At 64.6% G+C, this 57,671-nt stretch carries 48 protein-coding genes and 1 pseudogene (1 of these 49 cut by a window edge); 18 read left to right on the top strand and 31 right to left on the bottom strand.

The genetic code is table 11. The annotated features are described in order from the left end of the window. From rpsA to mtnA, 7 genes are all read right to left on the bottom strand, one after another. On the bottom strand, nt 1-914 hold the 5' portion of the coding sequence (gene rpsA / locus E6B08_RS07645) for a 30S ribosomal protein S1 (RefSeq protein ID WP_136913469.1). It extends 763 nt beyond the left edge of the window; only the first 914 of its 1,677 coding nucleotides appear in the window; it begins with the start codon at nt 912-914; its stop codon lies off the left edge, out of view. A gap of 124 nt (nt 915-1,038) precedes the next feature. Further along, the gene (gene cmk / locus E6B08_RS07640; RefSeq protein WP_136913468.1) at nt 1,039-1,725 is read right to left on the bottom strand and encodes a (d)CMP kinase; all 687 of its coding nucleotides are present in this window, start codon (nt 1,723-1,725) and stop codon (nt 1,039-1,041) included. After that, nucleotides 1,722-3,929 carry a bifunctional prephenate dehydrogenase/3-phosphoshikimate 1-carboxyvinyltransferase gene (locus tag E6B08_RS07635; protein WP_238349346.1) on the bottom strand — a complete coding sequence of 736 codons (2,208 nt, stop codon included), beginning with the start codon at nt 3,927-3,929 and terminating at the stop codon, nt 1,722-1,724. The genes cmk and E6B08_RS07635 overlap by 4 nt, the downstream gene beginning before the upstream one ends. A gap of 162 nt (nt 3,930-4,091) precedes the next feature. Further along, nucleotides 4,092-5,186 (bottom strand): prephenate dehydratase, encoded by a 1,095-nt coding sequence (gene pheA, locus E6B08_RS07630; protein WP_133330977.1) that lies wholly within the window; start codon nt 5,184-5,186, stop codon nt 4,092-4,094. Then, nucleotides 5,186-6,271, bottom strand: a complete 1,086-nt coding sequence (gene serC / locus E6B08_RS07625; RefSeq protein WP_136913466.1) for a 3-phosphoserine/phosphohydroxythreonine transaminase — start codon at nt 6,269-6,271, stop codon at nt 5,186-5,188. The genes pheA and serC overlap by 1 nt, the downstream gene beginning before the upstream one ends. Nucleotides 6,272-6,512: 241 nt before the next feature. Next, nucleotides 6,513-9,275 carry a DNA gyrase subunit A gene (gene gyrA, locus E6B08_RS07620; protein WP_136913465.1) on the bottom strand — a complete coding sequence of 921 codons (2,763 nt, stop codon included), beginning with the start codon at nt 9,273-9,275 and terminating at the stop codon, nt 6,513-6,515. A gap of 283 nt (nt 9,276-9,558) precedes the next feature. Then, complete coding sequence (mtnA, locus tag E6B08_RS07615) at nt 9,559-10,635, bottom strand: S-methyl-5-thioribose-1-phosphate isomerase (protein ID WP_136913464.1); 1,077 nt, start codon at nt 10,633-10,635, stop codon at nt 9,559-9,561. A gap of 110 nt (nt 10,636-10,745) precedes the next feature. Between mtnA and ubiG the strand changes: the two genes are divergently transcribed. The 3 genes from ubiG to E6B08_RS07600 all read left to right on the top strand — a co-directional run bounded on the left by ubiG (nt 10,746) and on the right by E6B08_RS07600 (nt 13,024). After that, on the top strand, nt 10,746-11,444 hold the full coding sequence (gene ubiG / locus E6B08_RS07610) for a bifunctional 2-polyprenyl-6-hydroxyphenol methylase/3-demethylubiquinol 3-O-methyltransferase UbiG (RefSeq protein WP_136913463.1): 699 nt from the start codon (nt 10,746-10,748) through the stop codon (nt 11,442-11,444). 2 nt (nt 11,445-11,446) lie between these two features. Next, nucleotides 11,447-12,118, top strand: coding sequence for an N-acetylmuramic acid 6-phosphate phosphatase MupP (mupP, locus tag E6B08_RS07605; protein WP_136913462.1), 672 nt, complete (start codon nt 11,447-11,449; stop codon nt 12,116-12,118). A gap of 165 nt (nt 12,119-12,283) precedes the next feature. Then, nucleotides 12,284-13,024, top strand: a complete 741-nt coding sequence (locus E6B08_RS07600) for a YciK family oxidoreductase (RefSeq protein WP_136913461.1) — start codon at nt 12,284-12,286, stop codon at nt 13,022-13,024. 183 nt (nt 13,025-13,207) lie between these two features. On the opposite strand, the gene E6B08_RS07590 is transcribed toward E6B08_RS07600, so the two are convergent. The 7 genes from E6B08_RS07590 to E6B08_RS07560 all read right to left on the bottom strand — a co-directional run bounded on the left by E6B08_RS07590 (nt 13,208) and on the right by E6B08_RS07560 (nt 21,060). Continuing rightward, entirely contained in the window at nt 13,208-13,993 is a 786-nt protein-coding gene (locus E6B08_RS07590) for a TenA family transcriptional regulator (protein WP_136913460.1), read from the bottom strand. 36 nt (nt 13,994-14,029) lie between these two features. After that, nucleotides 14,030-16,486 carry an EAL domain-containing protein gene (locus tag E6B08_RS07585; protein WP_136913459.1) on the bottom strand — a complete coding sequence of 819 codons (2,457 nt, stop codon included), beginning with the start codon at nt 16,484-16,486 and terminating at the stop codon, nt 14,030-14,032. A 146-nt stretch (nt 16,487-16,632) separates the two neighbouring features. Next, a complete protein-coding gene (locus E6B08_RS07580) occupies nt 16,633-18,465 on the bottom strand; it encodes an ABC transporter ATP-binding protein (RefSeq protein WP_136913458.1) in 1,833 nt (610 codons plus the stop codon). Continuing rightward, nucleotides 18,458-19,090 carry a DsbA family protein gene (locus tag E6B08_RS07575; RefSeq protein WP_136913457.1) on the bottom strand — a complete coding sequence of 211 codons (633 nt, stop codon included), beginning with the start codon at nt 19,088-19,090 and terminating at the stop codon, nt 18,458-18,460. The genes E6B08_RS07580 and E6B08_RS07575 overlap by 8 nt, the downstream gene beginning before the upstream one ends. A 3-nt stretch (nt 19,091-19,093) precedes the next feature. Next, a complete protein-coding gene (locus tag E6B08_RS07570) occupies nt 19,094-20,026 on the bottom strand; it encodes a rhodanese-related sulfurtransferase (RefSeq protein WP_136913456.1) in 933 nt (310 codons plus the stop codon). Between the two features lie 202 nt (nt 20,027-20,228). Continuing rightward, the gene (locus tag E6B08_RS07565; RefSeq protein WP_136913455.1) at nt 20,229-20,525 is read right to left on the bottom strand and encodes a BolA family protein; all 297 of its coding nucleotides are present in this window, start codon (nt 20,523-20,525) and stop codon (nt 20,229-20,231) included. A gap of 10 nt (nt 20,526-20,535) precedes the next feature. Continuing rightward, complete coding sequence (locus E6B08_RS07560) at nt 20,536-21,060, bottom strand: DUF2059 domain-containing protein (RefSeq protein WP_136913454.1); 525 nt, start codon at nt 21,058-21,060, stop codon at nt 20,536-20,538. A 153-nt stretch (nt 21,061-21,213) separates the two neighbouring features. Between E6B08_RS07560 and E6B08_RS07555 the strand changes: the two genes are divergently transcribed. Beyond that, on the top strand, nt 21,214-22,608 hold the full coding sequence (locus tag E6B08_RS07555; protein ID WP_136913453.1) for a class II fumarate hydratase: 1,395 nt from the start codon (nt 21,214-21,216) through the stop codon (nt 22,606-22,608). 106 nt (nt 22,609-22,714) lie between these two features. Here the strand turns inward: E6B08_RS07555 and E6B08_RS07550 are convergent, their stop codons facing one another. Together E6B08_RS07550 and pap are read right to left on the bottom strand one after the other, a co-directional pair. Next, nucleotides 22,715-23,677, bottom strand: coding sequence for a DMT family transporter (locus tag E6B08_RS07550; protein ID WP_136913452.1), 963 nt, complete (start codon nt 23,675-23,677; stop codon nt 22,715-22,717). Nucleotides 23,678-23,902: 225 nt separating this feature from the next. Then, nucleotides 23,903-25,396 carry a polyphosphate:AMP phosphotransferase gene (gene pap, locus E6B08_RS07545; protein ID WP_136913451.1) on the bottom strand — a complete coding sequence of 498 codons (1,494 nt, stop codon included), beginning with the start codon at nt 25,394-25,396 and terminating at the stop codon, nt 23,903-23,905. Nucleotides 25,397-25,511: 115 nt separating this feature from the next. Between pap and mnmC the strand changes: the two genes are divergently transcribed. The 5 genes from mnmC to E6B08_RS07515 all read left to right on the top strand — a co-directional run bounded on the left by mnmC (nt 25,512) and on the right by E6B08_RS07515 (nt 32,931). Further along, a complete protein-coding gene (gene mnmC / locus E6B08_RS07540; RefSeq protein ID WP_136913450.1) occupies nt 25,512-27,479 on the top strand; it encodes a bifunctional tRNA (5-methylaminomethyl-2-thiouridine)(34)-methyltransferase MnmD/FAD-dependent 5-carboxymethylaminomethyl-2-thiouridine(34) oxidoreductase MnmC in 1,968 nt (655 codons plus the stop codon). 267 nt (nt 27,480-27,746) lie between these two features. Further along, nucleotides 27,747-29,534: an N-acetylglutaminylglutamine amidotransferase gene (locus E6B08_RS07530; protein WP_136913449.1), complete on the top strand. Its 1,788-nt coding sequence runs from the start codon at nt 27,747-27,749 to the stop codon at nt 29,532-29,534. A 3-nt stretch (nt 29,535-29,537) separates the two neighbouring features. Next, the gene (ngg, locus tag E6B08_RS07525) at nt 29,538-31,283 is read left to right on the top strand and encodes an N-acetylglutaminylglutamine synthetase (protein WP_136913448.1); all 1,746 of its coding nucleotides are present in this window, start codon (nt 29,538-29,540) and stop codon (nt 31,281-31,283) included. 126 nt (nt 31,284-31,409) lie between these two features. Then, nucleotides 31,410-32,594 carry an osmoprotectant NAGGN system M42 family peptidase gene (locus tag E6B08_RS07520; protein ID WP_136913447.1) on the top strand — a complete coding sequence of 395 codons (1,185 nt, stop codon included), beginning with the start codon at nt 31,410-31,412 and terminating at the stop codon, nt 32,592-32,594. A 109-nt stretch (nt 32,595-32,703) separates the two neighbouring features. Then, entirely contained in the window at nt 32,704-32,931 is a 228-nt protein-coding gene (locus tag E6B08_RS07515; RefSeq protein WP_003252629.1) for a YheU family protein, read from the top strand. 52 nt (nt 32,932-32,983) lie between these two features. On the opposite strand, the gene E6B08_RS07510 is transcribed toward E6B08_RS07515, so the two are convergent. Both E6B08_RS07510 and E6B08_RS07505 read right to left on the bottom strand, forming a co-directional pair. Beyond that, the gene (locus tag E6B08_RS07510; protein ID WP_136913446.1) at nt 32,984-33,163 is read right to left on the bottom strand and encodes a carbon storage regulator; all 180 of its coding nucleotides are present in this window, start codon (nt 33,161-33,163) and stop codon (nt 32,984-32,986) included. Between the two features lie 127 nt (nt 33,164-33,290). Then, nucleotides 33,291-34,100 (bottom strand): SDR family oxidoreductase, encoded by an 810-nt coding sequence (locus E6B08_RS07505; RefSeq protein WP_136913445.1) that lies wholly within the window; start codon nt 34,098-34,100, stop codon nt 33,291-33,293. 310 nt (nt 34,101-34,410) lie between these two features. On the opposite strand from E6B08_RS07505, the gene E6B08_RS07500 reads away from it, so the two are divergent. Beyond that, entirely contained in the window at nt 34,411-34,563 is a 153-nt protein-coding gene (locus E6B08_RS07500; RefSeq protein WP_012271016.1) for a DUF3309 family protein, read from the top strand. Here the strand turns inward: E6B08_RS07500 and E6B08_RS07495 are convergent. From E6B08_RS07495 to E6B08_RS07445, 10 genes and pseudogenes are all read right to left on the bottom strand, one after another. Next, entirely contained in the window at nt 34,546-35,994 is a 1,449-nt protein-coding gene (locus tag E6B08_RS07495) for an ATP-binding protein (protein WP_238349290.1), read from the bottom strand. The genes E6B08_RS07500 and E6B08_RS07495 overlap by 18 nt on opposite strands. Then, nucleotides 35,898-37,751 (bottom strand): transporter substrate-binding domain-containing protein, encoded by a 1,854-nt coding sequence (locus E6B08_RS07490; protein WP_136913443.1) that lies wholly within the window; start codon nt 37,749-37,751, stop codon nt 35,898-35,900. Before E6B08_RS07490 ends, E6B08_RS07495 begins: the two co-directional genes overlap by 97 nt. A 3-nt stretch (nt 37,752-37,754) precedes the next feature. Further along, nucleotides 37,755-38,381 (bottom strand): response regulator transcription factor, encoded by a 627-nt coding sequence (locus E6B08_RS07485; RefSeq protein WP_136913442.1) that lies wholly within the window; start codon nt 38,379-38,381, stop codon nt 37,755-37,757. 39 nt (nt 38,382-38,420) lie between these two features. Continuing rightward, nucleotides 38,421-39,149 carry a molecular chaperone gene (locus E6B08_RS07480; protein ID WP_136913441.1) on the bottom strand — a complete coding sequence of 243 codons (729 nt, stop codon included), beginning with the start codon at nt 39,147-39,149 and terminating at the stop codon, nt 38,421-38,423. A gap of 72 nt (nt 39,150-39,221) precedes the next feature. Continuing rightward, nucleotides 39,222-40,454, bottom strand: a complete 1,233-nt coding sequence (locus tag E6B08_RS07475; RefSeq protein WP_136913440.1) for a hypothetical protein — start codon at nt 40,452-40,454, stop codon at nt 39,222-39,224. Beyond that, nucleotides 40,451-42,939: pseudogene (locus tag E6B08_RS07470) on the bottom strand (TcfC E-set like domain-containing protein). The gene E6B08_RS07475 and the pseudogene E6B08_RS07470 overlap by 4 nt, the downstream one beginning before the upstream one ends. A 95-nt stretch (nt 42,940-43,034) precedes the next feature. Continuing rightward, nucleotides 43,035-43,511, bottom strand: coding sequence for a CS1 type fimbrial major subunit (locus tag E6B08_RS07465; RefSeq protein ID WP_136913439.1), 477 nt, complete (start codon nt 43,509-43,511; stop codon nt 43,035-43,037). Nucleotides 43,512-43,728: 217 nt separating this feature from the next. Beyond that, the gene (locus E6B08_RS07460) at nt 43,729-45,393 is read right to left on the bottom strand and encodes a cation acetate symporter (RefSeq protein WP_136913438.1); all 1,665 of its coding nucleotides are present in this window, start codon (nt 45,391-45,393) and stop codon (nt 43,729-43,731) included. Further along, on the bottom strand, nt 45,390-45,701 hold the full coding sequence (locus E6B08_RS07455) for a DUF485 domain-containing protein (protein ID WP_136913437.1): 312 nt from the start codon (nt 45,699-45,701) through the stop codon (nt 45,390-45,392). The genes E6B08_RS07460 and E6B08_RS07455 overlap by 4 nt, the downstream gene beginning before the upstream one ends. A 257-nt stretch (nt 45,702-45,958) precedes the next feature. After that, complete coding sequence (locus tag E6B08_RS07445) at nt 45,959-46,816, bottom strand: glycine betaine ABC transporter substrate-binding protein (RefSeq protein WP_136913435.1); 858 nt, start codon at nt 46,814-46,816, stop codon at nt 45,959-45,961. A 207-nt stretch (nt 46,817-47,023) separates the two neighbouring features. On the opposite strand from E6B08_RS07445, the gene E6B08_RS07440 reads away from it, so the two are divergent. Next, nucleotides 47,024-48,577 carry a beta (1-6) glucans synthase gene (locus E6B08_RS07440; RefSeq protein ID WP_136913434.1) on the top strand — a complete coding sequence of 518 codons (1,554 nt, stop codon included), beginning with the start codon at nt 47,024-47,026 and terminating at the stop codon, nt 48,575-48,577. A gap of 15 nt (nt 48,578-48,592) precedes the next feature. On the opposite strand, the gene E6B08_RS07435 is transcribed toward E6B08_RS07440, so the two are convergent. Next, the gene (locus E6B08_RS07435; protein ID WP_136913433.1) at nt 48,593-48,961 is read right to left on the bottom strand and encodes a hypothetical protein; all 369 of its coding nucleotides are present in this window, start codon (nt 48,959-48,961) and stop codon (nt 48,593-48,595) included. A gap of 230 nt (nt 48,962-49,191) precedes the next feature. Here E6B08_RS07435 and E6B08_RS07430 point away from each other — a divergent pair, with 230 nt between their 5' ends. Continuing rightward, the gene (locus E6B08_RS07430) at nt 49,192-50,490 is read left to right on the top strand and encodes a serine/threonine protein kinase (RefSeq protein ID WP_136913432.1); all 1,299 of its coding nucleotides are present in this window, start codon (nt 49,192-49,194) and stop codon (nt 50,488-50,490) included. A gap of 76 nt (nt 50,491-50,566) precedes the next feature. Then, the gene (locus E6B08_RS07425; RefSeq protein ID WP_416194390.1) at nt 50,567-51,307 is read left to right on the top strand and encodes a VacJ family lipoprotein; all 741 of its coding nucleotides are present in this window, start codon (nt 50,567-50,569) and stop codon (nt 51,305-51,307) included. Nucleotides 51,308-51,364: 57 nt separating this feature from the next. Here E6B08_RS07425 and E6B08_RS07420 read toward each other — a convergent pair whose 3' ends face one another. Then, on the bottom strand, nt 51,365-52,513 hold the full coding sequence (locus E6B08_RS07420; RefSeq protein WP_136913430.1) for a patatin-like phospholipase family protein: 1,149 nt from the start codon (nt 52,511-52,513) through the stop codon (nt 51,365-51,367). Nucleotides 52,514-52,538: 25 nt separating this feature from the next. Continuing rightward, nucleotides 52,539-53,474, bottom strand: coding sequence for a lipid A biosynthesis lauroyl acyltransferase (locus tag E6B08_RS07415; RefSeq protein WP_136913429.1), 936 nt, complete (start codon nt 53,472-53,474; stop codon nt 52,539-52,541). Nucleotides 53,475-53,585: 111 nt separating this feature from the next. Between E6B08_RS07415 and minC the strand changes: the two genes are divergently transcribed. From minC to E6B08_RS07390, 5 genes are all read left to right on the top strand, one after another. Then, on the top strand, nt 53,586-54,347 hold the full coding sequence (minC, locus tag E6B08_RS07410) for a septum site-determining protein MinC (RefSeq protein ID WP_136913428.1): 762 nt from the start codon (nt 53,586-53,588) through the stop codon (nt 54,345-54,347). A 96-nt stretch (nt 54,348-54,443) separates the two neighbouring features. Next, nucleotides 54,444-55,256: a septum site-determining protein MinD gene (minD, locus tag E6B08_RS07405; protein ID WP_136913427.1), complete on the top strand. Its 813-nt coding sequence runs from the start codon at nt 54,444-54,446 to the stop codon at nt 55,254-55,256. Between the two features lie 3 nt (nt 55,257-55,259). After that, nucleotides 55,260-55,514, top strand: a complete 255-nt coding sequence (gene minE, locus E6B08_RS07400; RefSeq protein WP_021782476.1) for a cell division topological specificity factor MinE — start codon at nt 55,260-55,262, stop codon at nt 55,512-55,514. A gap of 142 nt (nt 55,515-55,656) precedes the next feature. Beyond that, a complete protein-coding gene (locus tag E6B08_RS07395; protein ID WP_136913426.1) occupies nt 55,657-56,292 on the top strand; it encodes an RluA family pseudouridine synthase in 636 nt (211 codons plus the stop codon). A gap of 81 nt (nt 56,293-56,373) precedes the next feature. Next, on the top strand, nt 56,374-57,663 hold the full coding sequence (locus tag E6B08_RS07390; protein WP_136913425.1) for a M18 family aminopeptidase: 1,290 nt from the start codon (nt 56,374-56,376) through the stop codon (nt 57,661-57,663). Nucleotides 57,664-57,671: the final 8 nt, after the last annotated feature.

The following is a 57,671-nucleotide window of genomic DNA, read 5'->3' as shown; positions in this document are numbered from 1 at the left end:
TGTACCAGACCTTCAACGCCTTCTTCCAGCTCAGCGAAGCAGCCGTAGTCGGTCAGGTTGGTAACGCGAGCCTGTACGCGAGTACCTTCTGGGTAACGCGCAGTGATAGCAACCCACGGATCTTCGCCCATCTGCTTCAGACCCAGGGAAACGCGGTTGCGCTCACGGTCGAACTTCAGAACGCGAACGTCGACTTCGTCACCAACGTTGACGATTTCCGACGGGTGCTTGATGCGCTTCCAAGCCATGTCGGTGATGTGCAGCAGGCCGTCGATGCCGCCCAGGTCCACGAATGCACCGTAGTCGGTGAGGTTCTTGACGATACCTTTGACCTGTTGGCCTTCCTGCAGGGTTTCCAGCAGGGCTTCGCGCTCGGCGCTGTTCTCGGCTTCCAGCACGCTGCGACGGGAAACGACAACGTTGTTGCGCTTCTGGTCCAGCTTGATGACCTTGAATTCCAGCTCTTTGCCTTCGAGGTGGGAGGTGTCGCGCACTGGGCGGACATCAACCAGGGAGCCCGGCAGGAACGCACGGATGCCGTTAACGTCGACAGTGAAGCCGCCCTTAACCTTACCGTTGATAACGCCCTTGACCACTTCTTCGGCGGCGAAAGCTGCTTCCAGAACAATCCAGCACTCGGCGCGCTTGGCTTTTTCACGGGACAGTTTGGTTTCGCCAAAGCCGTCTTCGACCGCGTCCAGCGCAACGTGAACTTCGTCACCGACCTTGATGGTCAGCTCGCCAGCTTCGTTGTAGAACTGCTCGAGCGGGATGACGCCCTCGGACTTCAGGCCAGCGTGTACGGTAACCCAGTCGCCGTCGATGTCGACAACGATACCGGAGATGATTGCACCCGGCTGAAGATTGAGGGTTTTCAGGCTTTCTTCAAAGAGTTCTGCAAAGCTTTCGCTCATTTTAATTCCTGTAGATTCGGGCGAAACAGACGCCCATCGCCACATTCCAGACAATGTGGGTTTGTTTTAAGTAAAGGAAAGCCGACAGGACGTTGACTGGTGCCCCTGCCTGCTTTCCTGGCTATCAGAGCAGATCGCGCTGGGCGATCTCGCTCCTGATACGTTGCAACACCTGCTCGATGGACAACTCGGTGGAGTCCAACTGGATGGCATCGGCCGCTGGTTTCAGCGGGGCCACCGCACGTTGTGTGTCGCGTTCATCACGCGCACGAATCTCATCTAGCAGACTCGACAGACTAACATCTTCGCCCTTGCCCTTCAACTGGAGGTAGCGACGACGGGCACGCTCCTCGGCACTGGCGGTGAGAAACACCTTCAGCGGCGCGTCGGGGAACACCACGGTACCCATGTCGCGACCGTCGGCGATCAGCCCGGGCAGTTCGCGGAAGGCGCGCTGACGCTGCAGCAACGCCTCGCGCACCGCTGGCAGCGAAGCGACCATCGAGGCGCCGGCGCCGACCGTTTCGGTACGGATGACGTTGCTGACATCCTCGCCTTCGAGAATGATCTGTTGCAGCTTACCCGGCTCGGCGGCGATGAACTGCACATCCAGATGGGCGGCCAGGGCCTTGAGCAGCTCTTCGTTGGTCAAGTCGACGCCATGGTTGGTGGCGTTGAAGGCCAGCAATCGGTACAGGGCGCCGGAATCCAGCAGCTTCCAGCCGAGTTCGCGGGCCAGCAGGCCGGCAACGGTGCCCTTGCCCGAGCCGCTTGGGCCGTCAATGGTAATGACGGGTGCTTGAACGGTCACGACTTGCCCTCTTCGGCCACGCGGATGCCGACTTCGGCGCACAGCGCCAGGAAGTTCGGGAACGAGGTGGCGACGTTGGCGCAGTCATGGATGCGGATCGGGGCGCTGGCGCGCAGCGAGGCCACGCTGAAGGCCATGGCGATGCGGTGGTCGCCGTGGCCGTGCACTTCGCCGCCGCCGATCTGGCCGCCGTCGATGATGATGCCGTCCGGGGTCGGCTCGCACTTCACGCCCAGGGCGATCAGGCCGTCGGCCATCACCTGGATGCGGTCCGACTCCTTGACCCGCAGTTCTTCGGCGCCCCGCAGCACGGTGCGGCCTTCGGCGCAGGCGGCGGCGACAAACAATACCGGGAATTCGTCGATGGCCAGCGGCACCAGGGCCTCCGGGATCTCGATACCCTTGAGCTGAGTGCCGCGCACGCGCAGGTCGGCCACCGGCTCGCCACCGACTTCACGCTGGTTTTCCAGGGTGATGTCGCCGCCCATCAGGCGCAGGATGTCGATCACGCCGGTACGGGTCGGGTTGATGCCGACGTGCTCGAGCACCAGCTCGGAACCCTGGGCGATCGACGCCGCGACCAGGAAGAAAGCCGCCGAGGAGATGTCAGCAGGCACTTCGATGCGGGTGGCGGTGAGCTTGCCACCGGCCTGCAGCGAGGCGACCGGGCCGTTGCTCTCTACCGCATAGCCGAAACCGCGCAGCATGCGCTCGGTGTGATCGCGGGTCGGCGCCGGCTCGGTGACGGTGGTGGTGCCTTCGGCATACAAGCCAGCCAGCAGCAGGCAGGATTTGACCTGGGCACTGGCCATCGGCAGCGTGTAGTTCAACGCCTTGAGCTTGTGGCCACCGCGGATGGTCAGCGGCGGACGGCCGTCCGGGCCGGTCTCGACCACTGCGCCCATTTCACGCAGCGGGTTGGCCACGCGATTCATCGGGCGCTTGGACAGCGAGGCATCGCCGGTCATGGTCACGTCGAACGGCTGGCCGGCGAGCAGGCCCGAGAGCAGGCGCATCGAGGTGCCGGAGTTACCGACGTACAGCGGGCCGGGCGGCGGCTTGAGGCCGTGCAGGCCAACGCCGTGAATGGTCACGCGGCCGTGATTGGGGCCTTCGATGACCACGCCCATGTCGCGGAAAGCCTGCAGGGTCGCCAGGGCGTCCTCGCCTTCGAGGAAACCTTCGACCTCGGTCGTGCCTTCGGCCAGGGAGCCAAGCATGATCGAACGGTGGGAAATCGACTTGTCGCCCGGTACGCGGATCCGTCCGGACACGCGGCCACCCGGTTGGGCCAGGAAAATCAGATCGTTGGCGTTCATAGCGTCCACATAGGCCCGGCGGGCCAGGATTTTACTGAAATGCTCGCGGGCAACCCGTGCGCGGGTGAATACACCCAGCAACTGGTGCCCGTCCCCTGCATCGACCGCGTCGCGCAAGGCGTCGAGGTCGCTGCGAAATGTATCCAGTGTGCGCAGGACCGCCTCGCGGTTGGCGAGGAAGATGTCGTGCCACATGGTCGGATCGCTGCCGGCGATTCGGGTGAAATCGCGGAAACCTCCGGCAGCGTACCGGAAGATCTCCAGGTTTTCATTGCGCTTGGCCAGCGAATCGACCAAACCGAAGGCCAGCAGGTGTGGCAGGTGGCTGGTGGCGGCCAGGACTTCGTCATGGCGCTCGACCGACATGTGCTCCACATCGGCGTCCAGGGCCCGCCACAGGCGGTCGACCAGGGCCAGCGCGGCCGGATCGGTTTGCGCCAATGGCGTGAGGATGACCTTGTGGCGACGGAACAGCGTGGCGTTGGAGGCCTCCACCCCGCTCTGCTCGGAGCCGGCGATCGGGTGGCCAGGCACGAAGCGCGGCAGGCTGGCGCCAAACACTTCACGGGCGGCGCGCACCACGTTGCCCTTGGCGCTGCCGACGTCGGTGATGACGGCATTGCCGAGGTCGAGCCGGGCCAGGCGCGCCAGGACCTTCTCCATGGCCAGGATCGGCACGGCGAGCTGGATCACGTCGGCACCGACGCAGGCGGCGGCGAGGTCTTCTTCGCAGCGGTCGACCACGCCTAAGGCCACGGCTTGCTTGCGCGACGGGGCATCGAGGTCGACGCCGACCACTTCGCGGCACAGGCCGCTTTCACGCAGGCCCTTGGCGAACGAGCCGCCGATCAGGCCAAGGCCGACGACCACCAGGCGGTCGATGATTGGCGCGGATTTGGTTTTTGCTGCATTTACCACGGGTGCGGACCTTGTTCAAGAATCGAGACAGCGTGAGGGCCATTGGGGGCGCTTCGCACCCCTTTCGCGACGCAAGGCCGCTCCCACAGTGACCGCGAAAGGGCTACAGAGCAGCCCCTGGGGCACAGATCAAAGCACCGCCTTGGGATACGACCCCAGCACCTTGAGCGCCACGGCTTCCTGGCTGATCTTCTCCAGCACCGCCTTGATCAGCGGATCGCGGTGGTGGCCGACGAAGTCGATGAAGAACACGTAGGTCCACTTGCCGCTACGCGACGGACGGGTCTCGATACGGGTCAGGTCGATGCCGTTGTCGTGGAACGGCACCAGCAGCTCGTGCAGGGCGCCAGGCTTGTTGCTCATCGACACGATGATCGAGGTCTTGTCGTCACCGGTCGGTGGCACTTCCTGGTTGCCGATCATCAGGAAGCGCGTGGAGTTGTCCGGACGGTCCTCGATCTTCTCGGCCAGGCGGGTCAAACCGTACAGGTTGGCCGCCATATCACCGGCGATGGCCGCCGAATTCCACTCACCCTTCACCCGCTTGGCCGCCTCGGCATTGCTCGAGACCGCCACGCGCTCGACGTTCGGGTAGTGGGCGTCCAGCCATTTGCGGCACTGGGCCAGCGACTGGGCGTGGGAGTAGATGCGGGTGATGCTGTCGGTCTTGGTGTTCTCGCCCACCAGCAGGTGGTGGTGGATACGCAGTTCCACCTCACCGCAGATCACCATGTCGTGCTCGAGGAAGCTGTCCAGGGTGTGGCTCACCGCGCCTTCGGTGGAGTTTTCCACCGGCACCACGCCGAAGTTGACGGCACCGGCCGCCACTTCGCGGAACACTTCGTCGATGGCCGCCATCGGGCGGCTGATCACGGCGTGGCCGAAGTGCTTCATGGCGGCGGCCTGGGTGAAGGTGCCCTCGGGGCCGAGGTAGGCGACCTTGAGCGGCTCTTCCAGGGCCAGGCACGAGGACATGATCTCGCGGAACAACCGCGCCATCTCTTCGTTGCCCAGCGGGCCCTTGTTGCGCTCCATCACGCGCTTGAGCACGGCGGCTTCACGCTCGGGGCGGTAGAACACCGGCTTCTCGCCTTCGGCCAGGGACGCGGTCTTGACCTTGGCGACTTCCTGGGCGCAACGGGCGCGATCGCTGATCAGCTCGAGGATCTTCTCGTCGAGGCTGTCGATACGCACGCGCAGCGCCTTGAGTTCCTGTTCGGACATCAGCCGTGCTCCTTCTCGAATTCGGCCATGTAGCCAACCAGCGCCTCGACGGCCTCGAGGCCCAGGGCGTTGTAGATGGATGCGCGCATGCCACCCACCGAGCGGTGGCCCTTTAGGTTGAGCAGGCCGCGGGCGTCGGCACCGGCCAGGAAGGCCTTGTCCAGGCGCTCGTCGGCCAGGCGGAACGGCACGTTCATCCACGAACGGGCGTTGTGGCTGATGGGGTTGGTGTAGAACTCGCTGGCGTCGATGAAGCCATACAAGCGGTCTTTCTTGGCGCGGTTGCGCTGCTCCATGGCCTCGACGCCACCCTGCTCCTTGAGCCACTCGAAGACCAGGCCGGAGAGGTACCAGGAATAGGTGGCCGGGGTGTTGTACATCGAGCCGTTGTCGGCAGCGACCTTGTAGTCGAGCATCGTCGGGCAGTGGCTGCGGGCATGGCCGATCAGGTCTTCACGCACGATCACCACCACCAGGCCACTGGGGCCGATGTTCTTCTGCGCGCCGGCGTAGATCATGCCGTACTGCGAAACGTCGATCGGACGCGAGAGGATGTCGGACGACATGTCGACCACCAGCGGCACGTCACCGGTCTCGGGCACCCAGTCGAACTGCAGGCCACCGATGGTCTCGTTGGACGCATAGTGCACGTAGGCGGCGTTCTTGGTCAGGTTCCACTCGTTCTGGCCAGGAATGGCCAGGTAGTCGTACGGCTTGGCGCTGGCGGCGACGTTGACATGGCCGAAGCGACGCGCTTCCTCGATGGCCTTTTTCGACCAGATGCCGGTCTCGACGTAATCGGCGGTGCCGTTTTCCGGCAGCAGGTTCAGCGGAATCTCGGCGAACTGCTGGCTGGCGCCACCCTGCAGGAACAGGACCTTGTAGTTGGAGGGGACGGACAGCAGGTCACGCAGGTCCTGCTCGGCCTTCTCTGCGATGGCCACGTAGTCGTCGCTGCGATGGCTCATCTCCATCACCGACAAGCCCTTGCCGTGCCAGTCCAGCATTTCGGCCTGGGCACGCTGCAGCACGGCGTCAGGAAGCGCGGCAGGGCCTGCGCAGAAGTTAAAGGCTCGTTTGCTCACATCCACTCTCGCTCTAAAAAGAACAAAATCGTAACTGGCAGGCCGCGCTGCACCGGTGTAGGAGCGGCCTTGCGCCGCGAGGGGGCGCGCAGCGGCCCCAGTTCCTGCAGCGCCGCGGGCATCCTGGGGCCGCTGCACGACCCATCGCGGCGCAAGGCCGCTCCTACAAGGGCTCAGCGTTGCCATCTTTAATCAGTCAAACGGGGCGACCTTGGTCGCCCCGTTCGGGTTTTACGCTTGCTTACTCCTGCGGGGCCTCTTCGGCTCCAGCAGCGTCATCATCCGGCGCGTCGGCCTCGACGCCCTCCTCGTCCCCTTCGATGACATCATCGAATTCGTCTTCGGATGGCTCCTGGATCCGCTCCAGGCCTACCAGCGTCTCGTCGCTGGCCAGCTTGATCAGCGTCACGCCCTGGGTGTTACGACCCAGGCTGGACACTTCACCGACCCGCGTACGCACCAGGGTGCCCTGGTCGGAGATCAGCATGATCTCCTCGCCTTCCTGAACCTGGATGGCGCCGATCAGCAAGCCGTTGCGCCCCTTGGTGCCCATGGCGATCACGCCCTGGCCACCACGGCCGCGACGCGGGAACTTGGACAGCGGGGTGCGCTTGCCGAAGCCGCGCTCGGAGGCGGTGAGGATCTGCGCGCCAGACTCGGGAATCAGCATCGAGATGATGCGCTGGCCCTTGCCCAGCTTCATGCCACGCACGCCACGGGCGGTACGGCCCATTTCGCGGACCACGCTCTCGGCGAAGCGAATCACCTTGCCGGCGTCGGAGAACATCATGACTTCCTTGGCGCCGTCGGTGATGGCCGCGGCGATCAGGGTGTCACCTTCCTTGAGCTTCAGGGCGATCAAGCCGTTGGAGCGCGGACGGGCGAACTGCACCAGCGGGGTCTTCTTGACGGTACCGGAAGCGGTGGCCATGAAGATATAGGCGCCGGTCGGCTCGGCCACCCACTCAGGGGTATCGCCGTCTTCTTCGTCGACTTCCTCGGCTTCGATTACTTCGCCTTCGATCACGCCGTCATCGCCGTCCTCCAGTTCTTCGTCGGGGTCGGCGTTCTGCTGCAGGGCCTCGAGGTCGATCTGCAGCATGGCGGTGATGCGCTCACCCTCTTCCAGCGGCAGCAGGTTGACCAACGGGCGGCCACGGGCAGCGCGGGAGGCTTCGGGAATGTCGTAGGTCTTGAGCCAGTACACCTTGCCCTTGCTGGAGAACAGCAGCAGCGTGGCGTGGCTGTTGGCGACCAGCAGGTGCTCGATGTAGTCCTCGTCCTTGACGCCTGTCGCCGACTTGCCCTTGCCACCACGGCGCTGGGCCTGGTAGGCAGACAGCGGCTGGGTCTTGGCATAGCCGCCGTGGGAAATGGTCACCACGCGCTCTTCTTCCGGGATCATGTCGCCGTAGTTGAGGTCGTGACGGGCATCAAGGATTTCGGTGCGACGGGCATCGCCGTACTCGGCGCGAATGGCTTCGAGCTCTTCGCGGATCACTTCCATCAGGCGCTGGGCGCTGCTGAGGATGCGGATGAGTTCGCCGATCTGCTCGAGGATCTCCTGGTACTCGGCCAGCAGCTTCTCGTGCTCCAGGCCGGTCAGGCGGTGCAGGCGCAGGTCGAGGATGGCCTGGGCCTGTTCCGGCGACAGGTAATACTTGCCGTCACGCAGGCCGTACTGCTCGGGGAGGTCTTCAGGGCGGCAGGAATCGGCGCCGGCGCGCTCGACCATGACCTGCACGGCGCTGGACTCCCAAGCCGTGGAAATCAACGCTTCCTTGGCCTCGGACGGGGTCGGCGAGGCCTTGATCAGGGCGATGACCGGATCGATGTTGGACAGCGCGACCGCCTGGCCTTCGAGGATGTGGCCACGCTCGCGGGCCTTGCGCAGCTCGAACACGGTACGACGCGTGACCACCTCACGGCGGTGACGGACGAACGCTTCGAGCAGGTCCTTGAGGTTGAGCACGCGCGGGCGACCGTCGATCAGGGCCACCACGTTGATGCCGAACACGCTCTGCAGCTGGGTTTGCTGGTAGAGGTTGTTGAGCACCACCTCCGGCACCTCGCCGCGGCGCAGCTCGATGACGATGCGCATGCCGTCCTTGTCGGACTCGTCGCGCAGCTCGGTGATGCCTTCGATCTTCTTCTCTTTGACCAGCTCGGCGATCTTCTCGATCAGACGCGCCTTGTTCAGCTGGTAAGGCAGCTCGGTGACGACGATCTGCTGGCGACCACCGACCTTGTCGATGTCTTCGATCTCGGAACGCGCACGCATGTAGATGCGGCCACGGCCGGTACGGTAGGCCTCGATGATGCCCTGGCGACCATTGATGATACCGGCGGTAGGGAAATCGGGGCCTGGGATGAACTGCATCAGCTCATCGACGGTGACTTCCGGGTTGTCGATCAGCGCCAGGCAGCCGTCGATGACCTCACCGAGGTTGTGCGGCGGGATGTTGGTCGCCATGCCCACGGCGATACCGCTGGAACCGTTGACCAGCAGGTTGGGAATACGCGTCGGCATGACCGCCGGGATCTGCTCGGTGCCGTCGTAGTTCGGTACCCAGTCGACCGTTTCCTTGTGCAGGTCGGCCAGCAGCTCGTGGGCCAGCTTGGCCATGCGCACTTCGGTGTATCGCATGGCCGCGGCGTTGTCGCCGTCCACCGAGCCGAAGTTGCCCTGGCCGTCGACCAGCAGGTAGCGCAGCGAGAACGGCTGGGCCATACGCACGATGGTGTCGTAGACCGCGGTGTCGCCGTGCGGGTGGTACTTACCGATGACGTCACCGACCACACGGGCGGACTTCTTGTACGGCTTGTTCCAGTCGTTGCCCAGTTCGCTCATCGCATAGAGAACGCGGCGATGCACGGGCTTCAAGCCGTCTCGCGCATCGGGCAGCGCTCGCCCGACAATCACGCTCATCGCGTAGTCGAGGTAAGACTGTCTCAGTTCGTCTTCGATATTGACCGGGAGGATTTCTTTGGCCAGTTCGCCCATGAGAAGCCTGATTCCTTTTTCTGGTGAAACTTCGCAGCCTCCTTCAAGGGCCGAACGAAGCTCGCCGCCGCAACGCAAAAGGGTGCGACGACTTACGACAAATCAATGAGTTGTGCCATGGATCTGCGCAATGAAGGCCGCCGTCGTGGGCGGTCTTGGAAACTGCCGGATGTTATCACAAAAGGGGGCTGTAAGTGTATGGCCTGGATGCTTCGGTGGGGGATATCAAGCGCCACGCGGACGGCGCTCGATATCCCCCACTCCGCCAATCCCCGGCTGCCCCTCAGTGCAACCGCTTGCGACACATCAACTGGGCCAGCTTGGTGGTATCCGGCCGCTCGACGATGCCGCGCTCGGTCACGATCACGTCGATCAGGTCGGCCGGGGTCACGTCGAATACCGGATTGAACACCTCGACATCCGCCGCCACCCGCATGCCGGCAACGTCCAGCAACTCATCGGCTGCGCGCTCTTCCAGGGGAATGTCCTCGCCACTGGCCAGGTTGAGGTCGATGCTGGTGCTCGGCGCCACCACCATGAAGCGCACCCCGTGGTGCATGGCGCTAACCGCCAGCTGATAGGTGCCGATCGTGCTCGCGACGTCACCATTGGCGGCGATGCAGTCGGCACCGACCACTACCCAGGTGATGCCCTTGGTCTTCATCAGGTGGGCCAGTGCCGAGTCGACGCACAGGGTCACCGGCATGCCTTCGTTGGCCAGCTCCCACGCGGTCAGCCGCGAGCCCTGCAACCAGGGACGGGTTTCGCCGGCATACACCCGCTCGACCATCCCCTCGAGGAAGCCCGCGCGAATCACCCCCAGCGCCGTGCCGAACCCCCCACAGGCCAGCGCACCGGCATTGCCGTAGGTCAGCAACGCCTGCTGGTTGCCCTGGTGGCGACGGATCAGCTCGATGCCGTGCTGGGCCATGGTCAGGTTGGCCTCGCGGTCGCTTTCGTGGATGGCCACCGCCTCGGCCTCCAGCGCCGCCAGCAAGTCTTCTTCGGGGCGTACGCGCTGCAGGCGCTCACGCATGCGGTTAAGCGCCCAGAACAGGTTGGCGGCGGTGGGGCGCGCCTCGGCCAGGCTGAGAAAGTCCTCTTCCAGGTCCTGCTCCCAATCGCCGCCCTGGGCCAGGCGTTCTTCCAGGGCCAACACCAGGCCGTAGGCCGCAGCGATGCCGATGGCCGCCGCGCCGCGCACGGCCATGTCCCGGATGGCCACCACCACCTGCGTAACATCGACGCAGGTCAGCCAGCACTCCTGTGCTGGCAGCAGACGCTGGTCGAGCAGGTGCAGGCAGCCGTCGTGCCAGCGAATGCCGGTCACCTTCTCCGCCGCCAAAAGTTGCTCGCGCATCGCCTCTCCCCGTCGTTCGCACATTAAAAGCCGGCGATTATAGCGACCCTGCGTCGCAGACGCTCGGGTATACTGCGCCCTTTGAAGTACAAGTTCCCGAGGACTGTTCAATGAGCAACGTCGACCACGCCGAAATCGCCAAGTTCGAGGCCCTGGCCCACCGCTGGTGGGACCGCGAGAGCGAGTTCAAGCCGCTGCACGAGATCAACCCGCTGCGCGTCAACTGGATCGACGAGCGCGTCGGCCTGGCCGGCAAGAAGGTGCTCGACGTCGGCTGCGGCGGCGGCATCCTCAGTGAATCCATGGCCCTGCGCGGCGCCAGCGTCACCGGCATCGACATGGGTGAGGCGCCACTGGCCGTCGCCCAGTTGCACCAACTGGAGTCGGGCGTGCAGGTCGAGTACCGGCAGATCACTGCCGAGGCGCTGGCCGAAGAAATGCCTGGGCAGTTCGACGTGGTCACCTGCCTGGAGATGCTGGAGCACGTGCCCGACCCGTCTTCCGTTATCCGCGCTTGCTACCGTATGGTCAAGCCCGGCGGCCAGGTGTTCTTCTCGACCATCAACCGCAACCCCAAGGCCTACCTGCTGGCCATCATCGGCGCCGAATACATCCTCAAGATGCTGCCGCGCGGTACCCACGACTTCAAGAAGTTCATCCGCCCCTCCGAACTGGGCGCCTGGAGCCGTAACGCCGGCCTCGAGGTCAAGGACATCATCGGCCTGACCTACAACCCGCTGACCAAGCACTACAAGCTCAGCAGCGACGTCGACGTCAACTACATGATCCAGACCCTGCGCGAGGAATGAGCATGCGTTTGCGAGCAGTACTCTTCGACATGGACGGCACCCTGCTCGACACGGCGCCGGACTTCATCGCCATCTGCCAGGCGATGCTCGCCGACCGCGGCCTGCCGCCGGTGGATGACGAGCTGATCCGCGGCGTGATCTCGGGCGGCGCGCGCGCCATGGTCGCCACCACGTTCGCCATGGACCCGCAGGCCCAAGGCTTCGAAGCCCTGCGCCTGGAGTTCCTCGAGCGCTACCAGCGCGACTGCGCGGTGCACAGCAAGCTGTTCGACGGCATGGCCGAACTGCTCGCGGACATCGAGAAAGGCAACCTGATCTGGGGCGTGGTCACCAACAAGCCGGTGCGCTTCGCCGAACCGATCATGCAGCGCCTGGGCCTGGCCGAGCGTTCTGCTCTGCTGATCTGCCCGGATCACGTGAAGAACAGCAAGCCCGACCCCGAGCCGCTGACCCTGGCCTGCACCACGCTGAACCTGGACCCGGCCAGCGTCCTGTTCGTCGGCGACGACCTGCGCGACATCGAGTCGGGCCGCGGCGCCGGCACCCGCACGGCAGCGGTGCGTTACGGCTATATTCATCCTCAGGACAACCCGAACAACTGGGGCGCCGACGTGGTGGTGGACCACCCGCTGGACCTGCGCAAGGTGATCGACAGCGCGCTGTGCGGTTGCTGAGACGATATCTGGTCTAGGAATCGGCGTGCGTCATAGCCCTGTGGGAGCGGGCTTGTCCCGCGAACACGGGCGAAGCCCGTGCCATCCACCGCGGTGTCGGCTTCGCGGGGCAAGCCCGCTCCCACAAGGCTCGGCACCTTCCCCCATTGAACAAGGGACAATCTGATGTACGACTACACCGCCCGCCCCGACCTGCTCAAGGGCCGGGTCATCCTGGTCACCGGTGCCGGCCGTGGCATCGGCGCTGCGGCCGCCAGGGCCTATGCCGCGCTGGGCGCCACCGTGCTGCTGCTGGGCAAGACCGAAGCCAACCTCAACGAGGTCTACGACCAGATCGAGGCAGCCGGCCATCCGCAGCCCGTGGTGATTCCGTTCAACCTGGAAACCGCCCTGCCACACCAGTACGACGAACTGGCAGTGATGATCGAGGAACAGTTCGGCCGCCTCGACGGCCTGCTCAACAACGCCTCGATCATCGGCCCGCGCACGCCGCTGGAGCAGCTCTCGGGCGACAACTTCATGCGCGTGATGCACATCAACGTCGATGCCACGTTCATGCTCACCAGCACCTTGCTGCCGCTGCTCAAGCTGTCGGAGGACGCCTCGGTGGTGTTCACCTCCAGCAGCGTCGGGCGCAAGGGGCGCGCCTACTGGGGTGCGTACGGGGTGTCCAAGTTCGCCACCGAAGGCTTGATGCAGACCCTGGCCGACGAGCTCGAAGGGGTGTCACCGGTGCGCTCCAACAGCATCAATCCCGGCGCCACGCGCACGGCGATGCGGGCGCAGGCCTACCCGAGCGAGAACCCGCAGAACAACCCGCTGCCTGAAGAGATCATGCCGGTCTACCTGTACCTGATGGGGCCGGACAGCACCGGGGTGAATGGGCAGGCGTTCAACGCCCAGTAGAATTGGCGATGCTTGTACGGGCCTCTTCGCGGGCAAGCCCGCTTGCACAGAAGGTCGGCACCGTACCTGTAGGAGCGGGTTCACCCGCGAACACCGGCAGGGCCGGTGCCATGCACCGCGGTGTCATGTTCGCGGGTAAACCCGCTCCTACAGGGTCTTCACAGCAGCCCGGACCTGCAAACCTCAGCCCGCCGCCAACGCCGGCCGCGCCCGGCCCACTTGACGCCCTTCGATCTGCATGCACCGCTCCAGGAACAGGTACATGCAGTCATAGCTTTTGCACACCGCCTTGCGCAGCTCGTCACGCAGGCCCTGGGTGGGGTTCTCGCCCGCCAGCGTGCAGATGATCTCCAGCGCCTCCCACGGATGCGCATCGTCATACTGGGCATGCAGGCGCAGCCACTTCATGGCGCGCTTGCGAGTCTCCTCGGGGAAGCCCTGGGCATAGGTGTCGGACGCGCAGACCACCGCCGACCACTCCCCCGTCGCCCCTTCGATCGCATAGTTGGTGGCCGCCATGGCAATCGCCAGCGACTCGGTGCTGCACACCCGCCAACACCAATCGTTGAGCCCATTGAGCTCCGGTGGCACCTCCTGTGCCTGCAGGTCATGCAGGCTCACGCCATGGGCCTGGCACCAGTGCAGCCAATAATCGGCATGATTGAGCTCGACACGGATGTTGCGCATCAGCCAACGCCGCGCCATATCCTCGCCCGGGTGGCGGGCATAACGGGTCTTGGTCAGGTTGTGGGCCATGTACAGGGAAAACTGCTCCACCACCGGCCAACCGCCGATCAGGTACTGGCGTATGGTCGCCTGCTTGAGCTGGCCATCGCGCAGGCGTTGGTAGAACGCGTGCTCCACCACCCGTCGCTTGCTCTCGCGGCACTCTTCGATCAGTTGTTGCGCCCATTGCGGGTAACTGGCCGGATCCATCAACGGTCCGATACGTACGAATGCGTCAATCACTTTCAGCTCCTTGATCCATGTGATCCAACGGGCACGTTACCGGAAGGTACCCGGCGCCCGGTGAAGCAGCGGCCGTGTCGCAATCCGTTGACGCTGTAGACTGTCGGTGGTGAATACCTGGGGACGCTCGATCAGATAGCCTTGGGCGTAATCCACGCCAATTTCCTGTAAGGCCTGTTCTATCAGCGGAGTCTCGACGAACTCGGCGATGGTCCGCTTACCCATCACATGACCGATATGGTTGATTACTTCGACCATAGCCCGGTTGACCGGATCGTCGAGCATATCTTTGACGAAACTTCCGTCGACCTTCAAGAAGTCCACCGGCAAATGTTTCAAATAGGCAAATGACGACATTCCGGCACAGAAGTCGTCGAGGGAGAACTTGCACCCCAGCCCCTTCAATTCGTTGATGAAGCGGATCGCGCTGCCAAGGTTGGCGATGGCGCTGGTTTCGGTGATCTCGAAGCAGATCATCCGCGGCGGGATGGCGTATTCGACGAACAGACGCTGCAGGTATTCGAGGAACATGTCGTCGCCGATGCTCGCGCCCGAGAGGTTGATCGCGCACATCGACAGTGGCCCCTCGCGCCCCTGGTCCAGGCATTCGCGGATTACCTGGAAGACATTGCGCACCACCCAGCGGTCGATGGCGGTCATCAGGCCGAAGCGCTCGGCGGCGGGAATGAAGCTGCCAGGGAGGATGGTCCGGCCATTTTCATCCTGCAGGCGCAACAGTATCTCGATATGCCCCGGCCCCTCGTGCGGCCTGAGCGCAGCGATCTCCTGGGCATACAGGCAGAAGCGGTTTTCCTCCAGGGCGACGTGCAGGCGCTGGATCCAGGCCATTTCGCCAAAGCGGGTCGACAACTCGCTGTCGTCGTCGTGATACACCTGCACCCGGTTTCGGCCCTTCTCCTTGGCCAGGTAGCACGCCATGTCGGCGGCGCGCAGCGAGCCTTCGAGGGTGCCAGGCAACTGCGCGAGGTGCACCAGGCCAATGCTCACGGTAGTCACGAAGGGCCGCCCCTTCCAGACGAAGTGCAGGCTTTGCACGGTTTGGCGCAATTGCTCGGCGATGCGCTCGGCCTGTTCCGGCGGGCAGTTTTCCACCAGCACGCCGAACTCGTCGCCCCCCAGGCGTGCCAGCGTGTCGCTTTCGCGCAGCCCCGATTGCAGCACGGCGCAGATATGCCGCAACAGCTCGTCGCCAGCGGCATGCCCGCAGGTGTCGTTGACCAGCTTGAACTGGTCGAGGTCGAGGAACATCAGCGAATGCCGCCCGGTCTGGCGCGCCAGGGCGTTGAGCGCCTGTTCCAGGCGGTACTCGAACTCGCGACGGTTGGCCAGGCCGGTCAGGGCGTCGTGGGTGGCCTGCCACGACAGGTTGGCGATGTACTGCCGCTCCTGAGTCATGTCGTGCAGCACCAGCACGATGCTGGCTACCTGGCCCTGATTGACGATGGGCGAGCCGACCAGGTTGACCGATACCGTGCTGCCATCCAGGCGCTGGATCAACCGGGCGTGCTCGGGGCCGCCCTGAAGGCTGCCGCTGAGCACCTGCTCCACCAGGCTGGCACTGCTGTCGTGGGCCTGCTCGTCGACCAGACTGAACAGCGCCGCCAGGGGCAGGCCCTGGGCCTGCGCGGCGTGCCAGTGGGTCAGTTGCTCGGCGGCAGGGTTCATGTAGCCGATGTAGCCGTGCACATCGGTGGTGATCACCGCATCGCCGATGGCCTGCAAGGTGATCTGCGCCCGCTCCTTCTCCTCCCGCAGGGCACTGGCGAAGGCCTGGCGCTGGGCCAGCAGCTTGCTCGAACGGCGCCAGGCGATGGCGATCAGGAACGACGCGGTCAGCAGGTTGGTGATCAACAGCAGGCGCAACAGCAGGCGCGAGCCCTCGCTCAAGGCAGCGCTGAAGGCTTTCGAGGCCGGGGTGACGCCATCATCGATGGCGACGATGCGGGCCTTCCACGCCGCCACTCGCGCGGCATCGACCGGGCCGGCGGCGATCTGCTCGCGCATCTCGCTGGCGAGCACATCGAGTTGGCGCAGGTAGCTGTCGCCGATTTCCCAGTACTGGATCGCCGTCTGCACGTAACTGACCTGGCGAAAGTGCCGGTAGAACCAGATGATACGCTCGACGTCGTCGGGGTGGTTGCCCCCTTGCAGCACAGCCTGGCGGGCAGCCTCGAGGTCGGGGCTGGATTGCTCCAGCACCACCCGCATCTCGCGGTCGCCCTGGGGCACGCTGATGGCCTGGCGGTAGCGCTGGTAGGTGCGCTCATCGCGACTGTCGGCGTACAGGCTCAGGTAGTAGATGGCGTCTTTCTGGGCCTTGGACCAAAGGCTTTCGCCGGCGACATAGGCGCGCACGGCCGATAATGCATAGAGGCTGATGCTGCCCAGCAGCACCTGGAAAACCACAACGGCGACAAAAGGCCAGATGATGCCTAGCAGCCTTGGCGCTTCGAAAGTCCGATTTCCCTTCATGTATTCCCTGTCGCAGAGTAGATAAGGCACGGATCGACCCAGACAAGCAAAGCGTAGGCGATTTGCTATCTATGCGGTGGGAATTTGTTTGGAATAAATGTACGCCAAACGGCGTGCAGCACCCGGTAGATCGGGCGCTGCAAGGTTCAACTCTGCTGCAAATGCCCGTACAACTTGGCATACAGCCCGCCCTCGGCGATCAGCTGCTGGTGCCCGCCATCCTCGGCCACGCGTCCGCCATCGAACACCAGCACCCGGTCGGCCTGTTTCACCGCCGAGAGGCGGTGGGCGATGATCAGCGTGGTGCGCCCGCTGAGAAAACGCGCCAGGGCCTGATGAAGGTTGTACTCGGTGGCCGCATCGAGCGCCGAGGTGGCTTCGTCGAGGATCACCACCTTGGGCTCGGCCAGTACCATGCGAGCGATGGCCAGGCGTTGCCGCTGGCCGCCAGACAGGCGTACGCCGGAGCGGCCGACCACGCTGTCCAGGCCCTGGGGCAAGGCGGCGATGGTGCTGTCGAGCTGGGCGATGCGCAGCGCTTCCCAGCAGGCTTCGTCACTGCTGTCGCGGCCCATGGTCAGGTTGGCACGCACCGTGTCGTTGAATAGCGATGGATGCTGCAACACCACCGCCACGTTCTCGCGCAGGGTTTCCAGACCAATCTCCTGCAGGCTGGCGCCGCCGAAGCGGATGGTCCCCGCCTGGGCGCTGTACAGGCCCAGCAGCAATTGCACCAGGGTGCTTTTGCCGCCGCCGCTGGCACCGACGATCGCCACCTTCTCGCCGGCAGCAATCGCCAGGTCGAGGTGCTCGAGCACAGGTTCCTCGGCATAAGCGAAACTCAGGTCCCGGACCTCGATGCCGACCGTGGAACGCCCGGCGAACGGGTCGCATGCGGCGGGGTACTGCGGCTCGTCGGCCCGCGCCAGCAGCTCGTTGAGGCGGCTCAGGGCGCCACCGGCTGCGTAGTAGGCGTACTGCAGGTTGAGCAACTGCTCGACCGGGCCGATCATGAACCACAGGTAGCTGAACACTGCCAGCATCTGGCCAATGGACAGGTCGGAAAACAGCACGGTAAGCATGGCTGCAGCACGGAAGATGTCGATGCCGAACTGGAACAACAAACCGCTGGCACGCCCGCTCGCGTCGCTCTTCCATTGCGAGTCCACGGCATAATCGCGCACTTCACGGGCGCGCAGGCCGAGGCGGCCGAGGAAATACCCCTGGCGATTGCCGGCGCGGATCTCCTGGATCGCATCGAGGGTTTCGGCCAGGGCCTGGGTAAAGCGCGAGGTGCTGTCGTTCTCGAGCTTTTTCAGGTGTTTCACACGCTTGCCCAACTGCACGGTGAAGTAGATCACCAGCGGGTTGAACAGCAGGATCAGCAGGGCCAGCTTCCAGTGCATCCAGATCAGGATCGCCGCCGTGCCGGTCAGGGTGAGCATGGCCACCAGGAAGCGGCTGAGGGTTTCGCCGACGAACTTGTCGAGGGTATCCAGGTCGGTGACCAGGTGCGTGGTCACGGTGCCGCTGCCCAGGCTTTCGTACTCCTTGAGCGAAATACGCTTGAGGCGCTCGATCAGGCGGATGCGCAGGCGGTACACGATGTCCTTGGCAAGGCCGGCGAACAGCTTGGCCTGCACCACGTTGAAGGCCAGCGCAGCCAGGCGCAGGCACAAGGTGAGGACGAGCATCAGGCCGATATAGCCGGCTGGCGCCTGCCAGCCGCTGGGCAGCAGGTTGTTCATCCACTTGAGCGCGGCGTCGCCATGGCCGAGCAGCACTTCGTCGACCAGCAGCGGCAACAGCAACGGAATCGGCACGCTGCAGCAGGCGGCGAGCACGGCCACCAGGTTGGCGGTCCACAGGTGCTTCTTGTGATGCAGTGCCAGGCGGCGGATCTGCGCCCAGCTCAATCGATCGGCCACGGCAGTGGGTTTCCCCGGCACAGGGTCTGGCGACCCTGGCACATCAAGCACAGGCGGCCTGCTGCAGCCAGCGGCCGAGCAACGGTTGCAGGCGCTCCAGCGGCTGGTAGCCGTTGGTCAGCAGGGCCAGTTGGCCGTTGCGCTCGGCCAGCAAGGTCGGGAAACCGGCGATGCCCAGGTCCTGCACCCAACTGAAATCGGCTGCAGTGGCAGCGCGGGTGTCGGCGCGGGCGAAGGCCTCGGCGAAGGCGGCGCGGTCGAAACCGGCTTGCTCGGCCAGGTCGACCAACTGCGGGGCGGTGGTCACGTCCAGGCCTTGCTCATAGAAGCTGCGCTGGATCAGCGCCAGCAGCGGCCACACGCGCTCGGCCTCCAGCGAGCGCGCCGCGACCAACGCACGGCAGGCAGGCTCGGTGTCGTAGACGAAGCCATCGGGCATGGCACCGTCGAAACGGAACGGCTGGCCAGTGGCTTCGGCCACCGCCTGCCAGTGTTCGAGGATGTACTTGCGGGTGGATGCGTCCAGGGCGCTGCCGCCACTGCGCAGGCCACCCGGCACCAGGTGGGTGGCCACGCCGGCGTCACGCGCCTGGCCGATCAGGGCCGCGGCCACTGGCGCGAAACCCCAGCACCAGGAGCACATCGGGTCCATCACATAGATCAGGCGCGTGGACATGCATCAAGCCTCGGCTTTGTAGTTGTAACCAATCGGGTGCGGCAGGTTGCGGGCCTTGGCCAACTCGATCTGCTTCTGCCGGTCGATGGCGCTGCGTCGGGTCTTCTCGCTCAAGGTGTCCCAGCAGTGCGGGCAGCTCACGCCTGGCGAGTAGTGCTCGGACGCGCGGTCGGCGGCGTCGATCGGGTGACGGCAGGCATGGCACTGGTCGTATTCGCCCTCGCTGAGGTCATGACGCACCGTCACGCGGTTGTCGAAGACGAAGCAGTCGCCATCCCACAGGCTCTCTTCCTGGGGCACTTCCTCGAAGTACTTGAGGATGCCACCTTTAAGATGATAGACCGCTTCGAAGCCCTCACCGAGCATGTAGCTCGAGGCCTTTTCGCAGCGGATGCCGCCGGTGCAGAACATCGCCACCTTCTTGTGCTTGCTCGGGTCGAAGTTGGCCTTGATGTACTCGGGAAACTCGCGGAAGGTCTCGGTCTTGGGGTCGACGGCGCCCTTGAAGGTGCCGATGGCCACTTCGTAGTCGTTGCGGGTGTCGATCAACAACACTTCCGGGTCGCTGATCAGCGCGTTCCAGTCCTTGGGCTCGACGTAGGTGCCGACCTGCTGGTTGGGGTCCACGCCCGGCACGCCGAGGGTGACGATCTCTTTCTTGAGCTTGACCTTGGTGCGGTAGAACGGCTGTTCGTCGCAGTACGATTCCTTGTGATCGACGTCCACCAGACGCGGGTCGTTGCGCAGCCAGGCGAGCAGCGCGTCGATGCCTTCGCGGCTGGCCGACACGGTACCGTTGATGCCTTCGTTGGCCAGCAGCAGGGTGCCCTTGACGCCATTGTCGAGCATGGCCTTGAGCAGCGGCTCGCGCAGCTCGACGTAGTCTTGCAGGGTGACGAACTTGTACAGCGCCGCGACGACGATCGGTTGTGACATGAAGCGATATCTCCAGGTGGTTGCCCTCGTAAGGGGCGGACCGGGTTTGACATGAAAGCATGGGGCCGCTGCGCGCCCCTTTCGCGACACAAGGCCGCTCCCACAGGAAAATGCGATCGCCTGTAGGAGCGGCCTTGTGTCGCGAAAGGGCCGCAAAGCGGCCCCCGGATGTTGCGGATTCTACCAGAACGACAGAAAGGATTCAGTGCCCGCCGCCGGCGCACACCGGCGAAGCCGGTGCCCCGCCTACCTTGGCCCACTCTTCAGCGGTATAGGTATGGATGGCCAGGGCGTGAATTTCACCCATCAGCTCACCCATGGTGGCGTAGACCTTCTGGTGGCGCTTGACGCTGTTGAGCCCGGCGAATTGCTCGCTGACGATCACCGCCTTGTAGTGGGTCTCCTGGCCACGGCTGTGCATGTGGCTTTCGTTGAGCACTTCAAGGTGTTGCGGCGCCAGCGCCACCAACTGCTGCTCGATGCGTTGCTGCATGGTCATCGGGTGTCACTCACTTCTTGGCTGGCGCGGCGGCCTTGCCAGCGTTCGGGTCGAGCTCCTTGGTCATGTCCTCGAGCAGCTTGTTCACCACAGGCACGGCTGGCTCCAGGTTCTGCTGGGTCAGCTGGGCCGACTGCTGGGTGACCTTGGGCATTTCACGCAGGACTTTCTTGCCCAGCGGCGATTCGTAGAACTTGACCAGGTCCTTGAGCTCTTGCTCGGTGAAGGTCTGGGTGTACAGGTCGACCATTTTCGGCTTCAGCTTGTTCCAGCCGATGGCGTTGTCCAGCGCGGCGTTGGCCTTGGCCTGGTAGCTCTCGAGCACCGGCTGCTTGGAGGCAGGGGCCTTGGTCTGGGCGAAACGCTGGGCGAACATCTGCTGGACCTGCATGTACACCGGGGTACCCAGCTTGTCGGCATTGGCCAGGGTCAGGAATTTCTCGGCGGCAGCGTTGTGGCTGGCGGTGGCAGCGAGGACCTGGCCGCTGGCACAGACCAGGGCGACGGCAGCACAGAGGACACGGAGACGGGTCATTGCATTTCCTTCGGAAGAGGGAGGCGGGTACCTCAGAGAGGAGCATTCTGCGCCGTGGTGGCGAAGTGCTCAAGTGGCACGACATGCGATTGAACCGCATTGTCGAATCAGGGCCTAAACTGCGATTTCGAACACTTAAGGAGTGCGCGCAGCATGAGCCGTATCGAGACAGACAGCCTGGGCCCGGTCGAAGTTCCTGAGGACGCCTACTGGGGCGCCCAGACCCAGCGGTCGCTGATCAATTTCGCCATCGGCAAGGAACGCATGCCGCTCGCCGTGTTGCACGCCCTGGCGCTGGTCAAGAAAGCCGCCGCGAGGGTCAACGACCGCAACGGCGATTTGCCTGCCGACATCGCCCGCTTGATCGAACAGGCCGCCGACGAAGTGCTCGATGGCCAGCACGACGACCAGTTCCCACTGGTGGTGTGGCAGACCGGCAGCGGCACCCAGAGCAACATGAACGTCAACGAGGTGATCGCCGGGCGCGCCAACGAATTGGCCGGCAAGGGCCGTGGCGGCAAGACGCCAGTACACCCCAACGACCACGTCAACCGCTCGCAGAGCTCCAACGACTGCTTCCCCACGGCCATGCACATCGCGGCAGCCCAGGCCGTGCACCACCAGTTGCTGCCGGCGATCGCCGAGTTGTCGTCGGGGCTGGCCGAGTTGTCGGCGCGCCATCACCAACTGGTCAAGACCGGCCGCACGCACATGATGGACGCCACGCCGATCACCTTCGGCCAAGAGGTCTCGGCCTTCGTCGCCCAGCTCGACTACGCCCAGCGGGCGATCCGCGCCACCCTGCCGGCAGTGTGCGAACTGGCCCAGGGCGGCACTGCCGTGGGCACCGGGCTGAATGCCCCGCATGGCTTCGCCGAAGCCATCGCCGCAGAGCTGGCGGCGCTGTCCGGGCTGCCGTTCGTCACCGCACCCAACAAGTTCGCCGCCCTCGCCGGCCATGAGCCGCTGACCAGCCTGAGCGGCGCCTTGAAGACCCTGGCGGTGGCGCTGATGAAAATCGCCAACGACCTGCGCCTGCTCGGTTCCGGCCCACGCGCGGGGCTTGCCGAGGTGCGCTTGCCGGCCAACGAGCCGGGCAGTTCGATCATGCCGGGCAAGGTCAACCCGACCCAGTGCGAGGCGTTGTCGATGCTGGCCTGCCAGGTACTGGGCAACGACGCCGCGATCGGCTTTGCCGCGAGCCAGGGGCATTTGCAGTTGAACGTGTTCAAGCCGGTGATCATCCACAACCTGCTGCAGTCGATCACCCTGCTCGCCGATGGTTGTCGCAACTTCCAGCAGCACTGCGTGGCGGGGATCGAACCTGATGCCGAGCAGATGGCGGCGCACCTGGAGCGTGGCTTGATGCTGGTGACGGCGCTCAACCCGCACATCGGCTATGACAAGGCGGCGGAAATCGCCAAGAAGGCCTATGCCGAGGGCAAGACCCTGCGCGAGGCGGCGCTGGAGTTGAAATACCTGAGCAACGAACAGTTCGACCAGTGGGTGCGGCCAGAGAACATGCTGGCGCCCGGTGGCAAGGGCTGAGCGCCAGGTAGCCAATACCGGCCTCTTCGCGGGCAAGCCCGCTCCTACAGGAAGCCCACCGCATCTGTAGGAGCGGGTTTACCCGCGAAAGGGCCGGCACAGGCAATCAACCGATCTGCCCCAACCGCTCCCGTCGAGCCCGCCAACCGGCCACCAGCGACGGCCCCAGGGCCACCAACGCCGACCCCAGCACCACCGTCACCGCCCCCAGATACCCCAAGCCATTGAGCCCCTCCGCCTGCACATACTCAGGCCACACCCAGGCCGACACCGCCACCGCCACCAACGTCACCAGCGGCGTCAACGCCAGGGTCGCACTCACCCGCGACGCCTCCCAGTGCGCCAGTGCCTCGGCGAACGCCCCATAGGCCACCAGGGTATTCAGGCAACACGCCAGCAGCAGCCAGCCCTGCACCGGCGTCAGCTGCAACGCCTCCAGCGGATGCACCCAAGGCGTGAGCAGCAGCGCGCAGCTCAGGTAGATCACCATCATCACCTGCTGCGAATGCCACACCGTCAGCAGTTGCTTCTGGCTCAGGGCATAGAACACCCAGATGCTGGTCGCCAGAACGATGGTCAGCACGCCGGTGGTGTAGGTACCCAGCGAGGTCAGCAACTCGTCCAGTCGCTGGTTGAAGAACAACCCGAAGCCACACAGCAGCACCAGCAGGCCGATGCCCTGCCCCAGGCTGAAACGCTCCTTGAACACGAACACGCTGGCCACCAGCAACAGCACCGGGCCAAGCTGCACCACCAGTTGCGCGGTGCCGGGGCTGAGCAGGTTGAGGCCCACCAGGTACAGCACGTAGTTGCCCATCAGCCCGCACACGGCCACCAACACCAGGCCTTTGCCCTTGCGCCCCAGTGCCTGCACCGACGGCAGCCGCCGATTGGCGCCCAGCCAGGCCAGCAGCAAGCCGCCGGACACCAGCAGGCGGTACCAGGTGACGGTGATCGGGTCCATGACCTGCAGCACCTGCTTGAGCTTGATCGGCAGGATGCCCCAGAGCAGCGCTGTTAGAAGCGCCAGCAGCAGGCCATGGATCCAGCGCCCGGAAGTGATGTGCATAATGCCCTCGTGTCGGCCCGTGGTGGGGGTGGGCCGATTCTAAGGGCTTGGAAGGCTCGACTGGGGGAAAGTGCCGGGAAAAGAATTCATCAGGTCATTCCCTGGGGGCATGGTTGCCTGGTCTGGCCTCTTCGCGGGGCAAGCCCGCTCCCACAGGATCACCGCAGGCCTTGGAGTTGTGAAATACCTGTGGGAGCGGGCTTGTCCCGCGAAGAAGCCAGCACATCACTTTTTATCCTTGGCGAACGCCGCTTCCAGCGCCTCGTTGATGGTGCGCAACACCTTCACCCGCGCCCAGCGCTTGTCATTGGCCTCGACCAGCGTCCACGGCGCGATCTCGGTGCTGGTCCGGTCGACCATGTCGCCCACGGCCTGGGCGTAGTCGTCCCACTTGTCACGGTTGCGCCAGTCTTCCTCGGTGATTTTGTAGCGCTTGAACGGCGTCGCCTCGCGCTCCTCGAAACGTTCCAGCTGGGTCTGTTGGTCGATGGCCAGCCAGAACTTCACCAGTACGCCCCCGGCGTTCACCAGTTGCTCCTCGAAGTCGTTGATCTCGCCATAGGCGCGCATCCAGTCGACCGGCGCGCAAAAGCCCTCGACCCGTTCCACCAGCACCCGGCCATACCAGGAGCGATCGAAGATGGTGAACTTGCCGCGCGGTGGCAAATGCCGCCAGAAACGCCACAAATACGGCTGGGCGCGCTCTTCCTCGGTGGGCGCGGCAATCGGCACGATGCGGTACTGACGCGGGTCGAGGGCCGCAGCCACGCGGCGGATGGCGCTGCCCTTGCCGGCCGCGTCATTGCCCTCGAACACCGCGATCAGGGCATGCTTGCGCATGTGCTTGTGGCGCAACAGGCCGGCCAGACGCGCCTGCTCGGTCACCAGTTGTTCCTGGTAATCGGCCTTGTCCAGGCGCAGGGTCATGTCCAAGGCGCCGAGCAGGCTGCGCTGGTCGATGCTGCGGCCCAGCGGCGCGATGTTGCCCTGGTGCTTGCCCTTGGGGTTGCTGGCCAGTGCGGCCTGCAGGCTTTCAAGCAGGATGCGCCCCACTGCCAGGCTGCGGTAGCACGGGTCGACGCCCTCGACCACGTGCCACGGCGCGTAGTCGCGGCTGGTGCGGCGCAGCACCCGCTCGCCGAAGCGCACGAAGCGGTCGTAGGTTTCCGATTGCTGCCAGTCCAGCGGGCTGATGCGCCAGCTGTGCAGAGGGTCGTCCTTGAGTGCCTTGAGCCGCGCCTTCATCTGCTTCTTGGACAGGTGGAACCAGAACTTGATGATCAGTGCGCCTTCGTCGCAAAGCATCTGCTCCAGGCGCTCGGCACCGGTGATCGCCTGGTCGAGCACGGCATCCTTGAAATGCCCGTGCACCCGTCCCTGGATCATCTGGCTGTACCAATTACCGAAGAACACCCCCATCCGTCCCTTCGGCGGCAATGCCCGCCAATAGCGCCAGGCGGGCGGCCGGGCGAGTTCCTCGTCGGTCTGCTGGTCGAAGGTGAGCACATCGATCATGCGCGGGTCCATCCACTCGTTGAGCAGCTTGACCGTCTCGCCCTTGCCAGCGCCCTCGACGCCGTTGATCAGCACGATCACCGGGAAGCGCGCCTGCTGCTTGAGCTCGTATTGCGCCTCGAGCAACGCCTCGCGCAGGGCGGGCACTTCGGCCTCAAAGGTTTCCTTGTCGATGCTGTGACCGATTTCCGCAGATTCGAACATGCTGGGCTCCCTCAATGGATAAGCAAGACTAGCGGATTTTCCAGGGTGTCTGTACAGGCAGCGTAAAACCGGCGGATGGCTTAAAATCCGCCCATCCGCTGCAACCGAGCCGACCATGTCCACCCTCCTCCAGCATGCCCAGATCGACTGGGACGACCAGGGCCGCCCCTATTCGCGGCAGTACGACGACGTCTATTTCTCGAAGAACGAAGGCACCGAGGAAACCCGCCATGTGTTCCTCGACCAGACTGGCCTGGCCGAACGCTTCGCCAACCTGGCTCCGCATGCCAGCCTGGTGATCGGCGAAACCGGCTTCGGCACCGGCATGAACTTCTTCTGCGCCTGGCAGTTGTTCGCCGAACAGGCGCCGAGCGAGGCCCGCCTGCACTTCGTCAGCGTAGAGAAGTACCCTCTGCAAGCCGATGACCTGGCCCGCGCCGTGCGCCTGTGGCCGGAGCTGGCCGCGTACAGCGAATCGTTGCTGGCGCAGTACGTGGCAGTGCATCCGGGTTTCCAGCAGTTCACCTTCGACCAGGGCCGGGTCACCCTGACCCTGCTGGTGGGCGATGTGCTGGAACAACTGCCGCAGCTCGACGCACGCATCGATGTGTGGTTCCTCGACGGTTTCGCCCCGGCCAAGAACCCCGACATGTGGACCCCCGAACTGTTCGCCCAACTGGCGCGGCTGTCGCGCCCGGGCACTGCGCTGGGCACCTTCACCACCACCGGCTGGGTCCGCCGAGGGCTGATCGAGGCCGGGTTCCGGATGAAGAAAGTGCCTGGGCTGGGCAAGAAGTGGGAGGTAATGAGCGGCGAATACATCGGCCAGCCCCACCCCGCCCCGGCCGCGCCCTGGTATGCCCGGCCAACGCTGCCCGAAGGCCCGCGCCAGGCATTGGTGATCGGTGCTGGCCTGGCCGGCAGCGCCACGGCCGCCAGCCTCGCCGCACGCGGCTGGCAGGTAAGCGTGCTGGAACGCCACGACGCCCCCGCCCGTGAGGCGTCGGGCAACCCGCAGGGCGTGCTGTACCTGAAGTTGTCGGCACACGGCACGGCCCTGTCGCAGATGATCCTGGCCGGTTTCGGCTACACCCGGCGCCAGCTCGAACGGCTGCAACAAGGCCGCGACTGGGAGGCCTGTGGGGTGCTGCAACTGGCCTTCGACGACAAGGAGGCCGAGCGCCAGGGCAAGCTGGCCGAAGCCTTCGACAGCCAATTGCTGCAGGTGCTGGCGCGTCGCGAAGCCGAGGCGATCGCCGGAGTGGCGCTGCCCGCTGGCGGCTTGTTCTACCCCGAGGGCGGCTGGGTGCACCCGCCCGCCCTGTGCCAGGTGCAGCTGCAGCACCCGAATATTCGCGTATTGCTGCACCAGCAGGTGCTGGAGCTACGCAAGGTCGACGGCCTGTGGCAGGCCTGGGACGGCGAGCGGGTGCTGGCGAGCGCACCGCTGGTGGTATTGGCTGGGGCCGCCGAGGTAAAGCGCTTCGAGGCCTGCGCGCAGTTGCCGCTCAAGCGCATTCGCGGGCAAATCACCCGCCTCCCGGCCACGCCGGCGAGCCGGGCACTGCGCACCGTGGTCTGCGCCGAGGGCTACGTGGCACCGCCACGCGAGGACGAACATACCCTGGGGGCCAGCTTCGACTTTCATAACGAAGACTTGCAACCGACCGTGGCCGAGCACCAAGGCAACCTGGCCCTGCTCGAGGAGATTTCCACCGACCTGGCCCAGCGCCTGGGCGGTACGGCCCTGGATGCCGGACAGTTGCAGGGACGCGCGGCGTTTCGCTGCACCAGCCCCGATTACCTGCCGATCGTCGGGCCGCTGGCAGACCCTGCAGCGTTCGCCGAAACCTATGCGGTGCTGGGCAAGGATGCGCGCCAAGTACCGGACGTGCCCTGCCCCTGGCTGCACGGGTTGTATGTGAACAGTGGGCATGGCTCGCGCGGGCTGATCACCGCGCCATTGAGCGGCGAGCTGATCGCGGCGTGGGTCAGTGGCGAGCCCTTGCCGCTGCCACGGACGGTGGCCGAGGCGTGTCACCCGAACCGCTTTGCATTGCGCAAGCTGATTCGCGGGAAGTGACGGCCGAGGCTAATAGGCGCGGCTTATGTGGGAGCGGCCTTGCGTCGCGAAAGGGCCGCAAAGCGGCCCCGGCAATATTTGCAGCGCGGCTGAAATCCTGGGGCCGCTTCGCGGCCCTTTCGCGACACAAGGCCGCTCCCACAGACCACAGCGTGAGGCCCGCTTATAACAGATCGATCTAAAACTCCCACCCAGCACATGGGTCAGTTACTTACGGCGCCCTGATCCGGGGCACCACTTCCCCAACGGAAAAACCGGTAAGGACTTATGTGCGGATTAGCAGGAGAGTTACGTTTCACCCCCATCGACCAAGCCCCACGCCCGGCCGACCTGGCCGCAGTGGAGCGCATAACCCATCACCTGGCACCTCGCGGCCCCGACGCCTGGGGCTTCCATAGCCAGGGCCCGATCGCCCTCGGCCATCGCCGGCTGAAGATCATGGACCTGTCCGACGGTTCGGCGCAGCCGATGGTCGACAACAACCTGGGCCTGTCGCTGGCGTTCAACGGCGCCATCTACAACTTCCCCGAACTGCGCCAGGAACTCCAGGACCTGGGCTACACCTTCTGGTCCGACGGCGACACCGAGGTGCTGCTCAAGGGTTACCACGCCTGGGGCGCGGCACTGCTGCCCAAGCTCAACGGGATGTTCGCCCTGGCCATCTGGGAACGCGACAACCAACGCCTGTTCCTGGCCCGCGACCGCCTCGGCGTCAAACCCCTGTACCTGTCGCGCAACGGCGAGCGCCTGCGTTTCGCCTCGACCCTGCCGGCACTGCTCAAGGGCGGCGATATCGACCCGGTGCTCGACCCCGTGGCGCTCAACCACTATCTGAACTTCCACGCCGTGGTCCCGGCGCCGCGCACCTTGCTGGCCAACGTGCAGAAACTCGAGCCCGGCACCTGGATGCGCATCGACCGCCACGGCGAAGTCGAACGCCAGACCTGGTGGCAGTTGCAGTACGGCCCCAATCCTGACGAACGTGATCTCGATCTCGAAGGCTGGACCACCCGTGTGCTCGACGCCACCCGCGATGCCGTGGCGATTCGCCAGCGCGCAGCGGTCGACGTCGGCGTGCTGCTGTCCGGTGGGGTCGATTCGAGCCTGCTGGTAGGCCTGCTGCGTGACGTGGGCGTCGACGACCTGTCGACCTTCTCGATCGGCTTCGAGGATGCCGGTGGCGAGCGCGGCGACGAGTTCCAGTACTCCGACCTGATCGCCAAGCACTACGGCACCCGCCACCACCAGTTGCGTATCGCCGAACACGAGATCATCGAGCAACTGCCCGCGGCCTTCCGCGCCATGAGCGAGCCGATGGTCAGCCACGATTGCATTGCCTTCTACCTGCTGTCGCGGGAAGTGGCCAAGCACTGCAAAGGCGTGCAGAGCGGCCAGGGCGCCGATGAGCTGTTCGCCGGCTACCACTGGTATCCGCAGGTCGATGGCGCCGCCGACCCCTACGCCGCTTATCGCGACGCGTTCTTCGACCGCAGCCATGCCGAGTACCGCGACACCGTACAAGCACCGTGGCTGCTGGAAACCGACGCCGCCGGCGACTTCGTCCGCGAGCACTTCGCCCGCCCCGGCGCGCCGGAAGCGGTGGACAAGGCGCTGCGCCTGGACAGCACGGTGATGCTGGTCGACGACCCGGTCAAGCGCGTCGACAACATGACCATGGCCTGGGGCCTCGAGGCGCGCACGCCGTTTCTCGACTACCGCCTCGCCGAACTCTCGGCACGCATCCCAGGGCGCTTCAAACTGCCCGATGGCGGCAAGCACGTGCTCAAGCAGGCGGCCCGTCGGGTGATTCCTCACGAGGTCATCGACCGCAAGAAGGGTTACTTCCCGGTCCCAGGCCTCAAGCACCTGGAGGGCGCGACCCTGGGCTGGGTACGCGACCTGCTGACCGACCCAAGCCAGGACCGTGGCATTTTCAACCCGGCGATGATCGACCGCCTGCTGAGCAATCCGCAGGGCCAGCTCACCCCGCTGCGCGGCTCCAAGCTGTGGCAGTTGGCGGCCCTGAACCTGTGGCTCAGCGAACAAGGAATCTGACCCATGAAAGCCCACGAAATCGCTTATGGTCAGCGCCTGTTGCGCGGCCAGGCGCCGTCCTACGAGCGCCTGCAGGCACGCCTGGCCGGCGATGGCAGCGAGCCGCACGACCAGCCGCGCGCGCTGCACTGCGGCTGGGGGCGGCTGCTGATCGGCCATACCTATCCGGATCCTGCGACCCTGGCCGAGGAGCTGCTGGCCGAACAGCCGGGTGAGCGTGACATCGCCCTGTACGTCGCCGCGCCTCAGCAATTGCTGGCCCAGGCGCCGCAGCAACTGTTCCTCGATCCCTCCGACACCCTGCGCCTGTGGTTCACCGACTACCGCCCGGCGCAGCGGGTGTTCCGTGGTTTTCGCGTGCGTCGGGCGCACACTGCGGCGGACTGGCAGGCGATCAACACGCTGTACCAGGCCCGTGGCATGCTGCCGGTCGACCCCAAGCTGCTGACCCCACGCCACCTCGGTGGCCCGGTGTACTGGCTGGCCGAAGACGAGGACAGCGGCGCGGTCATCGGCAGCGTGATGGGCCTGAACCACAGCAAGGCCTTCGACGACCCCGAGCATGGCAGCAGCCTCTGGTGCCTGGCGGTGGACCCGCAGTGCACCCGCCCGGGGGTTGGCGAAGTGCTGGTACGCCACCTGATCGAGCATTTCATGAGCCGCGGCCTGGCCTACCTCGACCTGTCGGTGCTGCACGACAACCGGCAGGCCAAGCGGCTGTATGAAAAGCTGGGGTTTCGCAACCTGCCGACCTTCGCCGTCAAGCGCAAGAACGGCATCAACCAACAGCTGTTTCTCGGGCCTGGCCCGGAGGCGGAGCTCAATCCCTACGCCCGGATCATCGTCGACGAGGCCTTGCGCCGTGGCATCGAGGTGCAAGTGGACGACGCCGTGGGCGGCCTGTTCACCTTGAGTCTGGGCGGGAGGCGGATCCGTTGCCGCGAGTCGCTGAGCGACCTCACCAGCGCCGTGACCATGACCCTGTGCCAGGACAAGCGCCTGACCCGCCAGACCTTGCACAACGCCGGCCTGCAGGTGCCGGCGCAGCAGCTGGCAGGCAATGCCGACGACAACCTGGCGTTTCTCGACGAGCACGGCTCGATCGTGGTCAAGCCGGTGGATGGCGAACAAGGCCAGGGGGTGGCGGTGGGCCTGGCGTCCATCGAAGAGGTCATCCAGGCCGTGGCGCATGCGCGGCAGTTCGACAGCCGCGTGTTGCTCGAAAGCTTCCATGCCGGCAGCGACCTGCGCATCGTGGTGATCGGCTTCGAGGTGGTGGCGGCGGCCATTCGTCATCCAGCCCAGGTGGTCGGTGATGGCAAGCACAGCATCGGCGAGCTGATCGAGGCGCAGAGCCGTCGTCGCCAGGCCGCCACCGGTGGCGAAAGCCGCATTCCAGTGGATGACGAAACCGAGCGCACCCTGCGCGCGGCGGGGCTGGGTTACGACGATGTACTGGAGCCTGGCCGGCGCCTGGCCGTGCGCCGTACCGCCAACCTGCACACCGGCGGCACCCTGGAGGACGTCACCGAACGCTTGCACCCGGTGCTGGCCGACGCCGCCGTTCGTGCGGCGCGCGCCCTGGAGATTCCGGTGGTGGGCCTGGACTTCATGGTGCGCGATGCCGAGCAACCTGAATACGTGATCATCGAAGCCAACGAACGGGCCGGGCTGGCCAACCATGAGCCACAGCCGACCGCCGAGCGCTTTGTCGACCTGCTGTTTCCCCATAGCCGGGCGTTGGCGTGAATCAATGAGGGCCACTTCGCGGGTGAACCCGCTCCTACAGGTACTGCGCCGCCCCAGAGGGCAGCGGCTCTCCTGTAGGAGCGGGCTTGCCCGCGAAGAAGCCAGCGCAATAATCGAGGAGTCCCCATGTCCGAACGACACCCCGAACCCGATCTCGAATACATGAAGCAGGTGCTCCTGGAGATGCTCGCCATCCCCAGCCCCACCGGCTTCACCGACACCATCGTGCGCTACGTGGCCGAGCGCCTGGATGAGCTGGGCATTCCCTACGAACTGACCCGGCGCGGCACCATCCGCGCCACCCTCAAGGGCCGGCAGAGTTCGCCCGACCGCGCTGTCTCGGCGCACCTGGACACCATCGGCGCCAGCGTGCGCCAGGTGCAGGACAATGGCCGCCTGAGCCTGGCACCCGTGGGCTGCTGGTCGAGCCGCTTCGCCGAAGGCAGCCGGGTCAGCGTATTCACCGATACCGGCGTGTATCGCGGCAGCGTGTTGCCGCTGATGGCCAGCGGGCACGCCTTCAACACCGCGATCGACCAGATGCCGATCAGCTGGGAACACGTCGAACTGCGCCTGGACGCCTATTGCGCCACCCGAGCCGACTGTGAGGCGCTGGGCATCAACGTGGGCGACTTCGTCGCCTTCGACCCCTTGCCGGAGTTCACCGAAAGCGGCCACATCAGCGCCCGCCACCTGGACGACAAGGCTGGGGTCGCGGCACTGCTGGCGGCGCTGAAGGCCGTGGTGGAAAGCGGTCAGCAGCCGCTGATCGACTGCCACCCGCTGTTCACCATCACCGAGGAGACCGGCTCGGGCGCGGCGGCAGCGCTGCCCTGGGACGTCAGCGAGTTCGTCGGCATCGACATCGCCCCGGTGGCGCCTGGCCAGGCCTCCAGCGAACACGCGGTGAGCGTGGCCATGCAGGACTCCTCCGGGCCTTACGATTACCACCTGTCGCGCCATCTGCTGAAACTGGCCGGCGAGCGCGAGCTGCCGGTGCGCCGCGACGTGTTCCGCTACTACTTCAGCGACGCCCATTCGGCAGTGACCGCCGGGCACGACATCCGTACCGCGCTGGTGGCGTTCGGCTGCGATGCCACCCATGGCTACGAGCGCACCCATATCGACAGCCTGGCGACCCTCAGCCGGCTGTTGTCTGCCTACCTGCTCAGCCCGCCTGTGTTCGCCAGCGATTCGCACCCGGCCAACGCCTCGCTCGAGCGCTTCAGCCACCAACTGGAACACGATGCGCAGATGGAGAGCGATACCCGGGTCCCGGCGGTAGACAGCCTGGTAGGCAACAAGGGATAAGGTGTGGGTATGGGTATGGGTGTGGGAGCGGCCTTGCGTCGCGATGGGCCGCGCAGCGGCCCCAAATTCGCGTAGGATGACGCCATTCAAAGAGACCGACCGCACGCCCATGCTGATCCCTTACGACCAACTGCAAGCCGAAACCCTGACCCGCCTGATCGAGGACTTCGTCACCCGCGACGGCACCGACAACGGCGACGACACGCCACTGGAAACCCGCGTGCTGCGGGTTCGCCAGGCGCTGGCCAAGGGTCAGGCGTTCATCCTGTTCGACCTCGAGAGCCAGCAGTGCCAGTTGCTGGCCAAGCACGATGTGCCACGCGAGTTGCTGGATTAGCAGGTTTGGCCCCATCGCCGGCAAGCCGGCTCCTACGAGAACGGTGGGGTATTCACGGCTTGCGCTTCTCCCCGGCCTTGATGCGCCTGTACACCTCGCTGCGGTGCACCGGCACGTCCCGCGGCGCAGTCACGCCAAGACGCACGAGGCCATCGCGTGCCTCCACCACCATGATCACGATGTTTCCATCGATGATGATCCGCTCACCCACTTCTCGTCCGATTACCAGCATGCTCCGCGCCTCCAACCCAGGGAAAACCGGAGCCTGCATGGGGCAGCCTGCGTGACTCAATACCTCGAGAGCGAAAGAGACCGATCTCACGCAAGTAGGTAAATCAACCTACAGACGCGCCCTACAATCAGCGTGTTTGAGCCTTACCACGCATCTTCATCGCCATTTCCGCCATCTCGTCATACAACCGCTCCGGGGCCTGGCGCTTGAGCTGCCAGGCATCGCGTCCGGCTTCATGGGGCAGGATGAGGAACTCGCCCGCGGCGACCTGTTGGTGAATGTAATCGGCGATCTGCTCGGCGCTGATCGGCGAGCCTTGCAGCAGCTTGCCGACCTGGGCCTTCATCGCAGGATTCGGGCCGCGGAAAGAGTCGAGCAGGTTGGTCTGGAAGAACGACGGGCACACCACGTGCACCGCCACTTCCAATTGCCGCAGCTCGACCAGCAGGCTTTCCGACAGCGCCAGCACGCCGGCCTTGGCGACGTTGTAGTTGCTCATGCCCGGCCCCTGCATTAGCGCGGCCATGGAGGCGATATTGACGATGCGCCCCTTGCTGCGCTCGAGCAACGGCAGGAACGCCTTGCAGCCCTTGACCACGCCCATCAGGTTGACCGCGAGCTGCCAGTCCCAGTCCTCCAGCGACAGCTCGGCAAAGAAGCCGCCCGAGGCGACACCGGCATTGTTGACGATGATATCGATGCCACCGAACTTCGCCTCGCAGGCCTGGGCCAGTGCAGTGAGCTGGCTGTAGTCGCGCACGTCGCAGCGCTGGATGAAACCATCGCCACCGGCGGCGCGAACCTGCTCCAAGGTCTCACCGAGGCCGTCCTCGTTGACGTCGGCCAATGCCAGACGCCAGCCCTCGCGCGCCCAGCGCAGGGCGATCTCGCGGCCGAGGCCGGAACCGGCGCCGGTGATCATGATGCGGTTTTGCATGGTGGCAGGGCCTTGTCTTGTGGGGTGTGGTTCGAGTCTAAACAAGGCTTGGGACCGAAGCAGGATTCATCAGGGTAGTGAATGGGCAGCCATGACTCCTCTTGTCTGTGCGGGCCTCTTCGCGGGTAAATCGGATCGCCGCACCGCCGCTCCTACAGTTGCAGCGAGATCCCTGTAGGAGCGGGTTTACCCGCGAAGAGGCCCGCACAGACAAGACACAAATGGAATCTTTCCCAAGCGGCGCCAGTCGGAATTATCAAGAGGCCAGCGACATCAGGCCCTTGACCCTCAACCACGCAAGGACTTCCTCATGACCACGATCCTCATCATCATCCTGATCCTGCTGTTGATTGGTGGCTTACCGGTCTTCCCGCACTCGCGCAGTTGGGGCTACGGCCCTTCAGGTATCGTCGGCGTGGTGCTGGTGATCCTGCTGGTGCTGTTGTTACTCGGCATGATATGACCCTGCCACGCTGCGCCCAACCTGGCGCTCCAGTTGCCGGTCGAGGCAGCCCATGGCGCTCTCCAAGGCGCGGAGCGCCAGGTTGAACGCAGCGCGGTCGAAGGGCTCGGCATGGCAACAACGCTCTACCTGCTCGCACGAGGCCACCAGGGCCTCGATGCCGGCGATGCGGGCACCACCCTTGATGCGGTGCGCCAACCCGGCGACGGCAGTGGGCGAATCGCTGAGGCCTTTCAGCTGCTGCAAGTCTTCGCGGTTACTGGCATGCAAGTCGCCGAGCAAGGACCTGAGCGCGGCTTCGTCGTTGTCGAGCAGATGCCTCAAGTGCGCAAGGTCAAGCATCACGCCGTTGGCGCTGGCGTCCAGCGCACGCCGTGCACTGGCAAGGGCCTGGGTCAGGCTGTCGAGATCCAGGGGCTTGAACAGGCAGTCATCCATCCCGGCCGCACAACCACGTTTGCGATCCACTTCCTGGGCGTTGGCGGTCAAGCCAATCAGCCGGCAGCGCGGTCGGCCATGGCGCCGCTCATGCATGCGCATGGCACGGGCCAGACCGTGGCCATCGAGCTTGGGCATGTTGCAATCACTGATGACGACATCGAAAGGCTCCTTGAGCCACAGGCGCAAGGCCTGGGCTCCATCCTCCGCGACCCGGGCCTGATGCCCGAGATAATCCAGCTGCTGCTCCAGCAATTGCCGATTGGCCGGGTAATCGTCCACCACCAATACCCGCAGGCGCACACCCGGCTCGACATCCGCCGAGGGCGCGGGTGGGCCAGACGATTCTGCGGCACCCGGCAGCAGTGCCAACTTGAGCTGCACATGCACCTCGGTGCCTTCCCCCAACGTGCTGCGCACGCACAACTGGCCGCCCATCAGCTGGCAAAGGCTGCGGCTGATGTTCAGGCCCAGACCGGTGCTCGTGCGCGGCGACTGGCAGTGGTTGCTGGCTTGCCGGAATGGCTGGCCGAGCGCCGCCAGCTCGCTGGCGGGTATGCCCACGCCGCTGTCCTTGACCCGCAGCACGAGATCGAGCTGTCCGTCTGCCTGCTGGGCCTGCACACTGACCACGATGCGCCCGCGCTGGGTGAATTTGATCGCGTTGCTCAGCAGGTTGGCCAGCACCTGCTTGAAACGCAGGGGGTCGAGCATGACCTCGGCTCCCACCGCTCCGCTCAGCTGCATCTGCAGTTCGAGGCCTTTGCCACGGGCCAATTGTTCGAACAGCTGCACGACCCGTCCCACCAGCTCGTTCACCCGTACTCGCTGCGGCGAAAGCTGCAGGTGGCCGGTCTCGATGCGGGTGATGTCGAGGATGTCACCGATCAGTTCCTTCAGCCCGCGCGCCGCCTCGGTGGCCACTTCGAGGGCCTGACGGTCGGCCACACCGTGGGCGGCCTTGCGTTGGGCCAGCTCGAGCATGCCCAGCACGGCATGCAGCGGGGTGCGTATCTCATGGCTGATGGTGGCGAGGAACTCGGTCTTGGCCTGGTTGGCCGCATCCGCGGCACGCCTGGCCCGCCGCAATCGCACCTGAAGCCTGCGCAGGTAGCGAATCCACAACGAAGCAATGAGCAACAGGCAGGTGGCAATGGCGAAGCCGAACAGCACCTGGCCCGGTAACGCGACCAGGCACTGTCGGGGACGATCATCGGGTTGCGCCAACGGCGTACCAACGCGCCGGTCTCGTGCGGCGTCAGGCTTAGCAGCGCGCTGTCGATGATGCCCAGCAGCTCGCTGGCGCCTCGCGTACTGGCGAAGGCAAAGTACGCGGGCGGCAGCGCCAGGCTGGCACTGATCTGCAATTGCCCCGGGTACCAACGGGCAACCAGCGCGCGAGCGTCATCCAAGGCCAGCAGGGCGGCGTCGACGCGGCCTTCGGCGACCGCGTGCAGGGCCTCCAACGGGCCGTGAAGCAGGGTTTGCTGCACCTGAGGGTAACGTTCGCGCAACAGTTCGACCATGGCGCTGCCCCATACCAGCGCCACCTGCCGTCCGACCAGTTGCTCGAGGCTGGTCGGCGCCTCGGCGCCCGTACGACTGACCAGCACCCGCGAAGCACCGAGATAGGCGCGACTGAAACCCAGGCGCTGCGCCAGGCTATCGCTGTGGGGAAGCCCGGCTATCAGGTGCGCTTGGCCCTGGACTACCTGCTCGATCATCTGCTCAACGCCTGCCCCCGCCTGCACGTCGAATTCAAGGCCCGTACGCCGGGTGATCAACTGCAGTACGTCCAGAGTGAGGCCATGCAACTGGCCCTTGCTGTCGCGGTAACTCAGCGGCAGTAACTGGTCGTCCACCAACACCCGCACCCTGGGGTTGTCAGCCAGCCAGCGCTGCTGATCCTCGCTCAACTGGACCCTTTGATCTGAACGGGCCACACCCGCCAGCGGGCTCCACCGCGCCTGGATGCGTGCGCGCTGTTCCTTGCTGACATCCTCCAGCACCGCGTTCACCAGCCGCGGCAGGGGTGTGCCGGTGTCGAGCATGGCAAAGCCGACCCCCTGGCCCGGCAGGGGCGCATCGCCGACTTCCTCGATTGCGCTGAACGGGCGGCGCCCCTGCACGTAGCGTGCGACGAGCGCATTGCCCAGGTACAGGTCGGCTTGGCCGAGGGCCAGCGCGGCCAGGGCACTGAACGCGGTGGGATGTACCTGCAGGCTGGCCTGTGGGAAGTACTGATCGACCTGCTCGGGTGTGCGATAGCCCTCGACCATCACCAGGCGCAGCGGTTCGGCGCCCTCGCCGACCCGCGCATGTTCCTTGGCCAGCAACACCGGAAGGTCTTCAGCGTAGGTCGGCGACAGGCGCAAGCCAGCCTGTTGCGCCTGCTGCGTGGTGACCGAACCCAGCAGATCGACCGTGCCCTCGCGCAACGCCGCGACCGCCGCTTCGAAGGAGTCGAACACGCGCACCTGCATGTCCAGGCGCAAGTGCTCGGCCACCAGCCCCGCATAATCGGCTGTTATGCCTTCATAGGCCCGCCCGTTGCCGAGGATGTCCAGCGGCGGCTGGTCGTTGGCCAACACCCCAAGGCGCAACACCCGCTGGCGCCACAGCCAGCGCAAGTCACCACTGGTCGGTTCGGCATACGGCTCCTCGAACACCGCACGACCATGGAACAGCGGCCCAGCGAGGCCGGCCAAGGGAAACACGCAGCACACCAACAGCAGCCAGATTGCACGCACGGTTCAGATCAGTTGATTGCGACGAGCGAAATCCGCCAGGTCGATGAGCGACTTGAGGCACAGCTTTTCCAGCAGACGCCCCTTATAGGTACTGACGGTCTTGTTGCTGAGCAACATGGCATCACCGACGGCCTTGTTGCTCATGCCACGGGCCAGGTGCTGCAGAATCATCAACTCGCGGTCGCTGAGACGGGCAATGCGGTTGGCGTCGGTGGCGTGACGTTCCAGGCTGTTCACCGAGCTCAGCGCCACGTTCGGGAAGTAGGTGAACCCCGACAGCACGGCGCGCACGGCCTTGTTCAATTCGTCCAGATCGTTGGTCTTGGAGACGAACCCGGCGGCCCCGGCCTGGATGCAGCGCAAGCAGTAGGCTTCGGCCTGATGCGAGGTCAGCACCAAGGTCTTGACCGGCCGCTGCAGGCGATTGACCCGCGCGATGACCTCCATGCCATCGAGCCCCGGCAGGCTGATGTCGAGGATGATGATGTCCGGTGCCAGCTCTCGCGCCATGCGCACTGCGTCCCTACCATTGTCGGTCTGGCCGACGATATCCAGGTGCTCCTGGCGCAGCAGCGTGCACACCGTGGCCCGGATGAAAGGGTGGTCGTCGACCACCAATACGCGTTTCATGCATCACCTCGCTTGGCTGACAGTTCGATACACCGGAGGTCAACCCTCCAGCGCCATGGCTTTGCGGCGGCCGCCTTCGTGCAGCTCGAACTGATGCACCTTGGCAGCCTCGCCCTGGAACTGGCGGCTACGACCGGGCAGCAGATGGTGCTTGGTGGCCGTTTCACACAGCTCGTCGCGGCTCTGGCATTGGCGAAAACGGTCGAGGATCACGGTCGAGTTGCCTTGGTTACTGACGGTCAAGGCGCCGGCTTTACGGCTTACCGCGGTCTGGTACTGGGTGTCGGCCGGGCGCACGAACAACAGCGTGCCGTAGCCCGCCAGCAGGTTGACGCCGGCCTTGAGCTTGTCCCGGTAGTCTTGCGCTTGCTGATCGTCCACCGCGAAGCCATCGCCCGTTTCGGGCAATACCGGAATGAACCGCAGGCGGTAGTAACGCTCCCGGTCGCGTTGCCCCCGGTACAGCAGGCGCACTGCCTGCATGCCGCGGGCCGGTACGATCAGCCGCGCGGGGCTTACCACCAGGCCACGCTGGGTCATGGCCTGCCCGTCCAAGGGCACTTCGCGGGGCGGGCCGTCGCCTTCGTAGACCAGTTCGACCACGCTGACCTTGACGAAGGCCGTGGCATCGCCGCCGTTGCGGATGCGCTTGAGCAAGGTGCTCTTGCCGTCATCCAGGTAATCGTATAGCCCGCCGACGTTGAGCTCCGGTCCTGCCTGGGCCAGGCAAGGCGCCAGCGCGAGGCACAGCATGCGCAGCAGCTTCATCCGTTCATTCTCCAAGACCATCCTCATTGATAGCCAATCAACATCATCCCGCGCATTGTGATCACACTCTGCTCACGCAATCTGCAGGAAGCTTCCCAATCGAATGTCGAAATTTCCTAATGACAAACCGAACCTATAGCTCGGCCTCGAACACCACGGTAACCAGCCCCTCGTAGCGGCTGCCCGGATGGGCCAGCATGGGCGGCACATTGCTGCCTGCCACCTCGAAATGCAGTTGCCCGGCGTGTTTCCAAACCCTGTCGACCGGCTCGAGGAGCAGCGCAGCGGGCTGGCGGGTCGGGATCGCCAGCCGGTCGATGGCGCTGCCGTTGTGCTGCAAGCCGCCGGCAGGCTGAGCGAGACGTCCACGCCCACCAGGTGCCCTGCGTTTTCACGAATGCCGCATTGGTCGCCCAATTCGTATTCGCATCGCTTGTAGACCCGGATAGGCCCCGAGGTCCAGATGCGCAATGGCATGTCGCGCGAGAGCTTGCTCGGTGCCCCGCGCCCACCGAGCCAGGCCTTCCACCCCCCTGGGGGTTCGAGCACGGCGCGGTCGGATCCGGCCGGGAACTCCAGGTAAAGGTCGTGCTGCACATCCAGTTCGAAATTGACCGTCAGGCGCGTGTCGCTGAGGTGGGTGACCTCATCACCGAAGTCGAAGTCCCCACCCGGGCCAATGCTGTAATCCACGGAGCCGCGATAGATGCCTTGCGGCATCCCGATAGGCCGCCGGGACATGATCAGCCTGTATCGAATGCCGAACTGCGTGACCGACACCTCAGCGTTCCACGGAACGGCAAGGCATGGCTGAGGGGACGCAGGTTGCCTGATTTGCCACAGGTACTGGAGGCGCACGGCGTTGCTGATGGCGTACTGAAGCGAGCATCCGCCTGTTACATCGCCCCCCCTCATCCTTCCGGACAGGAAACCCAGTCGCTGGCTAACGTCGGTAATGCTGAAGTCGAGCTGGTAACGCCGGCCCGATTCATTGACCACGTCCACGGTTCGCTCTGCCGGCAACTGCAGGTAATGGCGGTCACGATCACCGCTGGTGAGGGTATTGGTATTTTTCTTTTGGTAGGTGATCGGTAAGTCGACCACATACAGGCCGTAGGAGGACCGGCAGTGGGATGGCCAGACCGCGCAAAAGGCCGCCGGGGGCGTAACATTTTCAAATTGCCCCGCAGGGTCACCGCGATAGCGCAGTCGCACATCGACCTCAGCCGCACTGCCGAGCTGCGGCCAGCCGGCACCTAGCAATGCAAGCCAGAGTGCCAAGCAGTAGGTGTTGAACCTTTTCACGTATCGTTTCCCCTTACCGTCGCCTGCACCTTCGCCATGCCCTCGGACCTGCACGCCACATCCCCTGCCAACAACACATCGCCCTCACGGGTCAATCGCTCGAGATCCAGTTCCAGCAGACACAGGGCCGTTCCCCTTTGCGCACCTCCAGCGTGGGCTGCGACTCGCTCATTTCCACCGCAAAATGCCCACCCGCCTCGCTCACGCTGCGACTGGCGTGGTTGATCACCTGCGCCCCGTGCATCGGCTGCCCACGGCTATCGAGCAACCGGCCGAGTACCGTCACCGTGCGCATGACGCGCAAGGTGCGATACGCCACCGCGCCACGGTTGAGGTGGTAGTCCAGACTGGTCGGCTGGATCACCGCCGCAGCCTCGTCCTGCCCGAGGTCGAACTGCACATAGCCGGCTTTGTAAGCACTCACCGGCACCAGGTTGCGCCCCGGGTGCAAGGTGGCGCTCAGGCCATGCTCGCCATCGGCGCGCAGTTGCAGGTCGTCGATGTCGCTTTCGACATCCACGATCAGCCCGGCATCGTGGGGCAGGTATTGCCCGGTGACGGCGACCTTGCCCGCCCCCACGGCGACGATGCTTTGCAGGTTCAGGCCGCCACTGATGCGGCCGTTGTAGGAAGAACTCTGGGCATACGCGTCACCCTGCAAAAGCTGACCTTCGAATTGAGCGTTACCGCCAAACCCTGCGCCGTAGCGGTCTACCGTGGTCAAGGCGCCCACGCTGCGCAGCGCACCCAGCTCGACATCGCGCTGGTAGGACAGCGAAGCGTTGTGGTCGCGCCCGCCATCGTAGGCGGTGCGGCTGCCGATACTGGCGGCAATGCGCTCGCCCGGATCGCCCAGGCTCATGCTCAGCGCCAGATTGACGCCACGGCTGCGCGCATCGCCACTGCTGCGCGTGCCCGGGCGGTCGAACAGGCTGAGGCGCCAGTTGGCGTCGGAACCCAACAGCTTGCCGTAATAGGACCAACCCAGGTCGAGCCCCAGGCCATCGGCGGCACCGGAGCTGTGGGACAGGCGCACGGTCGCGGTACTGCGATTGTTCAGCCGGCGCGTGAGCAGCATAGAGGTCTGGCTCTGTTCGCTATAGCGGACCACCTGGCTATGGGTTGCCCGGCTGACCGTCTCCAGCCATGAACGGCTATGGCTGAACACCAGCGAGCCCAGGTCGTGGCTGTGGATGGCCTGTACGTCATAGCCATTGCCCTGGTTCTCGGTGCGGTAGACGTTGCCGTAGAACTTGAGGCGATCGAGCACGTCCCAATCCAGCGAAGTGCCGTATTGCAGCGCCTCGTCGACTTGCTGCAGGGAGAGGCCAAGGACCGCACGCGGGTGCAACAGGTAATTGGTCAAGACGCCGGCGCTGAGGCTGTCTTCATGCTGGTCGTCCCAGTTGCTCAACAGGCTGGTCTGCTGTCCCAGGTACAGGTTGTAGCGCCAGCGACTGTCGGGGTTGCGCCAAATGCTGGGCTTGTAGACGAATTCGTCGGTGCGCGAAGTTTCCTGGCCATCTTCGAGCAGGCGTACTTCCACCTGGTAGATGCCGCCAGGCAGCACCCGGGTGTCCAGCGCCTGCAAGCCGGCCTGCACCGCCTGGCTGTTGATCAACACACCGTTGCGGTAGATCTCCACCACGCCAGGGCGGTTGGGCGTGACGTAGATTGGCGTGGAGCTGGGCTGGCCATTGTCGATCAACAGGCTGTCGCTGCTGCCATACATGACCCCGAGCGTGGTATCGGGACTTTGCCCCAGCAGCCGTGGCTGACGTGTGAGGCCTTGGGCGCCGGGGGTGAAATAGCCCAGGCGAAAAAAATGTTCGTCATGCAGGCGCTCGGCGTACAGCTGGCTTACCCGATGGCGGGTTCGCTGGCCACCGATGCTGCCTCTGTCGGCCTGGGCATCGGCCAGGGTCGTCCACTGGCCCAGGCTGGCCTGGCCCTGCAATGCGTACATGCCGCTGGTGTCGCGGCCATCGCTGACCATGTTGAGCTGGTTACGCAGCAGCATGCCACTGCCCTGCTCCGGCAAGGTATGGTAACGCGGGGCGTCACCACCCCGTTCGGCGGCATGGGTCAGCAGCGACAACTGCGAATTGACCAAGCTGTAGTGAATGGCCCGCAGCCCGTCCGGGCAATCTTCCTCGCAGCTACCCAGTGGGCGCCCCGTCGCCAGGCGCTCCTGCCAACGGCGACGCAGGGTCTCTGGCTCACGGCTGTCGTAGTGGTCGGTGAATTCCAGCAATTGCACGCGCTCGTCGCGGCTGAGCACGACCATGGCATCGCCCAGGTATCGGCCATCGAGGTCGACCCGCACCGCCAGGGGCACGTCGAAAAAGTGTTCTTCGAATTCGCGCGGCAGGCCCTGGGCCAGACTGACCACGCCCATGGCGGGAGCCGCAGGCTCGGCTGCTGCCGGCAGCACCGCAAGGCTTGCTGCGAGCAGCAAGGATTTCGTAGGAGAGAAAAGGGGCATTACCGTACCTGCAGACGAGACCCGCCTTCACCCCCAGGCGTGGCCAGGGGGCAAAGGTGGGTAACGACGGATGAAAAGGAAGGTATGCAGCCAGATCAGGGTGCGGCGGTTTCGAACATCATGCTGACCAGGCCCTGGTAGCTACCGGGCTGATAGCCGCCCGCCGGCACCTGTGGGGTCACTTCGAAGTCGACGACCGCACCGGGGGCAGCCTGGACGTCGGTCAGAATCTCGGTAGCACTGGTGGTCAGTACGGTGTCACCGATTTTGACGTCCAGGTCGATGGCGTCCACACCACTGCTGACCACCGCTGGCGACAGCAGGTGGGCCGTGATCGGGCCGATGGTGCTCTTGGCCTGCAGCTGCTTGCGGATTGGGTTCAGGCTGCCTTGAAACGAGTTCCAGGCCATGTCTTGTGGGTCATTCATCCAGTTGCCGCCGACCGGCTCGACATAGAAAGCAGCCGTCGGAATGGTGGCGGTGACCAAGACTTGCTTCTCGATCGGGTCTTCGGCCATGGCCGGGCCGGCAATGAGCGCAGCGAGGGGAAGTGCGAGCATGAGTGCTTTCACGAATAAATCTCCTGGAAACCTGTAGACATCAGCGTTGATTGACAGTCAATCAGGCGAAGTGCCGTTGACAGGGCGGATTATTCGCATTTACCCACATAGAAAATACGGGAACCCTCTGAGCGAATTGTTGAAATTTCCCAACGAAGCCGCTTCGAGTAACGCCCAGACAGCAAAACGCCCCGGCAGACGGGGCGTTTTGGTCAAGCGCTAGAACAGGTCAGTGAGAGACTGCTCCGCTGGCGCCCAGGCCAGTCTGGGAACGCACGAACTGCGGGAAGAACAGCGCACGTTCTTCATCGGCTGCCTTGGACTTGTCGGTGATCGAGAAGAACCAGATACCGACGAAGGCAATGATCATCGAGAACAGCGCCGGGTACTCGTACGGGTAGATCGGTTTCTCGTGACCGAGGATCTGCACCCAGATGGTCGGGCCGAGGATCATCAGCGTCACCGCACTCACCAGGCCCAGCCAGCCGCCGATCATGGCGCCGCGGGTGGTCAGTTTCTTCCAGTACATCGAAAGCAGCAGCACCGGGAAGTTGCAGCTGGCGGCGATGGAGAAGGCCAGGCCGACCATGAATGCGATGTTTTGCTTCTCGAACAGGATACCCAGGCCGATCGCCAGCACGCCGAGGGCGACGGTTGTGATCTTCGACACACGGATCTCGTCCTTGTCGTTGGCCTTGCCCTTGCGCCAGACGCTGGCGTACAGGTCGTGGGAAACCGCCGAGGCACCGGCCAGGGTCAGACCGGCGACCACCGCCAGGATGGTGGCGAAGGCCACGGCCGAGATGAAGCCGAGGAAGATGCTGCCACCCACGGCATCGGCCAGGTGCACCGCCGCCATGTTGTTGCCGCCCAGCAGGGCGCCGGCGGCGTCCTTGAAGTCTGGGTTGGTGCTGACCAGCAGGATCGCGCCGAAGCCGATGATGAAGGTCAGGATGTAGAAGTAGCCGATGAAGCCGGTCGCGTAGAGCACGCTCTTGCGCGCTTCCTTGGCATCACTGACGGTGAAGAAGCGCATCAGGATGTGCGGCAGGCCTGCGGTACCGAACATCAGCGCCAGGCCCAGGGAGAACGCCGAGATCGGGTCCTTGACCAGGCCGCCCGGGCTCATGATCGCCTCGCCCTTGGCGTGCACCTTGATCGCCTCGGAGAACAGCGTGTTGAAGTCGAAGCCGACGTGCTTCATCACCATCAGCGCCATGAAGCTGGCACCGGAGAGCAGCAGCACGGCCTTGATGATCTGTACCCAGGTGGTCGCCAGCATGCCGCCGAACAGCACGTACAGGCACATCAGGATACCCACCAGGATGACCGCGACGTGGTAGTCGAGGCCGAACAGCAGCTCGATCAGCTTGCCGGCACCGACCATCTGGGCGATCAGGTAGAACGCCACCACCACCAGCGAACCGGAGGCCGACAGGGTACGAATTTCCTTCTGCCCCAGGCGGTACGAAGCAACGTCGGCGAAGGTGTACTTGCCCAGGTTGCGCAGGCGCTCGGCGATCAGGAAGAGAATGATCGGCCAGCCGACCAGAAAGCCGATGGAGTAGATCAGGCCGTCGTAGCCAGAGGTGAACACCAGGGCGGAAATACCCAGGAAGGACGCTGCCGACATGTAGTCACCGGCAATCGCCAGGCCGTTCTGGAAGCCGGTGATCTTGCCACCGGCCGCGTAGTAGTCGGCCGCGGACTTGTTGCGTTTGGAGGCCCAGTAGGTAATGCCGAGGGTGAAGGCGACGAAGGCCACGAACATGGCGATCGCCGACACGTTCAGGGGTTGTTTCTGCACCTCGCCGGTCAGGGCATCGGCAGCCCACAGGGCGGGTGCGAAGACGCTGCAGGCCAGTGCGGCCAGGGCTTTGGAATGGCGAATCATTGTTGTGCCTCCTCGAGGATGGCCTTGTTCAGCTCATCGAATTCGCCGTTGGCGCGGCGCACGTAGATGGCGGTCAGGACGAATGCCGAGAGGATCAGGCCGACGCCCAGGGGAATGCCCCAGGTAATCGACGACTCAGGGCTGAGCTTGGCGCCCAGAATCTGAGGACCGTAGGCGATGAGGAGGATGAAGGCGCAGTACAGGCCGAGCATGATCGCCGAGAGAATCCAGGCGAACCGTTCACGTTTGCTGACCAGCTCCTTGAAGCGCGGGCTGTTTTGTATCGAGAGGTAAATGCTGTCGTTCATTGTTTTTGTCCTAGCAGCACAGATCAGGGAGAACCCACTGTCACTTTATGCTGCCGTTGGACGCCAACCAGACGACCTTAGTCTTAGATGCAACGGTGTTTTACCGATTGCGTAATAAAACAGCTTGCACAGATCCCTGTAGGAGCGGGTTTACCCGCGAATGCGGTGGCGGCGGCTACGGTGAACGCCTAAGCGATATTAGCCGGCGGGCCCGGCCTATTCGCGGGTAAACCCGCTCCTACAGGGGAATTACGTGCTTACTTGCCCGTCCACTCCTTGACCCGCTCCGGATGCTTGGCCACCCAATCCTTGGCCGCCGCTTCCGGCTTGGCGCCGTCCTGGATCGCCAGCATCACCTCGCCGATCTCATCCTTGGACTGCCACTGGAACTTCTTCAGGAACTCGGCCACTTCCGGGGCCTTCTTGTCCAGTTCCTTGCTACCGATGCTATTGACGGTCTCGGCCGCGCCATACACGCCTTTCGGATCGTCCAGGAACTTAAGCTTCCACTTGGCGAACATCCAGTGCGGCACCCAGCCGGTGACCACGATCGGCTGCTGCTTGGCGTAGGCCTTGCCCAACTCGGTGGTCATGCCCGCGCCGGAGCTGGCACGCAGCTTGTAGCCCAGGTCGTAGTCCTTGATCGCCTGGTCGGTCTTGATCATCACGCCCGAGCCTGCGTCGATACCGATGATCTGCTGCTTGTAGCCGTCGTCGGTCTTGAGGTCGGCGATGCTCTGGGTCTTGACGTACTCCGGCACGATCAGGCCGATCTTCGCGTCCTTGAAGTTGGCCCCGTAGTCGACCACCTTGTCCTTGTTCTTGGCCCAGTACTCGCCGTGGGTAACCGGCAGCCAGGCGGACAGGATCGCATCGAGCTTGCCGGTCGCCACGCCCTGCCACATGATCCCGGCGGCCACCGCCTGCAGCTTCACGTCGTAGCCGAGCTTCTGCTTGATCACTTCGGCGGCCACGTTGGTGGTCGCCACGCTATCGGCCCAACCGTCCACATAACCAATGCTTACTTCCTTGGCCATTGCTTGTGCAGTGCTCATGGCCAATACCAGGGCGGTACCCGCGCCCAGGAAACGGCGTATTTTTGTAAAAGTAGCCATCAAAGCATTCCCTCGTCAGGTCTTGGAGGCCCCATCATCTGCCTGCAACCTCCTGCGACCTGCTCTGACTGCGACCCTTAATCGAACCCTTTGCGACAGCACTGTGCCATTAACGGCATTCTCGTACCCTGGCCTGCGCGATACTTGCATGCCAAAGCTTTGGCGCCGGGCTACTATCTATCGTTTTGCGCTGACGATGGATCGCCCATGCCCTCCCCCTCCCGCCTGAAGTCGCCGCCTTACCTGTTGGCCTGCCTGGTTGCCCTGTTGGCCCTGGCGACGCTCTGGTACGGCCTCGGCAAGCCGGTGCACCTGGCTGACGCAGCCAGCCCCACGCACAAGTTGCAGTGCGCCTCGTACACCCCTTTCGACAAGGACCAGTCGCCGTTCGACCAGCCATTTCGCCTGCGCCCGGCGCGCATGGACGCCGACCTGGCGCTGCTGAGCGAGCGATTCAAGTGCATCCGCACCTACTCGATGACCGGTCTTGAGGCAATTCCCGCGCTGGCGCGCAAGCATGGCCTGAAGGTAATGCTGGGAGCGTGGGTCAACGCCAACCCGGTCGACACCGACAAGGAAGTGGACCTGCTGATCGCCGCCGCGAATGCCAATCCCGACGTGGTCAGCGCGGTGATCGTCGGCAACGAGGCACTGCTGCGCAAGGAAGTCACCGGCGATCGCCTGGCGGCGTTGATCGCCAAGGTGAAAAGCCAGGTCAAGGTGCCGGTGACCTACGCCGACGTCTGGGAATTCTGGTTGCAGCACCCGCAGGTGGCGCCAGCGGTGGACTTCCTGACCATCCACCTGTTGCCCTACTGGGAGGACGACCCACGTGGCATCGACGATGCCCTGGCCCATGTCGGCGAGGTGCGGCGCACCTTCGGCGCGCGTTTCGCGCCCAAGGGCATCTTCATCGGCGAGACCGGCTGGCCCAGCGAAGGCCGGCAACGCGAGACCGCCGTTCCCAGCCGAGTCAACGAGGCCCGCTTCATCCGCGGTTTCGTGGCCATGGCCGAAGCCAATGGCTGGGATTACAACCTGATCGAAGCGTTCGACCAGCCATGGAAACGCGCCAGCGAGGGTGCGGTGGGGGGTTACTGGGGCCTGTACGATGCCGACCGCCAGGACAAGGGCGTGCTCGAGGGGCCGGTGAGCGACCTGCAGTACTGGCCGCGCTGGCTGCTGGCCAGTGCCGCGCTGATGCTGGCAATGCTGTGGCTGGCAGGGCGCCCTGCCAGCACCGGTGCTGCACTACTGATGCCGTTGTTGGCGGCGTTCGGTACGGCCTGCCTGGGCTTGTGGGGCGAGCTGATGCGTACCCATGCGCGGTTTGCTGGCGAATGGGCGTGGGCGCTGGCATTGGTGGGGCTGAACCTGCTGGTGTTGATGCATGGACTGCTGGGCCTTGCGCACCGTGATGGCTGGCGCGAGCGGCTGTTCGCCTGGCTGCAGGCCCGCGCCGGCTGGCTGCTGTTGGCGGCAGGGTTCGCCGCGGCGGTGAGCATGCTGGCGATGGTATTCGACCCGCGCTATCGCAGCTTTCCGACCGCCGCGCTGGCATTGCCGGCGCTGCTGTATGCCTTGCGGCCGGTAGTGGCGTCGCGGGCCGAGGTGGCCCTGCTGGCCAGCATCGTCGGTGTCGGGGTACTGCCGCAGTTGTACCGCGAAGGGCTGGAGAACCAGCAGGCCTGGGGCTGGGCGCTTGTCGGGGTGGTGATGACACTGGCCTTATGGCGGAGTTGGCGGCTGTGCCGGGCTTGAGATGTTCGCCCTACCCTAGACCTTCCGACGAGCCCTCACCAACCGCAACCCAGCCAGCACCACGGCGAACACCGCGATGCTGGCCGTATACAACACCAGCGCAGGCACGCCGAACACCAATGCCAACCCCGCGAGCCAAGTCCCTACCCGCCCCGATACCCACTGCGCCACCAACGCCAGCGCCAACCCGGTCCAGGCCATTAACTGAAAATGAATGGTCAAACCCAGCATCGACCGCGCCTGGCACTGCCAGTACTGCCCCGGCCCCGCGCACAGCCCGACCCACTGTCCGTCCTCCATCAGCCCGTAGCGCACGCCGAAGCTCGCGGCCAACCAGACAGCCAGGATCAGCAGCACGGCAACCACTGGAACGGTTCGAGACATCCTTTTCTCCAAAAGCGGTAAAGATAAGTTTGCATGATCGCCCAAGGGCGGATGTAAGGCAAAATCGCACCCGTGCAGCTATGTTGCAGAGAACAAATCCGCCCCGCCACAGACTGGCGTGGCAATAACTGGCGCAACAAAGGCCGCGCCACCTTGGCAACTTTGCCATGACGCCCGTGGTCCTAGCCTGCGTATCGCACGACCTTGCTTGCTTTTCCCTGGGGGACTACATGCTTCGACCTTGGCGCCTAGCCGCTCTTCTTGGCGGCCTGCTACTGGCTACGGCCGCTTCAGCGCGAGATATCGACGCCGCAAGCTATGGCTATCCGCTGACCAACCCGTTCGAGGCGACCATCGCCACCACACCGCCGGATCAGCGCCCGACCCTGCCCAGCGACGATGACATCACCCAGGCCGACTACAGCCTGAACCTGAGACCGGAGCGCGAGTTAACCCTGCCCGACAATTTCTGGCCGGTGAAGAAGCTCAAGTACCGCCTGGCCCGCCAGGACCGCGAGGCGCCGCTGATGTTCATCATCGCCGGCACCGGCGCGCCCTACACCAGCAGCATCAACGAATACCTCAAGAAGCTCTTCTACCAGGCCGGCTTCCATGTGGTGCAACTGTCCTCGCCCACCAGCTGGGACTTCATGAGCGCCGCCTCGCGGTTCGCCACGCCCGGCGTCAGCCAGGAAGACGCCAAGGACCTCTACCACGTGATGCAGGCGATCCGCGCGCAACATGCGCGCCTGCCGGTCAGCGAGTTCTACCTCACCGGCTACAGCCTCGGCGCCCTGGATGCGGCATTCGTCAGCCACCTCGACGAGACCCGGCGCAGCTTCAACTTCAAGCGTGTGTTGCTGCTCAATCCACCGGTCAACCTGTACACCTCGATCAACAACCTCGACAAGCTGGTACAGACCCAGGTCAAAGGCATCGACCGCAGCACCACGTTCTACGAGTTGATGCTCGCCAAGCTCACCCGCTACTTCCAGGAAAAGGGCTACATCGACCTCAACGACGCCCTGCTGTACGACTTCCAGCAGTCGCGCCAGCACCTGTCCAACGAACAGATGGCCATGCTCATCGGCACCTCGTTCCGCTTCTCGGCCGCCGACATCGCCTTCACCTCCGACCTGATCAACCGCCGCGGCCTGATCACCCCGCCGAAATACCCGATCACCGAGGGCACCAGCCTGGAGCCTTTCTTCAAGCGCGCCCTGCAGTGCGATTTCGATTGCTACCTCACGGAGCAAGTGATCCCGATGTGGCGCGCCCGCACCGATGGCAACAGCATCCTGCAACTGATCAACCAGGTCAGCCTGTATGCCCTCGAGGACTATCTGCGCAGCAGTTCGAAGATCGCCGTGATGCACAACGCCGACGACGTCATTCTCGGCCCAGGCGACATCGGATTCCTGCGCAAGGTGTTCGGCGAGCGCCTGACCCTGTACCCCCATGGCGGCCATTGCGGCAACCTCAACTACCGCGTCAACAGCGACGCCATGCTGGAGTTCTTCCGTGGTTAACAAACTCCTTCTCGTCACTGCCCTGTGCGCGACCGGCACTGCCCTGGCGCAGGAAGTCGCGCCCCGCACCAGCGTCATCGAAGCCGACCCACAGGTAACTGCCGCGCCCTTGGCGCCGGAGGCGGACGGCTTCATCGACCCGCTGCGCGAGCTGAAATTCAACCCCGGCCTGGACCAGCGCGAGTTCGAGCGCTCGACCCTCGAGGCGCTGAACGTGTACGACCCGCTGGAATCGGTGAACCGGCGCATCTACCACTTCAACTACCGCCTCGATCAGTGGGTGCTGCTGCCGCTGGTCAACGGCTACCAGTACGTCACCCCGCGCTTCGTGCGCACCGGGGTGAGCAACTTCTTCAGCAACCTGGGCGATGTGCCGAACCTGTTCAACAGCGTGCTGCAGCTCAAGCCCAAGCGCTCGGCGGAAATCACCGCTCGGCTGATGTTCAACACGCTACTGGGCGTGGGCGGGTTGTGGGATCCGGCGACCAAGATGGGCCTGCCCAAGCAGAACGAGGACTTCGGCCAGACCCTGGGCTTCTACGGTGTGCCCGAGGGGCCTTACCTGATGCTGCCGGTGCTGGGACCGTCGAACCTGCGCGATACCACCGGGGTGGTGGTGGACTATGTGGGCGAGGACGCGATCAACTACCTGAACGTGGCCGAAGCCAGCAGCGACCATCCGGAAATCTTCGCCCTGCGCGTGGTGGACAAGCGCTACACCACCAACTTCCGCTATGGCCAGCTCAACTCACCGTTCGAGTACGAGAAGGTGCGGTACGTATATACCCAGGCGCGCAAGCTGCAGATAGCCGAATAAGCGGCCTGTGTGGGAGCGGCCTTGCGTCGCGAAAGGGCCGCAAGGCCGCTCCCACGATCATATCCCGAGAAACTGCCGCAGCTCCTGGTGCTTGGCCAGCGCATCCCGACGCCCCAGTTCGATCAGCTCGCTGCAATAGCTGGCCTCGAACAGCAGGTAGCTCAATACCCCCGCCCCACTGGTCCTCGTCGCGCCCGGCCCGCGCAAGAAGGTACGCAAGGCCGAAGGCAGTTCGCGCCGGTGCCGCGCGGCGATTTCATCCAGCGGTTGGCTGGGCGCGACCACCAGCACCTCGATCGGCGCCAACCCCAGGCGCCGTGCATTCAGATGGGCCGGCAACAGGTGGCTGAGGTGATTGAGCCGTTGCAGCAGCTCGATGTCGTCCTCGAGGCTGTCGATGAACGTACTGTTGAGCATGTGCGCGCCGATCTGCGCCAGGCTCGGCTGCTGGCCGCTGAACACCCGCTGGGCCGGCATCGGCGATGCCGGGCGCTGCGGGTTGCCGCTGACCCCGACCACCAGCACGCGGCTGGCGCCCAGGTGCAGGGCCGGACTGATCGGTGCCGACTGGCGCACCGCACCGTCGCCGTAGTACTCGTCGCCCAGGCGCACGGGGGCGAACAGCAACGGGATCGCCGCGCTGGCCAGCAGGTGGTTGATCGACAAGGAGGTCGGCACCCCAATGCGTCGGTGGCGCAACCAGGCGTCGATGGTGCCGCGGCCCTGATAGAACGTCACCGCCTGCCCCGACTCGTAGCCGAACGCGGTCACCGCCACGGCGCGTAATTGCTCGGCAGCCAAGGCGTGATCGATGCCCTTGAGGTTCAGGTGCGCACTCAGCAGGCCGCGCAATGGGCTGCTGTCGAGCAGCGCCACCGGTGCCTGGCCACCCAGGCCCAACAGGCTGTGGCCGACGAAGCGACTGGCCTGGCGGATCACTCCGGGCCAGTCGCTGCGCAGCACCAGGTGGCTACGGAAGTTCTGCCAGAAGGTGGTCAGGCGCTCGATCGCCTCGCCGAAGCGGGTGGCACCACTGGCCAAGGCGACGGCATTGATGGCCCCGGCCGAAGTGCCGACGATGACCGGGAATGGGTTCGGCGTGCCAGGCGGTAGCAACTCGGCGATGCCGGCCAGGACGCCGACCTGATAGGCGGCGCGGGCACCGCCGCCAGAGAGGATCAGACCGGTTACCGGGGGTGGGGCCATTGAGGGTTCCTGGGTTGGTGGTGTGTCAGCGTTTCTTCTTGTCGTACAGCCGCGGCGCCCCTTCAGGCCGCGACTTGAAGCGCCGGTGCGCCCACAGATACTGCTCCGGGCACTCGCGCAACACGCCTTCGACCCACTGGTTGATGCGCAGGCAATCGGCCTCCTCGCTCTCCCCCGGGAAGTCGGCAAGCGGCGGATGCACCACCAGACGATAGCCGCTGCCATCTTCCAGACGTTTCTGGGTGAACGGGATCACCTGCGCCTTGCCCAACCGCGCGAACTTGGTGGTAGCGGTGACCGTCGCCGCCGGAATGCCGAACAGCGGCACGAACAGGCTCTGCTTGGCGCCGTAGTCCTGGTCGGGTGCGTACCAGATCGCACGGCCCGAACGCAGCAGCTTGAGCATGCCGCGCACATCCTCGCGCTCCACCGCCAGCGAATCGAGGTTGTGCCGTTCGCGGCCGCGGCGCTGGATGAAGTCGAACAGCGGGTTGCCGTGCTCGCGGTACATGCCGTCGATGGTGTGGGCTTGGCCCAGCAGCGCAGCGCCGATCTCCAGGGTGGTGAAGTGCACGGCCATGAGGATCGCGCCCTGCCCGGCCTGCTGCGCCGCCTGCAGGTGTTCGATGCCCTCGATATGCGCCAGGCGCGCCAATCTGGCCTTGGGCCACCACCAGCTCATGGCCATTTCGAAGAAGGCGATGCCGGTGGAGGCGAAATTGGCCTTCAACAAACGCCGCCGTTCGTCGTCGGACATTTCCGGGAAGCACAGTTCCAGGTTGCGCGCGGCAATCCGCCGACGCTCACCGGCCAGGCGGTACATCACGGCGCCCAGGGCACTGCCGAGCCCCAGCAGGGCGCGGTACGGCAACTGCACGACCAGCCACAGCAGGCCCAGGCCCAGCCACAGGCCCCAGAAACGTGGGTGGAGGAAATAGGGTCGAAAACGCGGGCGTTCCATTGAAGCATCCGGAAAGACAAAGGCCGGGCATTCTACAACGGTTCGGCATCGGTTGCGGCCAACCGGTCTTATCGTTATAAGTCAGGGCACTTTTTTCGCAACTTGCCGTCTATGCAGACCATGAGCACAAACCCCACACCCGACACCGCCTCCGTGTTCCAGCTCAAGGGCAGCATGCTCGCCATCACTGTGCTGGAACTGGGACGCAACGACCTGGAAGCCCTCGACCGCCAGCTGGCGGCGAAAGTGGCCCAGGCTCCGAACTTCTTCAGCAACACGCCCCTGGTGCTGGCCCTGGACAAGCTGCCGGCCAGCGAAGGGGCGATCGACCTGCCCGGGCTGATGCGCATCTGCCGCCACCATGGCCTGCGCACCCTGGCTATCCGCGCCAGCCGCATCGAGGACATCGCCGCGGCGATCGCCATCGACCTGCCCGTGCTGCCGCCCTCCGGCGCCCGCGAGCGGCCGCTGGAACCCGAGCCCGAGGTCAAGAAGCCAGAGCCGGCCCCACCGCCGCCGCCACCGCCGGCCGAGCCGGAAGTGCGCCCGACCCGTATCATCACCACGCCGGTGCGTGGCGGCCAGCAGATCTACGCCCAGGGTGGCGACCTGGTGGTGGTGGGATCGGTCAGCCCAGGTGCGGAACTTCTCGCCGATGGCAACATCCATGTGTACGGTGCCATGCGCGGTCGCGCCCTGGCCGGCATCAAGGGCAACACCAAGGCACGTATCTTCTGCTACCAGATGACCGCCGAACTGGTTTCCATCGCCGGCCAGTACCGGGTCTGCGAAGAGCTGCGGCGCGACCCCCTGTGGGGCGCCGGCGTGCAGGTAAGCCTGTCTGGCGATGTGTTGAACATAACCCGTCTTTAACGGATACTTGCCGGCATTTTTAGCGCAACTTTTTTCTCGTTGCCGTTTTTTGTATTTGCAGGGACTCGCGTCCCGTTTATTTAGGGGTGAAACACCTTGGCCAAGATTCTCGTCGTTACTTCCGGCAAGGGGGGCGTGGGCAAGACCACCACCAGCGCCGCTATCGGTACCGGCCTCGCACTGCGTGGCTACAAGACTGTCATCGTCGACTTCGACGTGGGCCTGCGTAACCTCGACCTGATCATGGGCTGCGAGCGCCGCGTGGTGTACGACTTCGTCAACGTGGTCAACGGCGAGGCCAACCTGCAGCAGGCCCTGATCAAGGACAAGCGCCTCGAGAACCTGTTCGTGCTGGCCGCCAGCCAGACCCGCGACAAGGACGCGCTGACCCAGGAAGGCGTCGAGAAAGTGCTGATGGAGCTGAAGGAAACCTTCGACTACGTCATCTGCGACTCGCCGGCCGGTATCGAGAAGGGCGCGCACCTGGCGATGTACTTCGCCGACGAGGCCATCGTCGTGACCAACCCGGAAGTATCCTCGGTACGAGACTCCGACCGCATGCTGGGCATCCTGTCGAGCAAGTCGCGCCGCTCCGAGAACGGCGAGGAGCCGATCAAGGAACACCTGCTGATCACCCGCTACCACCCCGAGCGCGTCGAGAAGGGCGAAATGCTCAGCATCGCCGACGTCGAGGAAATCCTGGCAATCAAGCTCAAGGGCGTGATCCCCGAGTCGCAGGCCGTGCTGAAGGCGTCGAACCAAGGTATCCCGGTCATCCTCGACGACCAGAGCGATGCCGGCCAGGCCTACAGCGACACCGTCGACCGTCTGTTGGGCAAAGAAAAGCCACTGCGCTTTATCGACGTGCCGAAGCAAGGATTCTTCGCGCGCCTGTTTGGAGGCAAATAAACCATGAACCTTTTTGACTTCTTTCGTGGCAGGCAGAAACAAAGCAGCGCGTCGGTAGCGAAAGAGCGTCTACAGATCATCGTGGCGCACGAGCGCGGCCAGCGCAGCGAGCCTGACTACCTGCCGGCCTTGCAGAAGGAATTGCTCGAGGTAATCCGCAAGTACGTGAACATCGGTAACGACGATGTACACATCGAGCTGGAAAACCAGGGTAGCTGCTCGATTCTGGAACTGAACATCACCTTGCCTGATCGCTGATCGGGTATCGATCATTGGGGCTGCGTTGCAGCCCATCGCGGGACAAGCCCGCTCCCACAGGTACGACACGAATCCTGTAGGAGCGGGCTTGTCCCGCGATGGGCCGCAACGCGGCCCCAATGGTTTACACAGAGAACTAGCAATGCCGCTGTCAAATGTGCAGATCCTCCATGAGGACGCCGCCATCCTGGTCATCAACAAGCCGACCCTGCTGCTGTCGGTGCCAGGCCGTGCCGAGGACAACAAGGACTGCCTGATCACCCGCCTGCAGGAAAACGGCTACCCGGATGCGCTGATCGTCCACCGCCTGGACTGGGAAACCTCCGGGATCATCCTGCTGGCCCGCGATGCCGACAGCCACCGCGAGCTGTCGCGCCAGTTCCACGACCGCGAGACTGAGAAGGCCTACACCGCGCTGTGCTGGGGCCAACCGGCGCTGGACAGCGGCAGCATCGACCTGCCCCTGCGCTACGACCCGCCGACCAAGCCACGGCATGTGGTTGACCACGAGCTGGGCAAGCATGCGCTGACCTTCTGGCGGGTGCTGGAGCGCTGCGAAGATCACTGCCGGGTCGAGCTGACGCCGATCACCGGGCGTTCGCACCAGTTGCGCGTGCACATGCTGTCGATCGGGCATCCGTTGCTGGGTGACCGGCTGTATGCCAACCCCGAGGCGCTGGCCGCGCACGAGCGGCTGTGCCTGCATGCCTCGATGCTGAGCTTCACCCACCCGGTGTCCGGGGAGCGGTTGAAATTCGAGTGCCCTGCGCCTTTCTGATAGTGGCTTGCCCGCGAAGAGGCCAACACAAATCCTGATGCAACTGCGCTAAACTCGCGCCACTGCTGTCTGGAGTGACCTATGCGCGATGCACTGAATACCGGCCTGATCGAATTCCTCAAGGCTTCCCCGACGCCCTTCCATGCCACCGCGAGCCTGGCCCAGCGCCTCGAGGCTGCCGGTTTCCAGCGTCTGGACGAGCGCGACAGCTGGGCCACGGTGCCTGGCGGTCGCTATTACGTGACCCGTAACGACTCTTCGATCATCGCCATCAAGCTGGGCAAGCACGCTCCCGTGCTGAACGGCATCCGCATGGTCGGCGCACACACCGATAGCCCGTGCCTGCGGGTCAAGCCGCAACCTGAGTTGCAGCGCCAGGGTTTCCTGCAATTGGGCGTCGAAGTCTACGGTGGCGCGCTACTGGCGCCGTGGTTCGACCGCGACCTGTCGCTGGCCGGTCGGGTGACCTTCCGCCGCGACGGCAAGGTCGAGAGCCAGCTGATCGACTTCAAGCTGCCGATCGCCGTGATCCCCAACCTGGCCATCCACCTCAACCGTACCGCCAACGAAGGCTGGCAGATCAACCCGCAGAACGAGCTGCCGCCGATCCTGGCCCAGATCGCCGGTGACGAGCGCATCGACTTCCGCGCCCTGCTCACCGAACAGTTGGCCCGCGAGCACGATCTCAACGCCGATGTGGTGCTGGACTACGAGCTGAGCTTCTACGATACCCAGGACGCCGCGCTGATCGGCCTGAACGGCGACTTCATCGCCGGCGCCCGCCTGGACAACCTGCTGTCGTGCTACGCCGGCCTGCAGGCGCTGCTGGCCGCCGACAGCGACGAGACCTGCGTGCTGGTCTGCAACGACCACGAAGAGGTCGGCTCGTGCTCGGCCTGCGGCGCCGACGGCCCGATGCTCGAGCAAACCTTGCAGCGCCTGCTGCCGGACGGCGACGAGTACGTGCGTACCATCCAGCGCTCGCTGATGGTCTCGGCCGACAACGCCCACGGCGTGCATCCCAACTACGCCGACAAGCACGACGGCAACCACGGGCCCAAGCTCAATGCCGGGCCGGTGATCAAGGTCAACAACAACCAGCGCTACGCCACCAACAGCGAAACCGCCGGTTTCTTCCGCCACCTGTGCATGGCCGAAGAGGTGCCGGTACAGAGCTTCGTGGTGCGCAGCGACATGGGCTGCGGCTCGACCATCGGCCCGATCGCCGCCAGCCACCTGGGCGTGCGTACGGTCGACATCGGTCTGCCGACCTTCGCCATGCATTCGATCCGCGAGCTGTGCGGCAGCCATGACCTGGCGCACCTGGTGAAGGTGCTGGGCGCGTTCTATCGTAGCCGCGAGCTGCCCTGATTTTGCTT

The sequence above is a fragment of the Pseudomonas putida genome, assembly GCF_005080685.1.
Lineage (GTDB): Bacteria > Pseudomonadota > Gammaproteobacteria > Pseudomonadales > Pseudomonadaceae > Aquipseudomonas > Aquipseudomonas putida_V.
The sequence above is the reverse complement of the archived record's forward strand: the minus strand, read 5'-3'. Positions and strand labels throughout refer to the sequence as shown.

Bases quoted from the DNA above. Each gene is read 5' to 3' on its own strand.
- pheA (WP_133330977.1), bottom strand. From the start codon at position 5,186: ATGTCCGAACAGGAACTCAAGGCGCTGCGCGTGCGTATCGACAGCCTC.
- gyrA (WP_136913465.1), bottom strand. From the start codon at position 9,275: ATGGGCGAACTGGCCAAAGAAATCCTCCCGGTCAATATCGAAGACGAA.
- mtnA (WP_136913464.1), bottom strand. From the start codon at position 10,635: ATGCGCGAGCAACTTTTGGCGGCGGAGAAGGTGACCGGCATTCGCTGG.
- ubiG (WP_136913463.1), top strand. From the start codon at position 10,746: ATGAGCAACGTCGACCACGCCGAAATCGCCAAGTTCGAGGCCCTGGCC.
- mupP (WP_136913462.1), top strand. From the start codon at position 11,447: ATGCGTTTGCGAGCAGTACTCTTCGACATGGACGGCACCCTGCTCGAC.
- E6B08_RS07600 (WP_136913461.1), top strand. From the start codon at position 12,284: ATGTACGACTACACCGCCCGCCCCGACCTGCTCAAGGGCCGGGTCATC.
- E6B08_RS07585 (WP_136913459.1), bottom strand. From the start codon at position 16,486: ATGAAGGGAAATCGGACTTTCGAAGCGCCAAGGCTGCTAGGCATCATC.
- E6B08_RS07575 (WP_136913457.1), bottom strand. From the start codon at position 19,090: ATGTCCACGCGCCTGATCTATGTGATGGACCCGATGTGCTCCTGGTGC.
- E6B08_RS07570 (WP_136913456.1), bottom strand. From the start codon at position 20,026: ATGTCACAACCGATCGTCGTCGCGGCGCTGTACAAGTTCGTCACCCTG.
- E6B08_RS07565 (WP_136913455.1), bottom strand. From the start codon at position 20,525: ATGACCATGCAGCAACGCATCGAGCAGCAGTTGGTGGCGCTGGCGCCG.
- E6B08_RS07560 (WP_136913454.1), bottom strand. From the start codon at position 21,060: ATGACCCGTCTCCGTGTCCTCTGTGCTGCCGTCGCCCTGGTCTGTGCC.
- E6B08_RS07555 (WP_136913453.1), top strand. From the start codon at position 21,214: ATGAGCCGTATCGAGACAGACAGCCTGGGCCCGGTCGAAGTTCCTGAG.
- E6B08_RS07550 (WP_136913452.1), bottom strand. From the start codon at position 23,677: ATGCACATCACTTCCGGGCGCTGGATCCATGGCCTGCTGCTGGCGCTT.
- pap (WP_136913451.1), bottom strand. From the start codon at position 25,396: ATGTTCGAATCTGCGGAAATCGGTCACAGCATCGACAAGGAAACCTTT.
- mnmC (WP_136913450.1), top strand. From the start codon at position 25,512: ATGTCCACCCTCCTCCAGCATGCCCAGATCGACTGGGACGACCAGGGC.
- E6B08_RS07530 (WP_136913449.1), top strand. From the start codon at position 27,747: ATGTGCGGATTAGCAGGAGAGTTACGTTTCACCCCCATCGACCAAGCC.
- ngg (WP_136913448.1), top strand. From the start codon at position 29,538: ATGAAAGCCCACGAAATCGCTTATGGTCAGCGCCTGTTGCGCGGCCAG.
- E6B08_RS07520 (WP_136913447.1), top strand. From the start codon at position 31,410: ATGTCCGAACGACACCCCGAACCCGATCTCGAATACATGAAGCAGGTG.
- E6B08_RS07515 (WP_003252629.1), top strand. From the start codon at position 32,704: ATGCTGATCCCTTACGACCAACTGCAAGCCGAAACCCTGACCCGCCTG.
- E6B08_RS07510 (WP_136913446.1), bottom strand. From the start codon at position 33,163: ATGCTGGTAATCGGACGAGAAGTGGGTGAGCGGATCATCATCGATGGA.
- E6B08_RS07505 (WP_136913445.1), bottom strand. From the start codon at position 34,100: ATGCAAAACCGCATCATGATCACCGGCGCCGGTTCCGGCCTCGGCCGC.
- E6B08_RS07500 (WP_012271016.1), top strand. From the start codon at position 34,411: ATGACCACGATCCTCATCATCATCCTGATCCTGCTGTTGATTGGTGGC.
- E6B08_RS07485 (WP_136913442.1), bottom strand. From the start codon at position 38,381: ATGAAACGCGTATTGGTGGTCGACGACCACCCTTTCATCCGGGCCACG.
- E6B08_RS07480 (WP_136913441.1), bottom strand. From the start codon at position 39,149: ATGAAGCTGCTGCGCATGCTGTGCCTCGCGCTGGCGCCTTGCCTGGCC.
- E6B08_RS07460 (WP_136913438.1), bottom strand. From the start codon at position 45,393: ATGATTCGCCATTCCAAAGCCCTGGCCGCACTGGCCTGCAGCGTCTTC.
- E6B08_RS07455 (WP_136913437.1), bottom strand. From the start codon at position 45,701: ATGAACGACAGCATTTACCTCTCGATACAAAACAGCCCGCGCTTCAAG.
- E6B08_RS07445 (WP_136913435.1), bottom strand. From the start codon at position 46,816: ATGGCTACTTTTACAAAAATACGCCGTTTCCTGGGCGCGGGTACCGCC.
- E6B08_RS07440 (WP_136913434.1), top strand. From the start codon at position 47,024: ATGCCCTCCCCCTCCCGCCTGAAGTCGCCGCCTTACCTGTTGGCCTGC.
- E6B08_RS07435 (WP_136913433.1), bottom strand. From the start codon at position 48,961: ATGTCTCGAACCGTTCCAGTGGTTGCCGTGCTGCTGATCCTGGCTGTC.
- E6B08_RS07430 (WP_136913432.1), top strand. From the start codon at position 49,192: ATGCTTCGACCTTGGCGCCTAGCCGCTCTTCTTGGCGGCCTGCTACTG.
- E6B08_RS07420 (WP_136913430.1), bottom strand. From the start codon at position 52,513: ATGGCCCCACCCCCGGTAACCGGTCTGATCCTCTCTGGCGGCGGTGCC.
- E6B08_RS07415 (WP_136913429.1), bottom strand. From the start codon at position 53,474: ATGGAACGCCCGCGTTTTCGACCCTATTTCCTCCACCCACGTTTCTGG.
- minC (WP_136913428.1), top strand. From the start codon at position 53,586: ATGCAGACCATGAGCACAAACCCCACACCCGACACCGCCTCCGTGTTC.
- minE (WP_021782476.1), top strand. From the start codon at position 55,260: ATGAACCTTTTTGACTTCTTTCGTGGCAGGCAGAAACAAAGCAGCGCG.
- E6B08_RS07395 (WP_136913426.1), top strand. From the start codon at position 55,657: ATGCCGCTGTCAAATGTGCAGATCCTCCATGAGGACGCCGCCATCCTG.
- E6B08_RS07390 (WP_136913425.1), top strand. From the start codon at position 56,374: ATGCGCGATGCACTGAATACCGGCCTGATCGAATTCCTCAAGGCTTCC.